54 protein-coding genes and 5 tRNA genes (2 of these 59 running past the window's edge) are annotated in these 56,102 nt (G+C 61.9%); 44 read left to right on the forward strand and 15 right to left on the reverse strand.

The features are described 5' to 3' along the window. Nucleotides 1-175, forward strand: partial view of a succinylglutamate desuccinylase gene (astE, locus tag DJ563_RS01230; protein ID WP_274098798.1) — the 3' end only. It extends 833 nt beyond the left edge of the window; the window shows 175 of its 1,008 coding nt (coding positions 834-1,008); its start codon lies off the left edge, out of view; its stop codon occupies nucleotides 173-175. Nucleotides 176-180: 5 nt separating this feature from the next. Here astE and DJ563_RS01235 read toward each other — a convergent pair whose 3' ends face one another. Then, a complete protein-coding gene (locus DJ563_RS01235; RefSeq protein WP_434518685.1) occupies nucleotides 181-1,017 on the reverse strand; it encodes a hypothetical protein in 837 nt (278 codons plus the stop codon). A 423-nt stretch (nucleotides 1,018-1,440) separates the two neighbouring features. Here DJ563_RS01235 and alaS point away from each other — a divergent pair, with 423 nt between their 5' ends. From alaS to mgtE, 8 genes are all read left to right on the forward strand, one after another. Continuing rightward, the gene (gene alaS, locus DJ563_RS01240) at nucleotides 1,441-4,065 is read left to right on the forward strand and encodes an alanine--tRNA ligase (protein ID WP_434518686.1); all 2,625 of its coding nucleotides are present in this window, start codon (nucleotides 1,441-1,443) and stop codon (nucleotides 4,063-4,065) included. An 84-nt stretch (nucleotides 4,066-4,149) separates the two neighbouring features. Beyond that, complete coding sequence (locus DJ563_RS01245) at nucleotides 4,150-5,385, forward strand: aspartate kinase (RefSeq protein ID WP_033699557.1); 1,236 nt, start codon at nucleotides 4,150-4,152, stop codon at nucleotides 5,383-5,385. Between the two features lie 163 nt (nucleotides 5,386-5,548). Continuing rightward, a complete protein-coding gene (gene csrA, locus DJ563_RS01250) occupies nucleotides 5,549-5,737 on the forward strand; it encodes a carbon storage regulator CsrA (protein WP_003254503.1) in 189 nt (62 codons plus the stop codon). A gap of 72 nt (nucleotides 5,738-5,809) precedes the next feature. Next, nucleotides 5,810-5,900, forward strand: a tRNA-Ser gene (locus tag DJ563_RS01255). Between the two features lie 107 nt (nucleotides 5,901-6,007). Continuing rightward, nucleotides 6,008-6,084 (forward strand) — tRNA-Arg (locus DJ563_RS01260). Nucleotides 6,085-6,156: 72 nt separating this feature from the next. After that, nucleotides 6,157-6,233: transfer RNA gene (locus DJ563_RS01265), tRNA-Arg, on the forward strand. Nucleotides 6,234-6,306: 73 nt separating this feature from the next. Beyond that, nucleotides 6,307-6,383 (forward strand) — tRNA-Arg (locus tag DJ563_RS01270). A gap of 400 nt (nucleotides 6,384-6,783) precedes the next feature. After that, nucleotides 6,784-8,226 (forward strand): magnesium transporter, encoded by a 1,443-nt coding sequence (gene mgtE, locus DJ563_RS01275; RefSeq protein WP_033699555.1) that lies wholly within the window; start codon nucleotides 6,784-6,786, stop codon nucleotides 8,224-8,226. 96 nt (nucleotides 8,227-8,322) lie between these two features. Here mgtE and DJ563_RS01280 read toward each other — a convergent pair whose 3' ends face one another. After that, the gene (locus DJ563_RS01280; RefSeq protein WP_033699552.1) at nucleotides 8,323-8,649 is read right to left on the reverse strand and encodes an Arc family DNA-binding protein; all 327 of its coding nucleotides are present in this window, start codon (nucleotides 8,647-8,649) and stop codon (nucleotides 8,323-8,325) included. 72 nt (nucleotides 8,650-8,721) lie between these two features. On the opposite strand from DJ563_RS01280, the gene DJ563_RS01285 reads away from it, so the two are divergent. From DJ563_RS01285 to DJ563_RS01295, 3 genes are all read left to right on the forward strand, one after another. Next, nucleotides 8,722-8,985 (forward strand): hypothetical protein, encoded by a 264-nt coding sequence (locus DJ563_RS01285; RefSeq protein ID WP_077068496.1) that lies wholly within the window; start codon nucleotides 8,722-8,724, stop codon nucleotides 8,983-8,985. Between the two features lie 12 nt (nucleotides 8,986-8,997). Then, on the forward strand, nucleotides 8,998-9,627 hold the full coding sequence (gene phnN, locus DJ563_RS01290) for a phosphonate metabolism protein/1,5-bisphosphokinase (PRPP-forming) PhnN (protein WP_274098340.1): 630 nt from the start codon (nucleotides 8,998-9,000) through the stop codon (nucleotides 9,625-9,627). An 87-nt stretch (nucleotides 9,628-9,714) separates the two neighbouring features. Beyond that, nucleotides 9,715-9,791 (forward strand) — tRNA-Arg (locus DJ563_RS01295). A 24-nt stretch (nucleotides 9,792-9,815) separates the two neighbouring features. Here the strand turns inward: DJ563_RS01295 and DJ563_RS01300 are convergent. From DJ563_RS01300 to DJ563_RS01320, 5 genes are all read right to left on the reverse strand, one after another. After that, a complete protein-coding gene (locus DJ563_RS01300; RefSeq protein WP_033699548.1) occupies nucleotides 9,816-10,142 on the reverse strand; it encodes an AzlD domain-containing protein in 327 nt (108 codons plus the stop codon). Further along, complete coding sequence (locus DJ563_RS01305; RefSeq protein ID WP_274098339.1) at nucleotides 10,139-10,882, reverse strand: AzlC family ABC transporter permease; 744 nt, start codon at nucleotides 10,880-10,882, stop codon at nucleotides 10,139-10,141. Before DJ563_RS01305 ends, DJ563_RS01300 begins: the two co-directional genes overlap by 4 nt. Before the next feature lie 129 nt (nucleotides 10,883-11,011). Continuing rightward, the gene (locus tag DJ563_RS01310; RefSeq protein WP_434518687.1) at nucleotides 11,012-11,956 is read right to left on the reverse strand and encodes a dihydrodipicolinate synthase family protein; all 945 of its coding nucleotides are present in this window, start codon (nucleotides 11,954-11,956) and stop codon (nucleotides 11,012-11,014) included. A gap of 37 nt (nucleotides 11,957-11,993) precedes the next feature. Next, the gene (gene abaF, locus DJ563_RS01315; RefSeq protein ID WP_274098337.1) at nucleotides 11,994-13,367 is read right to left on the reverse strand and encodes a fosfomycin efflux MFS transporter AbaF; all 1,374 of its coding nucleotides are present in this window, start codon (nucleotides 13,365-13,367) and stop codon (nucleotides 11,994-11,996) included. A gap of 185 nt (nucleotides 13,368-13,552) precedes the next feature. Further along, nucleotides 13,553-14,173 (reverse strand): GntR family transcriptional regulator, encoded by a 621-nt coding sequence (locus DJ563_RS01320; protein WP_274098342.1) that lies wholly within the window; start codon nucleotides 14,171-14,173, stop codon nucleotides 13,553-13,555. 281 nt (nucleotides 14,174-14,454) lie between these two features. Here DJ563_RS01320 and DJ563_RS01325 point away from each other — a divergent pair, with 281 nt between their 5' ends. Next, nucleotides 14,455-15,489: a sensor domain-containing diguanylate cyclase gene (locus DJ563_RS01325; protein ID WP_274098336.1), complete on the forward strand. Its 1,035-nt coding sequence runs from the start codon at nucleotides 14,455-14,457 to the stop codon at nucleotides 15,487-15,489. 71 nt (nucleotides 15,490-15,560) lie between these two features. Here the strand turns inward: DJ563_RS01325 and lpdA are convergent, their stop codons facing one another. The 4 genes from lpdA to DJ563_RS01345 are packed head-to-tail and all read right to left on the reverse strand — an operon-like array spanning nucleotide 15,561 to nucleotide 20,522. Then, nucleotides 15,561-16,940 carry a dihydrolipoyl dehydrogenase gene (gene lpdA, locus DJ563_RS01330; RefSeq protein WP_434518688.1) on the reverse strand — a complete coding sequence of 460 codons (1,380 nt, stop codon included), beginning with the start codon at nucleotides 16,938-16,940 and terminating at the stop codon, nucleotides 15,561-15,563. Nucleotides 16,941-16,942: 2 nt separating this feature from the next. After that, nucleotides 16,943-18,229, reverse strand: a complete 1,287-nt coding sequence (locus tag DJ563_RS01335) for a dihydrolipoamide acetyltransferase family protein (RefSeq protein WP_434518689.1) — start codon at nucleotides 18,227-18,229, stop codon at nucleotides 16,943-16,945. Beyond that, nucleotides 18,230-19,288, reverse strand: a complete 1,059-nt coding sequence (locus tag DJ563_RS01340) for an alpha-ketoacid dehydrogenase subunit beta (protein ID WP_033699538.1) — start codon at nucleotides 19,286-19,288, stop codon at nucleotides 18,230-18,232. Between the two features lies 1 nt (nucleotide 19,289). Continuing rightward, on the reverse strand, nucleotides 19,290-20,522 hold the full coding sequence (locus DJ563_RS01345) for a 3-methyl-2-oxobutanoate dehydrogenase (2-methylpropanoyl-transferring) subunit alpha (RefSeq protein WP_274098333.1): 1,233 nt from the start codon (nucleotides 20,520-20,522) through the stop codon (nucleotides 19,290-19,292). A 197-nt stretch (nucleotides 20,523-20,719) separates the two neighbouring features. Here DJ563_RS01345 and bkdR point away from each other — a divergent pair, with 197 nt between their 5' ends. The 3 genes from bkdR (at nucleotide 20,720) to DJ563_RS01360 (ending at nucleotide 24,108) form a co-directional block, all read left to right on the forward strand. Then, nucleotides 20,720-21,205: a Bkd operon transcriptional regulator BkdR gene (gene bkdR, locus DJ563_RS01350; RefSeq protein ID WP_027593063.1), complete on the forward strand. Its 486-nt coding sequence runs from the start codon at nucleotides 20,720-20,722 to the stop codon at nucleotides 21,203-21,205. A gap of 196 nt (nucleotides 21,206-21,401) precedes the next feature. Then, nucleotides 21,402-22,643: a glutamine synthetase family protein gene (locus tag DJ563_RS01355; protein ID WP_434519684.1), complete on the forward strand. Its 1,242-nt coding sequence runs from the start codon at nucleotides 21,402-21,404 to the stop codon at nucleotides 22,641-22,643. A gap of 127 nt (nucleotides 22,644-22,770) precedes the next feature. Further along, nucleotides 22,771-24,108 carry an MFS transporter gene (locus DJ563_RS01360; RefSeq protein WP_434518690.1) on the forward strand — a complete coding sequence of 446 codons (1,338 nt, stop codon included), beginning with the start codon at nucleotides 22,771-22,773 and terminating at the stop codon, nucleotides 24,106-24,108. Nucleotides 24,109-24,184: 76 nt separating this feature from the next. Here DJ563_RS01360 and DJ563_RS01365 read toward each other — a convergent pair whose 3' ends face one another. From DJ563_RS01365 to flgA, 4 genes are all read right to left on the reverse strand, one after another. Beyond that, a complete protein-coding gene (locus DJ563_RS01365; protein WP_434518691.1) occupies nucleotides 24,185-24,928 on the reverse strand; it encodes a flagellar brake protein in 744 nt (247 codons plus the stop codon). A 79-nt stretch (nucleotides 24,929-25,007) separates the two neighbouring features. Then, complete coding sequence (locus DJ563_RS01370) at nucleotides 25,008-25,475, reverse strand: flagella synthesis protein FlgN (protein WP_274098330.1); 468 nt, start codon at nucleotides 25,473-25,475, stop codon at nucleotides 25,008-25,010. Between the two features lie 50 nt (nucleotides 25,476-25,525). Next, entirely contained in the window at nucleotides 25,526-25,840 is a 315-nt protein-coding gene (gene flgM, locus DJ563_RS01375; RefSeq protein WP_033699529.1) for a flagellar biosynthesis anti-sigma factor FlgM, read from the reverse strand. Nucleotides 25,841-25,996: 156 nt separating this feature from the next. Continuing rightward, nucleotides 25,997-26,749, reverse strand: a complete 753-nt coding sequence (gene flgA, locus DJ563_RS01380) for a flagellar basal body P-ring formation chaperone FlgA (protein ID WP_156310990.1) — start codon at nucleotides 26,747-26,749, stop codon at nucleotides 25,997-25,999. A gap of 77 nt (nucleotides 26,750-26,826) precedes the next feature. Between flgA and DJ563_RS01385 the strand changes: the two genes are divergently transcribed. The 28 genes from DJ563_RS01385 to DJ563_RS01520 all read left to right on the forward strand — a co-directional run. Beyond that, entirely contained in the window at nucleotides 26,827-27,756 is a 930-nt protein-coding gene (locus tag DJ563_RS01385) for a chemotaxis protein CheV (protein ID WP_033699526.1), read from the forward strand. 51 nt (nucleotides 27,757-27,807) lie between these two features. Next, the gene (gene cheR, locus DJ563_RS01390) at nucleotides 27,808-28,635 is read left to right on the forward strand and encodes a protein-glutamate O-methyltransferase CheR (protein ID WP_047583440.1); all 828 of its coding nucleotides are present in this window, start codon (nucleotides 27,808-27,810) and stop codon (nucleotides 28,633-28,635) included. 296 nt (nucleotides 28,636-28,931) lie between these two features. After that, nucleotides 28,932-29,339: a flagellar basal body rod protein FlgB gene (gene flgB / locus DJ563_RS01395; RefSeq protein WP_033699522.1), complete on the forward strand. Its 408-nt coding sequence runs from the start codon at nucleotides 28,932-28,934 to the stop codon at nucleotides 29,337-29,339. A gap of 2 nt (nucleotides 29,340-29,341) precedes the next feature. Then, nucleotides 29,342-29,785, forward strand: coding sequence for a flagellar basal body rod protein FlgC (flgC, locus tag DJ563_RS01400; protein ID WP_274098329.1), 444 nt, complete (start codon nucleotides 29,342-29,344; stop codon nucleotides 29,783-29,785). Between the two features lie 12 nt (nucleotides 29,786-29,797). After that, complete coding sequence (gene flgD, locus DJ563_RS01405) at nucleotides 29,798-30,499, forward strand: flagellar hook assembly protein FlgD (RefSeq protein WP_434518692.1); 702 nt, start codon at nucleotides 29,798-29,800, stop codon at nucleotides 30,497-30,499. 27 nt (nucleotides 30,500-30,526) lie between these two features. Further along, nucleotides 30,527-31,849 carry a flagellar hook protein FlgE gene (gene flgE, locus DJ563_RS01410; RefSeq protein ID WP_274098327.1) on the forward strand — a complete coding sequence of 441 codons (1,323 nt, stop codon included), beginning with the start codon at nucleotides 30,527-30,529 and terminating at the stop codon, nucleotides 31,847-31,849. Between the two features lie 74 nt (nucleotides 31,850-31,923). Further along, complete coding sequence (locus DJ563_RS01415) at nucleotides 31,924-32,115, forward strand: hypothetical protein (protein WP_274098326.1); 192 nt, start codon at nucleotides 31,924-31,926, stop codon at nucleotides 32,113-32,115. A gap of 158 nt (nucleotides 32,116-32,273) precedes the next feature. Further along, on the forward strand, nucleotides 32,274-33,014 hold the full coding sequence (locus tag DJ563_RS01420; protein WP_434518693.1) for a flagellar basal body rod protein FlgF: 741 nt from the start codon (nucleotides 32,274-32,276) through the stop codon (nucleotides 33,012-33,014). 46 nt (nucleotides 33,015-33,060) lie between these two features. Further along, nucleotides 33,061-33,846, forward strand: coding sequence for a flagellar basal-body rod protein FlgG (flgG, locus tag DJ563_RS01425; RefSeq protein ID WP_033699511.1), 786 nt, complete (start codon nucleotides 33,061-33,063; stop codon nucleotides 33,844-33,846). A 43-nt stretch (nucleotides 33,847-33,889) separates the two neighbouring features. Then, complete coding sequence (flgH, locus tag DJ563_RS01430) at nucleotides 33,890-34,585, forward strand: flagellar basal body L-ring protein FlgH (protein WP_033699509.1); 696 nt, start codon at nucleotides 33,890-33,892, stop codon at nucleotides 34,583-34,585. A gap of 12 nt (nucleotides 34,586-34,597) precedes the next feature. Further along, nucleotides 34,598-35,707, forward strand: coding sequence for a flagellar basal body P-ring protein FlgI (locus DJ563_RS01435; protein WP_033700185.1), 1,110 nt, complete (start codon nucleotides 34,598-34,600; stop codon nucleotides 35,705-35,707). A gap of 9 nt (nucleotides 35,708-35,716) precedes the next feature. Next, nucleotides 35,717-36,871 carry a flagellar assembly peptidoglycan hydrolase FlgJ gene (flgJ, locus tag DJ563_RS01440; protein WP_047583436.1) on the forward strand — a complete coding sequence of 385 codons (1,155 nt, stop codon included), beginning with the start codon at nucleotides 35,717-35,719 and terminating at the stop codon, nucleotides 36,869-36,871. A gap of 12 nt (nucleotides 36,872-36,883) precedes the next feature. Next, the gene (gene flgK, locus DJ563_RS01445) at nucleotides 36,884-38,926 is read left to right on the forward strand and encodes a flagellar hook-associated protein FlgK (RefSeq protein WP_434518694.1); all 2,043 of its coding nucleotides are present in this window, start codon (nucleotides 36,884-36,886) and stop codon (nucleotides 38,924-38,926) included. A gap of 13 nt (nucleotides 38,927-38,939) precedes the next feature. Beyond that, complete coding sequence (locus tag DJ563_RS01450) at nucleotides 38,940-40,502, forward strand: flagellar hook-associated protein 3 (protein WP_274098323.1); 1,563 nt, start codon at nucleotides 38,940-38,942, stop codon at nucleotides 40,500-40,502. A gap of 411 nt (nucleotides 40,503-40,913) precedes the next feature. Continuing rightward, entirely contained in the window at nucleotides 40,914-41,843 is a 930-nt protein-coding gene (locus DJ563_RS01455) for a ketoacyl-ACP synthase III (RefSeq protein WP_095063733.1), read from the forward strand. Nucleotides 41,844-42,148: 305 nt separating this feature from the next. Then, nucleotides 42,149-43,591 (forward strand): flagellin, encoded by a 1,443-nt coding sequence (locus tag DJ563_RS01460; protein ID WP_410926614.1) that lies wholly within the window; start codon nucleotides 42,149-42,151, stop codon nucleotides 43,589-43,591. A gap of 76 nt (nucleotides 43,592-43,667) precedes the next feature. Beyond that, entirely contained in the window at nucleotides 43,668-44,021 is a 354-nt protein-coding gene (locus tag DJ563_RS01465) for a flagellar protein FlaG (protein ID WP_274098321.1), read from the forward strand. A gap of 83 nt (nucleotides 44,022-44,104) precedes the next feature. Beyond that, nucleotides 44,105-45,490 carry a flagellar filament capping protein FliD gene (gene fliD / locus DJ563_RS01470; protein WP_274121454.1) on the forward strand — a complete coding sequence of 462 codons (1,386 nt, stop codon included), beginning with the start codon at nucleotides 44,105-44,107 and terminating at the stop codon, nucleotides 45,488-45,490. Between the two features lie 128 nt (nucleotides 45,491-45,618). Further along, nucleotides 45,619-46,020, forward strand: coding sequence for a flagellar export chaperone FliS (fliS, locus tag DJ563_RS01475; protein WP_033699497.1), 402 nt, complete (start codon nucleotides 45,619-45,621; stop codon nucleotides 46,018-46,020). 15 nt (nucleotides 46,021-46,035) lie between these two features. Continuing rightward, complete coding sequence (locus DJ563_RS01480; RefSeq protein ID WP_274098319.1) at nucleotides 46,036-46,329, forward strand: flagellar protein FliT; 294 nt, start codon at nucleotides 46,036-46,038, stop codon at nucleotides 46,327-46,329. Nucleotides 46,330-46,497: 168 nt separating this feature from the next. Then, complete coding sequence (gene fleQ, locus DJ563_RS01485; RefSeq protein WP_434518695.1) at nucleotides 46,498-47,973, forward strand: transcriptional regulator FleQ; 1,476 nt, start codon at nucleotides 46,498-46,500, stop codon at nucleotides 47,971-47,973. Nucleotides 47,974-48,372: 399 nt separating this feature from the next. Beyond that, a complete protein-coding gene (gene rfbF / locus DJ563_RS01490; protein WP_033699490.1) occupies nucleotides 48,373-49,143 on the forward strand; it encodes a glucose-1-phosphate cytidylyltransferase in 771 nt (256 codons plus the stop codon). Next, entirely contained in the window at nucleotides 49,134-50,201 is a 1,068-nt protein-coding gene (rfbG, locus tag DJ563_RS01495) for a CDP-glucose 4,6-dehydratase (protein WP_274100296.1), read from the forward strand. Before rfbF ends, rfbG begins: the two co-directional genes overlap by 10 nt. Further along, the gene (gene rfbH / locus DJ563_RS01500) at nucleotides 50,194-51,519 is read left to right on the forward strand and encodes a lipopolysaccharide biosynthesis protein RfbH (protein WP_033699487.1); all 1,326 of its coding nucleotides are present in this window, start codon (nucleotides 50,194-50,196) and stop codon (nucleotides 51,517-51,519) included. The genes rfbG and rfbH overlap by 8 nt, the downstream gene beginning before the upstream one ends. Next, nucleotides 51,519-53,048, forward strand: a complete 1,530-nt coding sequence (locus DJ563_RS01505) for an N-acetylneuraminate synthase family protein (protein WP_434518696.1) — start codon at nucleotides 51,519-51,521, stop codon at nucleotides 53,046-53,048. Before rfbH ends, DJ563_RS01505 begins: the two co-directional genes overlap by 1 nt. A 1-nt stretch (nucleotide 53,049) precedes the next feature. Then, a complete protein-coding gene (locus DJ563_RS01510) occupies nucleotides 53,050-54,879 on the forward strand; it encodes a thiamine pyrophosphate-binding protein (RefSeq protein ID WP_434518697.1) in 1,830 nt (609 codons plus the stop codon). Next, nucleotides 54,879-55,514, forward strand: a complete 636-nt coding sequence (locus DJ563_RS01515; protein WP_274100294.1) for an HAD family hydrolase — start codon at nucleotides 54,879-54,881, stop codon at nucleotides 55,512-55,514. The genes DJ563_RS01510 and DJ563_RS01515 overlap by 1 nt, the downstream gene beginning before the upstream one ends. Before the next feature lie 110 nt (nucleotides 55,515-55,624). After that, nucleotides 55,625-56,102: the 5' portion of a class I SAM-dependent methyltransferase gene (locus tag DJ563_RS01520; protein ID WP_434518698.1), read on the forward strand. Its footprint extends 443 nt past the window's final position; the window shows 478 of its 921 coding nt (coding positions 1-478); its start codon is at nucleotides 55,625-55,627; its stop codon lies off the right edge, out of view.

Raw genomic sequence — 56,102 nt, forward strand, 5'->3', positions numbered from 1 at the left:
TATCGAAAACTTCTCCGAGTTGAGCAAAGGTTACCTGTTGGCTGAAGACCTGGCCGAGATGCGCTGGGTAGTCGAAGAGGAGGGTGCGCGCATCATCTTCCCCAACCCCAAGGTCAGGAATGGCCTCAGGGCAGGGATTCTCATCGTGCCTGATGAAGGGCGTAGTCTGTCCTGAACCGGTCAGTCGGCTGACGTTGGGGCAGGGGCCAGCATGTCTGGTGCCAGTGCGTTATAGGCCTGCTGCAGGATTCTCGCCAACGTGGTCAGTCCGTCGAGGCCGCTAGCGTCATAGGGGTCGTAAAGCACAGTGGTGTAGCTGCCCGGCAGCAGATGTGAATACTTGGCAGGGATCACGCGTTGCAGGTCAAAACCCGGGCCCTGTTGCGGCGGCCCGGCATGGCGCTGCATGAGCACGATATCAGGCACGCTGGCGTACTGTTGGCGCGCTGTATCCAGAAGCCGCTTGAGTTCGGGGTAGCCCGGCAGAAGGGCCAGCTGTTCGAAGACGCGTGCCAGGAACTGTGGGGTGCCGTAGAGGTACAGGTTTTCGATGGCGGTAATTTCAAAATGCCTGTCCGGGTCGGCGCTGGCGTCAATGCGCAGAGGGCACGTGACGCCAGCGCCAATCGTTTCTGGCAGCGCTGTGCCCATGAACAGCAAATGAAGCCGCTGCTCAGGTGAGGCCTGCTGAATGATGAAAGACTCGCCTTCGACTTCCAGGGTGATATCGCTGCCCTGGCTCAATTTCACATTGGCGGTCCTCAACCAGACCAGAATCTCGTCCAGGTTACCGACGCTTTCCTCGTCATCGATGGCCTCGATGAGCCTGCGCTGAAAATGTACCAAGGGCGCCTTGTAGAGATCGAACAGCTCGTAATTGAAATACACCCGTGAGTCGCCGAGCCCTGAAGGCGATGGGTTGTCATAGTCGATGGCTTCATCCATTTCGCCGAAACCGGCGCCTTTGCTTCTGTCATTACCGTCCACGCGCTGCGCAGTTACTGCATTGGTAGTCATGTGCATGTGCTCTTGGGAAATGGCTGGCCAGACTAGGCATAAGCGCAGGACACAGGGCGCTACACAGATAGCGCTGAGTCATTCTCCAGTGTGCTATGCAGGTGCCGCTTGCCGGTCGGCGCGGCCAACCCGCCGCAAGTGAGAGCGTTGGTTTGGATCCGATTTCGAATGAAAACCTTTTAATTCACCGTCTATTCCATTTTCCCTTCCCTTCGGCCGTAATGGGCTTGCCAGTGGCGAAAGGCTGCAATTAGCATCCGGTCATGTCATTTTCGTTTGCAACCGCCTGAAAACCGTCTAATCGACGTTTTCCATCGCATAAACACACTGCACCGAGCTTGCAGGACCGATATAATGCGGCCCTTTGCCGTCGTTTCGTCGACGCGTTTGCCCACCAGGGCCGCCGTTTCCGTGGAAGAACCTATGAAAAGCGCAGAAATCCGTGAAGCCTTCCTTCGCTTCTTCGAGGAGCAGGGGCACACCCGAGTCGCCTCCAGCTCCCTGATTCCGGGCAATGACCCGACCCTGCTGTTTACCAACGCCGGCATGAACCAGTTCAAGGACTGCTTCCTCGGCCAGGAAAAACGCGCCTACACCCGCGCGGTCAGCAGCCAGAAGTGCGTACGCGCCGGCGGCAAGCACAACGACCTGGAAAACGTCGGCTACACCGCGCGCCACCATACGTTCTTCGAGATGCTGGGCAACTTCAGCTTTGGTGACTATTTCAAGCGTGACGCGATCACCTACGCCTGGACCTTCCTGACCTCGGACAAGTGGCTGAACCTGCCCAAGGAAAAGCTCTGGGTCACCGTGTACGCCACCGATGACGAAGCCTACGACATCTGGACCAAGGAAATCGGCGTGCCGGCCGAGCGCATGGTGCGCATCGGTGACAACAAAGGCGCCCCGTACGCGTCCGACAACTTCTGGACCATGGGCGATACCGGCCCGTGCGGCCCCTGCACCGAGATCTTCTACGACCACGGTGCCGACATCTGGGGCGGCCCACCCGGCTCCCCGGAAGAAGACGGCGACCGTTACATCGAGATCTGGAACAACGTCTTCATGCAGTTCAACCGCACCGCCGATGGCGTCTTGCACCCGCTGCCAGCCCCGTCGGTAGACACCGGCATGGGCCTGGAACGGGTCAGTGCGGTACTGCAGCATGTTCACTCGAACTACGAGATCGACCTGTTCCAGAACCTGCTGAGCGCGGCGGCCAAGGCCATCGGTTGCAGCAATGACAGCCAGGCGTCGCTGAAAGTGGTCGCCGACCATATCCGTTCTTGCGGCTTCCTGATTGCCGATGGCGTGCTGCCGTCCAACGAAGGCCGTGGCTACGTGCTGCGCCGCATCATCCGCCGCGCTTGCCGCCACGGTAACAAGCTGGGTGCCAAGGGCAGCTTCTTCTACCAGATCGTTGCCGCGCTGGTGGCTGAAATGGGCGAAGCCTTCCCTGAACTGAAAAGCCAGCAGACGCATATCGAACGCGTGCTCAAGGCTGAAGAAGAGCAGTTCGCCAAGACCCTGGAGCAAGGCCTGCGCATCCTCGAGCAGGACCTGGCGCAACTGCAGGGTGACGTGGTCCCGGGTGACGTGGTGTTCAAGCTGTACGACACCTACGGCTTCCCCATGGACCTGACCGCCGACATCGCCCGCGAGCGCGAGCTGACCATCGACGAAGCCGGTTTCGAGCGCGAAATGGACGCCCAGCGTGAGCGTGCCCGCTCTGCCAGCGCCTTCGGCATGGACTACAACAGCCTGGTCAAGGTCGACACCTCCACAGACTTCCTGGGCTATACCACCACCGAAGGCCAGGCCAAGGTCATCGCCCTGTACAAGGACGGCCAGGCCGTCGAGCAACTGGGCGAGGGCGAACAGGGTGTGGTGATCCTCGATCGCACGCCGTTCTACGCCGAGTCCGGTGGTCAGGTCGGTGACTGCGGTTACCTGCAGGCTGGCGCCGTGCGCTTCGACGTGCGCGACACCACCAAGACCGGCGGTGCCTTCCTGCACCACGGCGTGGTGGCCAGCGGTGCGCTGAGCGTGGGTGTCGAGGTCGAGGCCAAGGTCGATGCCGATGTGCAGCACGCCACTTCGCTGAACCACTCGGCCACCCACCTGCTTCACGAAGCGCTGCGCCAGGTGCTGGGCGATCACGTACAGCAGAAGGGCTCGCTGGTCGATAGCCAGCGCCTGCGTTTCGACTTCAGCCACTTCGAGGCGGTCAAGCCAGAGCAGATCAAGGCGCTGGAAGAGATCGTCAACCGTGAAGTGCGCCGCAACACTGAGGTGCTGACCGAGGTGACCGACATCGAAACCGCCAAGCGCAAAGGCGCCATGGCCCTGTTCGGCGAGAAGTACGGCGACACCGTGCGTGTGCTGAGCATGGGTGGCGATTTCTCGGTGGAGCTGTGCGGTGGTATCCATGCCAAGCGCACGGGCGATATCAGCCTGTTCAAGATCATCAGCGAAGGCGGCGTGGCCTCTGGCGTACGTCGTATCGAAGCGGTTACCGGCGCGGCTGCGCTGGCCTACCTGAACGCTGCCGAAGAGCAGGTCAAGGAAGCCGCGCAACTGGTCAAGGGTAATCGTGACAACCTGATCGACAAGCTGTCGGCTGTGCTCGAGCGCAACCGTCAGCTGGAGAAGCAGCTGGAACAGCTGCAGGCCAAAGCCGCCAGCGCCGCCGGGGATGATCTCTCCAATGCGGCCGTTGAGGTCAAGGGTGCCAAGGTACTTGCCGCTCGCCTGGATGGGCAGGATGGCAAGGCCCTGCTGGCCCTGGTCGATCAGCTGAAGAACAAGCTCGGCCACGCAGTGATCCTGCTGGGCAGCGAGCATGAGGGCAAGGTCGTGCTGGTGGCCGGCGTGACCAAAGACCTCTCCAGCCAACTCAAGGCTGGCGATCTGATGAAACAAGCCGCAGCAAAAGTGGGTGGCAAGGGCGGTGGCCGTCCGGACATGGCCCAGGGTGGCGGCGTCGACGTCGCTGCGCTGGACCAGGCCCTGGCGCTGGCCGTGCCGTTCGCAGAGCAGGGACTTTGAGATGAAGGGGCCGGCGGAGTCGCCGCCGGCCCCTTCATGTTGGATTGTTTTTTGGGGCCCTGTATGGGCTGAGGCACCATTGAAATGGCGTTGATCGTACAGAAATTTGGCGGCACCTCTGTCGGTTCCATCGAGCGGATCGAGCAGGTAGCCGAAAAGGTCAAGAAACACCGTGAGGCAGGCGACGACCTGGTGGTTGTGCTGTCGGCCATGAGCGGTGAAACCAATCGCCTGATCGATCTGGCCAAGCAGATCACCGATCAGCCGGTTCCACGTGAGCTGGATGTGATCGTGTCGACCGGTGAGCAGGTTACCATTGCCCTGCTGACCATGGCCTTGATCAAGCGTGGTGTGCCAGCGGTGTCCTACACCGGCAACCAGGTGCGTATTCTGACCGACAGCTCGCACAACAAGGCGCGCATCCTGCAGATCGACGACCAGAAGATTCGCAACGACCTCAAGGAAGGGCGCGTGGTCGTGGTTGCAGGCTTCCAGGGTGTCGACGAGCACGGCAGCATCACCACCCTCGGCCGTGGCGGCTCCGACACCACCGGCGTAGCCCTGGCGGCGGCGCTCAAGGCCGACGAATGCCAGATCTACACCGACGTCGATGGCGTCTACACCACTGACCCGCGCGTTGTGCCGCAGGCGCAGCGCCTGGAGAAGATCACCTTCGAAGAGATGCTGGAAATGGCCAGCCTCGGCTCCAAGGTGCTGCAGATCCGTTCGGTGGAGTTCGCCGGCAAGTACAACGTCCCGCTGCGCGTGCTGCACAGCTTCAAGGAGGGTCCAGGTACCCTCATTACCATTGATGAAGAGGAATCCATGGAACAGCCGATCATTTCCGGTATCGCCTTCAACCGTGATGAAGCCAAGCTGACCATTCGCGGCGTGCCGGATACCCCGGGCGTGGCCTTCAAGATCCTCGGCCCGATCAGTGCCTCGAACATCGAGGTCGACATGATCGTGCAGAACGTTGCGCACGATAACACCACCGACTTCACCTTCACCGTACACCGCAACGAGTACGAGAAGGCGCAAAGCGTGCTGGAAAATACCGCCCGCGAAATCGGTGCCCGTGAAGTGATCGGCGACATCAAGATCGCCAAGGTCTCGATCGTTGGCGTTGGCATGCGCTCCCACGCAGGCGTTGCCAGCCGCATGTTCGAAGCCCTGGCCAAGGAGAGTATCAATATCCAGATGATCTCCACCTCCGAGATCAAGGTGTCGGTAGTGATCGAAGAGAAGTACCTGGAGCTGGCCGTACGCGCGCTGCACACCGCGTTCGAGCTCGACGCTCCTGCCCGACAGGGCGAGTAAGGCGCTGCCTGGAAGGGCGCGGCTTGCCGCGCCCTTCGCGTTTCTGCTCGCCACGCAGGCGCTTGCCCTGCGTGGCGAACAACCAGGGCCTGGGTCGTCGTCCACGGCCAGGCCCTGATACCCAAGACTGTTACCCCTGAATGTTATGCGTAAGGAGAAAGCTATGTTGATTCTGACTCGTCGGTGCGCCGAGAGCCTGATCATTGGAGACGGCGAGATCACCGTGACGGTGCTTGGCGTCAAAGGCAACCAGGTGCGTATTGGCGTCAGCGCCCCTAAAGAAGTGGCCGTTCACCGCGAGGAAATCTACCTGCGGATCAAGAAGGAGAAGGATGAAGAGCCAAGCCTTTAATTTTTTTGAAGTTTTTTTCAAAAAAAGGGTTGCAAAGGTGAAAGAGGTTCTTTAATATTCGCCTCGTGTTGCGGTGAGGTGGCCGAGTGGCCGAAGGCGCTCCCCTGCTAAGGGAGTATACCTCATAAGGGTATCGGGGGTTCGAATCCCCCCTTCACCGCCATTATTCGCTTAGGACGCTGTAATCGGTAAGAACGCTAAGTCGTTGAAATTAAACGAAAAAAGTTCTTGCTAAAATGATTCGGCGGCCTATAATGCGCGGCAAGACACGGACTCATAGCTCAGCTGGATAGAGTACTCGGCTACGAACCGAGCGGTCGCAGGTTCGAATCCTGCTGAGTCCGCCACTTTTGAAGTGGCTTTGCTTACAAGGCTACTTCAAACAACCAGTGGTAATCTGGTCTAAAACTACCCATTGCGGACTCATAGCTCAGCTGGATAGAGTACTCGGCTACGAACCGAGCGGTCGCAGGTTCGAATCCTGCTGAGTCCGCCACTTTTTGAAGTGGCTCTGCTTGCAAGGCTACTTCAGTCAACCAGTGGTAACCTGGTCTAAAACTACCAATTGCGGACTCATAGCTCAGCTGGATAGAGTACTCGGCTACGAACCGAGCGGTCGCAGGTTCGAATCCTGCTGAGTCCGCCACACACAAACAAAAAGCCCGCTTATTCAAGCGGGCTTTTTGTTTTTCTGTTTCGCTGAATTGTCGGCGATGTCCAACTAAGCTTTTCTGTAATCGCTGGGGTACCGCCAGAAGCTGCGCGCCACCTGCCCAGAAAACAAATGTGCTTCCTGATCCAGTGCAGCCGTCGCACTGATAGCTTCGAGCGTTGTCCTAGCTTTATCTCGCAAACGATTGTTCTGGCCAAAAATTTAAGCGATCTGCCCGCCGAGGCAGTGTATGATTGCGCCCGTCAGCCCCGCCGGGGCTTGTGGAATACCACCATGGACTTACCCAGTAGTTACTCCTTAACAAGTTTCATACAGAAAGATCTGACCGATTGATTCCCCCGGCGTGCTCCGCTGCTGGGAGTGGAGTTCGCCTATGACTGAAGTAGAAGTAAAGAAAGCGCAAGAGAGCCTGCAGGATCGCCTGGCCCAGGTGGTCGAACTGCTGCAGCGTCAGCGTGTGGTCGAAGACCTCACCCACCGCCAGGAGGGTGCTCACCACGATCTGGTGGAAAACCTGGTCCACCGCCAGAACCTGGTCGAGCTGCAGCGCAAGCTCGATGACCTGCACCCCGCCGACGTCGCCTACATCCTCGAAGCCTTGCCCCTGGAAGACCGCCTGACGGTCTGGCAGCTGGTGCGCTCGGATCGCGACGGCGACATCCTGCTTGAAGTTTCCGATTCGGTTCGTCAATCGCTGATCGCCGACATGGACGATCACGAGCTGCTCGCCGCTGCCAAGGAAATGGACGCCGACGAACTCGCCGACCTGGCGCCGGAGCTGCCGCGCGACGTCGTTCACGAGTTGATGGAAACCCTCGATGCCCAGCAACGCGAGCGCGTGCGCTCGGCGTTGAGCTACGACGAGGAGCAGGTGGGTGCGCTGATGGACTTCGAGATGGTCACCATCCGCGAAGACGTCAGCCTCGAAGTCGTGTTGCGTTACCTGCGCCGCCTGAAAGAGTTGCCGAACCACACCGACAAACTCTTCGTGGTCGACTATGACGGCATCCTCAAGGGCGTGCTGCCTATCAAGCGCCTACTGGTCAATGACCCGGACAAGAAGGTGGCGGAGGTCATGGCGACCGACCCGGTGTCCTTCCATCCCGATGAAGATGCCTACGACGCTGCTCAAGCCTTCGAGCGTTACGACCTCGTATCCGCCCCGGTGGTGGACAAGAGCGATCGCTTGATCGGCCGTCTGACCATCGACGAAATGGTCGACCTGATCCGTGAGGAGAGCGAGAGCGAAGTGCTGAACATGGCAGGTCTGCGCGAAGAAGAAGATATCTTCGCTTCGGTCTGGCGTTCGCTGCGCAACCGCTGGGCGTGGCTGGCCATCAACCTGATCACGGCGTTCCTGGCCTCGCGGGTGATCGGCCTGTTCGAGGGTTCGATCGAGAAGCTGGTGGCGCTGGCTGCGCTGATGCCGATCGTGGCAGGTATTGGTGGTAACTCTGGCAACCAGACCATCACCATGATCGTGCGCGCCATGGCGCTGGACCAGGTGTCGCCAGGCAATACCAGCCGGTTGATGCGCAAGGAACTGGCGGTGTCGCTGCTCAACGGCCTGATCTGGGGTGGTGTGATCGGTGTGGTGGCGTTCTGGCTGTATGACAGCTGGTCGCTGGGCCTGGTGATGACCGCGGCGATGACGCTTAACCTGCTGTTGGCCGCGCTGATGGGCGTGTTGATCCCGATGACGCTGACGCGTCTGGGGCGCGATCCGGCGATGGGGTCGAGCGTGATGATCACTGCGGTTACCGACAGTGGCGGGTTCTTCATCTTCCTCGGGCTGGCGACGCTGTTCCTGCTCTGAACCCCGGCGTGTGGGGGCGGGTGAACCCGGCTCCCACAGGCAGAACCAAAAAAGCCAGCTTACGCTGGCTTTTTTGTACTCGCTTGCAAGCTGACGTCAGGAAGCGTCTGCGGCCATTTCCACATCGTGAGCGATGAGGGCGACCAGAGCGTTCTGCTGTCGGTGCGACAGTTGGCGGAAGCGCTGCAGCAACTCGCGCTCATGCAGGGACAGTTCAGGGCTGTCCAGGCGCATGCTCAGCTCGTCACCCAACGCACCTTCCTGGATAAGGCTCTGTTCCAGGCGCGCGATGATTTCGGAGTTCATGCTGCGGTGATGGTTGCGCGCTACCTCGGCAATGCGCTCACGCATCCCGTCTGGCAGGCGGACGACAAACTTGTCAGCAGTGCGGCTCGAATAAATAGCCTGTTTCAATGGGCGCATATAAATTGACCGGATTTTCTGGTTCAGGGGACGCGGTTGTCAAATTGGCCGCACGGGGGTGGAAGTACGACCGTGACGACGACAAAATGTTCAACCGACATGGAAAATTGGATGCTCATCTTGCCTCATGCTCGCCGTTTCCTTGGCGTCAATTCTGTGACAAATAGTGAGCTGGATAAAGGCTTTATGCCAGTACCAATTATCAGAAATGAGCACTGGTTTGAAAAGTTTTACCTGCCCCAACTTGCCCTGCCGTCATTCTTCTGCCGTCAAAAACTGGTAAAACGCAGCAAAAGGCCAAGAAAACACCTAGAATGCGCGGGTTTCCTTCCATAGAGCATAGTGGCTATGCAACATGACGCAAGCGCTCGTCGATCAGCGACAGGCCGGCTGATATTTCTCATAGGACCCTCGGGTTCCGGGAAAGATTCCCTGATCGATGCCGCGCGCGAACAACTTGTTGCAGCCGGGGTGCAAATCGCCCGTCGCGTCATCACCCGTTCGGCCGAAGCCAAGGGTGAAGCGGCCCACGGCGTCACTGCCGAGCAGTTCGAAGCGCTGTGTGCCCAGGGTGCATTCGCCATGCACTGGCGCGCCAATGGCCTGGGTTACGGCATCCCGCTGCAGGTCGATCAATGGCTGCAGGCGGGCAGGCCGGTGCTGGTGAACGGTTCCCGCGCCTACCTGAGCGAAGCGCGGCGGCGCTACCCGGACCTTCTGCCGGTGCTCATCGACGTGAAACCGCAGGTGCTGCGCCAGCGCTTGCTTGCCAGGGGCCGGGAGACTGCGCAAGAGATCGAGCAGCGCCTGGCACGTAACAGCGGGTTGCAGGCGGTTGCCGATCCGTCAGTTCATGTGTTGGACAACTCCAGCACGCTCGAAGCAGCGGTGACGAGATTGTTCAAACTGCTTCACGATGAAGGCGTGCTTGCCGGGCCAGACGTGCCCGGCACCGGCCCGCAGAAAAGGATTACGTGAAAAAGGCCTGTTGCAGCATGACAAACGCCAGCATGCTGGTTAACATGCTGGCCGTCCAACCGTGCAGTGCTCACTGCCGGTGTTTGCGTCTCAGTAGCTCAATTGGATAGAGCATCCCCCTCCTAAGGGGAAGGTTGCAGGTTCAATTCCTGCCTGGGACGCCATTTCTTCACTCCCTCCGCCAAAGCCTACAGCCCCCAGTGCTTCAACGCCCACAGCGCGCCCATGCCCACGCCCAGCGTCAGCAGCGTGCTGCGCGTGCGCCAGGCCACCAGGCCCGCGAGTATCGCGGCCGGTATCTGCGGGTTCAGCCAGTCGAAGTCGGCCTGCCGGTCAGGCAGCACCACGGCCGGCAGCACCAGTGCGGCCAGTACGCTGGCCGGCACATACGCCAGGGCGCGGCGAAACAGCGGCGGTATGCGCAGCACGGCGTAGAACTCGATGAACGACAAGCGCACCGCAAAGGTGCCCAGGCCGATCAGCAGGAAGGTCATCCACGGGGTCATTTCGCTCATGATGCTTCCTGTTCGCGGTTTTCATCAGCTACAGGCTGCACGGTTCTGCCTTTTTGCAGGCGCTCGAGGAGCAGGCCGGCGATGATCCCGCCCAGTGCACCCGCCAACAGGCCCAGGTTATAGGGCAGGCCCACCGCCAGCACGGCGAGTACACCACCGGTCAATGCCGCGCCTAGGGTCGCCGGGCTGCGCAGGCTGGGGATCAGCAGCGCCAGGAACGACAAGGGGATGGCAAAGCCCAGGGACCAGTCTTCCGGGATGCCCGCGCCCAGGTATATGCCGGCCAGCACCGAGAGGTTCCAGCCGAACCACATGGTGATGGCCGTGCCGGCATAGTAGTGGAAGGCGAAACGGCCCAGTTCCCCCGAGGCCATTTTCAACGAACACAAGGCAAAGGACTGGTCCGAAAGCAGGTAGGCCATTGGCCACTTGCGCCGCCGTGGCAGGTGGCCAAGGTGCGGGGCCAGGCTGGCGCTGTACATCAGGAAGCGGAGGTTGATCACCAGCGCCGTGACCACCATGGTTACCGGCAGGGCGCTGTTCTGCATCAACTGCATCACCACCATTTGCGCCGAGCCTGAATAGAACAGCAAGGTCATGCCGATGGCATCGGCGGGCGACAGGCCCATGCCGATGGCCGTGACCCCGGTGATCAAGCCGAACGGCACGACCCCGGAGGTCAACGGCAGGACGCTGTGGGCGCCCTGTCTGAACGCTTGGGTCGCGCTGGGGTACGGCATTTGAAGTCCTTGACGGTGTACGGGAGGGCGAGGGTTGCTGCCAAGGTAATGCCCGTCACAGTTGGCCGCAAGGGTGGATCTTACACGCTGTCGCCCCCTGCCCAGGGGAGGGGGCAGGGCTGCGCGTTGTCAGTCTACGTTGTTGGCCGCCGACCAGTCGGCGTACCAGGCGCGGAACAGCGCGTACTGCTGTTCGGCATAGCGGCGCTGGGCGTCGGTCAATGCATCGGTTTCGTTGAAGTGCAGGGCGTATTCCGGGTTGCCGTTGAGCACCATCAGGTGCTTGTAGTACAGCACCAGGTCGCAGCCTTCATCGAAGGACGACAGCACGGCCAGGGCCGCTTCCAGTTCCCCGGCAAGGCGCCGCGCTTTGGCATCGCCCTGGGCTGCACGTTTGGCCAGCGCCACCAGGTGCAGCACCTCGCGCGGCAGCGCATTGCCAATGCCGGTGATGGCGCCGGTGGCATTGCAGTTGACGAACCCGTGCACCACCTGGGTATCGACGCCCACCATCAAGGTGACGTCATCATCTTTGGAGGTGATGAACTCTGCGGCATAACGCATATCCGCAGCGCCGCCGAACTCCTTGAAGCCGATCAGGTTGGGGTGCTCGCGGCGCAGTTCGAAAAACAGGTCGGCGCGGGTCGCGAACCCGTAGTACGGGCTGTTGTAGATCACCGCCGGCAGCTGCGGGGCGGCATCGAGGATGGCCTTGAAGTGGGCCTTCTGGGCCACTGCCGACGCACCACGGGACAGCACACGGGGGATCACCATCAACCCCTGGGCGCCGACCTTCGCCGCATGGGCGGCATGGGCCACGGCTTCGCGGGAGTTGACCGCACCGGTGCCGACGATGGTCGGGATGCCGGCCGCTACCAGGCGTGCCACTCCCTCCTGGCGCTCTGCCTCGGTGAGCAGCGGCCAGTCGCCCATGGAGCCGCAATACACCACGGCGCTCATGCCGGCTTCGATCAGTTCGCGGCCTTTGCGCACCAGGGCGTCAAAATCGGGCTTGCGCTCGGGGGTGCACGGGGTCATCAGTGCGGGGATGGTGCCGGTGAAGATGTTGCTCATGGTCATTACCTCGAGGGTTGTCGTTCTTGTTGGTCTGTCAGCGGTCGGCGGTGCGTGCCAGGGATTCTTCATCCACCGCCCGCAGCGACTTGCCACGTGTTTCCCTGGCACCGGCCACGGCAATGATCGAGATCACGGCGGAGGCCACCAGGTACCAGGCGATCGGCGTTGAGCTGTTGTATTCCTTCAGCAGGGTCACGGCGATCAGCGGCGCCAGTGAACCGGCCAGGATCGGCGCCACCTGGTAGCACAGCGACAGGGCGGTGTAGCGCACATGGGTCGGGAACAGCTCGGCCATCAGGGCGGAGTAGGGCGCATAGGTCATCGACTCGATGGCCAGGCCCAGGGTGATGGCTGCCATGATCAGCCAGTCGTTGCCGGTGTCCATCATCGGGAAGCCGACGAAGCCCCAGAAGGCGGTGAGCACGGCGCCGATCAGGTACACAGGCTTGCGGCCGATGATGTCCGAGAGGTAGCCCATGAGCGGGATCATGAAGAAGTGCAGCAGGTGAGCGCCAAACATCAGCAGCAGGATCTCTGACGTGTCCTTGTGCACCACCAGCTTCAGGTAGGTGATGGAGAAGGTGACGACGATGTAGTAGAGGATGTTTTCCGCAAACCTGGCACCGATGCCGATCAGCACTTCGCGCCAGTATTTGGTGACCACCTCGACCACGCCCAGTTGCTGGCTTTCCACCCGCTGCTGGCGAGCCTGGGCCTCTTTGAAGATGGGGGCATCATCGACCCGGGTGCGGATCCAGTAGCCAATCAGCACCACCACGGCCGAGAACCAGAAGGCGACGCGCCAGCCCCAGTCGAGAAATTGCGCTTCGGACAAGTTGGTCGAGAGCAGCAGAAGGATGACCGTGGCAATCAGGTTGCCTGCCGGCACGCCCGCTTGCGGCCAGCTGGCCCAGAAGCCGCGACGGTTGTCCGGGCTGTGTTCGGACACCAGCAGCACGGCACCACCCCATTCGCCGCCAAAGGCAAAGCCCTGAATCAGCCTCAATACCACCAGCAGGATGGGGGCGGCATAGCCGATGCGTTCGAAGGTGGGCAGGCAGCCCATGAGGAACGTGGTCACCCCGACCACGATCAGGCTGATCTGCAGCAAGTGTTTGCGCCCGACCTTGTCGCCATAGTGGCCAAACACCAGGCCGCCGATGGGGCGGGCGAGAAAGCCCACGGCATAGAGGGCGAAGGCCGCGATGATGCCGTCCATCGCGCTGCCGGTCTGGCGGAAGAACAGCTGGCCGAAGACCAGCGCGGACGCGGTGCCATACAGGAAGAATTCGTACCATTCGGCAACGGCGCCCGCCATTGCGGCTGCCACCACGCGTTTGATGCCCGCAGGCGCCTTTTCTGCTGTGTTCGCGGCACTCACTGATGCCGCCGTTGTGGGTGTGGCCATCGTTTTGCACTCCGATACGTATTATTGGAAGAAGGAGTAGGCAGTTCGGCATCGTAGGATGCCGTCCATTCCTTATATGGTATTTCGTATACGATATCTAGATAAGCAAAAACGAAGCCAAGGACGGGCGGTCGCGCGCGGGCGGCGCTCGCTATACGCCACCCTAAAAATCAAGGCAGGGCTGCTCAGTTATGGGGCAGGTGATCGTAAAGGCTTTGGCACACCCCATTGATGTGCGACTCGATCAGCCGGGCAGCCAGCTCCACGTCCCGCGCGCGGCAGGCGGCGACAATGTCGCGATGCTCGTGATCCGCGCGGTCCTTGCCGGCCGACAAGCTCATCTGCATGCGCAGATAGCGTTCGACCTTGTCATGGATGGAGCGAATCAGGCCAATCAGGTAGGGGCGTTTTGCGGGTTCGTACAAACACGCATGCAGCGCCCAGTTGAGGTCGGCCCAGCGGCCGATATCGTCCTCGCCGATGAACTCCGCGCAGATGGCTTCGGCACGGGCAAAGTGCGCTTCGGTCATGTTGGGGATCGCCAGGCGAATCGCCTTCACCTCCAGCAGCACCCTGACCTCGAACATCTGCGCCAGCTCGGGCTCGGAAATGCGTGTAACCAGGGCACCACGGTTGCGATGAAAGTCCACCAGGCCTTCCGCCTCAAGGCGTTTCAACGCCTCGCGCACCGGAATCTTGCTGACATTGAAGGCCTGCGCCACCTCGTCCTGGCGCACCGGTTCGCCTTCGGCGAGCTGCCCCGAGATGATCGCCTCGCGCAGGTGCTTGGCGATGATTTCGGACATCGAGGGTGTGGCACCCAGGTTGGTAGCTTTGAACGACGGCAGCGGCACGGGATTTTCCAGCAATCAGACTTTGTGGATATCTTATACGAAACGCAATGCCAGCCAAACCAGCCGCCGCCGCGAGGCCCATCGCGAAATAGCCCCTTGGTACTATTCCGGTTGCACCCTGGCGGGCATATGCTTGCCCGTCAGAGGCATTGCCTTGCCGCCTGCGGCACCTATCAAAACTGTCGGCAGCTCCTTGACCGGGGCGCAGTTGCTGGACATCAGGGAGAGCGTCCATGAGTCACAACACCAGGCCGGCACCCGCCAGCTTCAGTGAGCAGCAGCTGCATACCTTGTTCGAATTGATCAGCGACGGCATCTGGGACTGGAATGCCAACACCGGCTATGTCTATCGCAACCCGGGCTGGTACGCCATGCTCGGTTACGCCAGCCATTCCATGGCCAACTCGGTGCTGACCTGGGAAAGCGTGATCCACCCCGAGGACTATCCGCGGGTAATGGCGCACTTCGAGGCCTACATCACCCAACGCAACGAGCGCTACCTGATCGAGTACCGATGTCGTTGCCAGGATGGCAGTTACCTGTGGGTCGAAGACAGCGGCTACATCATCGCCCGCAACAGCGACGGCTCGGTGGCGCGCATGCTCGGCGCCCACCGCAACATCGATGCCGGCAAGCGGCGGGTGGCGCAGCTTGAGCAACAGAACCTGTCGCTGGAAAGCCTGGTGGCCGAACGCACCCGTGAGTTGTCCTGGGTCAACCAGCAGTTGCAGCGCCAGCTGGATGAAAACCGCGAATTGGCCGAGCGCGATGCGTTGACCCGGATCGCCAATCGCTATCGGCTGGACAAGGTGCTGGAGCAGGAATGCGAGCGAAGCCAACGCTTCCGCCAGCCGATGTCGCTGATTGCCATGGACGTGGACGACTTCAAACCGATCAACGACCGCTATGGCCATGCCCGTGGCGATGCAGCGCTGGTCCAGGTGGTCGACAACCTGCGTACCTGCCTGCGCGAACATGACCTGCTGGCGCGTTGGGGCGGCGATGAGTTCGTCATTGTGCTGCCGCAGACGCTGCTGGACGATGCGCTTGAAGTGGCAGCAAGGTTGCGCCAGGTGATGGAGAAGGTGGAGCCGATCGGCGAGTGTCGCCTGACCATGAGCTATGGGGTGGTGCAGTGGCAGGAAGGTGAGGCGCCGGATGACCTGCTGGCCCGTGCCGACAAGGCCCTGTACCGGGCCAAGGGGGCGGGCAAGAACGCAATAGCGGATGACCTGACTGCGCTTGCAGAACAACACCGATCTTGCTGATTTAGCGGGTGCCTGAGGGGAGCGGTTTACCCACCCCCCCAGGGACTCAATCGGCCTGAGCCATTTCAGCGTCAGATATGCAGGGCGTGGCCCAGCGCACGTAACGCCGCTTCCTGCACCGCTTCACCCAACGTCGGGTGGGCGTGGATGGTGCCGGCGATATCCTCCAGGCATGCCCCCATTTCCAGTGACTGGGCAAAAGCCGTGGACAGTTCCGAAACGGCCACGCCCACCGCTTGCCAACCCAGGATCAGGTGATTGTCGCGGCGCGCCACCACGCGCACGAAGCCGGCTTTGGACTCAAGGCTCATGGCCCGGCCGTTGGCGGCGAACGGGAACTGCGCGACGATGCAGTCAAGGCCCTGCTGGCTGGCCTGCTCAGGTGTCTTGCCGACCACCACGATCTCCGGGTCGGTAAAGCACACCGCAGCGATCGCGCTGGGTTCGAAGCGCCGTGCCTTGCCAGCGATGATCTCGGCGACCATCTCGCCCTGGGCCATGGCCCGGTGCGCGAGCATCGGTTCACCGGCCACATCGCCGATGGCCCAGACATTGTGCATGCTGGTCTGGCAGCGCTCGTCAATGGCGATGGCGGCGCCGTTCATCTTCAGCGCCAGGGATTCCAGGTTGAAACCCTGGGTGCGGGGGCGGCGGCCCACGGCCACCAGTACCCGGTCCGCTTCCAGGCGCAGTTGCTCGCCCTGGCCGTCGCGGGCCAGCAGGCAACCGTTGTCGTAACCCTCGACGCTATGGCCCAGGTGCACGGCGATGCCCAACTTCTTCAGCGCCTCGGCCACCGGGGCAGTCAGTTCGCTGTCGTAGGTTGGCAGGATGCGCTCGCGTGCTTCCACCACGCTCACCTGTGCGCCCAGCTTGCGGTAGGCGATACCCAGCTCCAGGCCGATATAGCCACCGCCCACCACCACCAGGTGCTGCGGCAAGGCCGCCGGTGCCAGTGCTTCGGTCGAGGAAATGATCGGCCCGCCCAGCGGCAGCATCGGCAGTTCGACGCTGTTGGAGCCTGTGGCCAGCAGCAGGTGCTCGCACTGGATGCGCTGGCCATCGACGTCGACATGCTTGCCGTCGAGGATCTTCGCCCAGCCGTGGATCACCTTGACCCCGTGCTTTTTCAGCAAGGCCGCAACCCCACTGGTCAGGCGGTCGACGATACCGTCCTTCCAGGCCACGCTCTGGGTGATGTCCAGGCGCGGCGAGCTGACACTGATGCCCAGTGCCGACGGCGCGGTGTACCGCGAGGTCTGGTGAAACTGCTCGGCGACATGGATCAATGCCTTGGACGGAATGCAACCGACGTTCAGGCAGGTGCCGCCCAGCGCCTGGCCTTCGACCAGCACGGTGGGGATACCCAATTGCCCGGCGCGGATGGCGGCCACATAGCCGCCAGGGCCGCCGCCGATGATCAGCAGGGTGGTTTCGATAGTCTGTTGCATGCTCACTCCACGAACAGGCAGGCGGGTTGTTCAAGCAGGCCACGCACGGCCTGGATGAACAGCGCGGCATCCATGCCATCGACCACCCGGTGGTCGAACGAGCTGGACAGGTTCATCATCTTGCGCACGACGATCTGGCCGTCGATCACCATCGGCCGCTCGACCATGCGGTTGACGCCGACGATCGCCACTTCCGGGGTGTTGACCACCGGTGTGCTGACGATGCCGCCCAACGCGCCGAGGCTGGTCAGGGTGATGGTCGAGCCGGACAGTTCTTCGCGGCTGGCCTTGTTGCTGCGCGCGGCAGTGGCCAGGCGCGAGATTTCGCTGGCATTGCCCCACAAGTTGCCGGCTTCGGCATGGCGCAGCACCGGCACCATCAGGCCGTTGTCACCCTGGGTGGCGATGCCCACATGCACCGCGCCATGGCGGGTGATGATCTGTGCTTCGTCGTCATAGGTGGCGTTGATCTGCGGGAAGTCGCGCAGGGCCACGACCAGGGCGCGGACCAGGAACGGCAGCAAGGTCAACTTGCCACGGCTGTCGCCGTGCTTCTGGTTGAGCTGCTGGCGCAGGGCTTCCAGGGCGGTGACGTCGATTTCCTCGACATAGCTGAAGTGCGCGACCCGGCGCTTGGCGTCCTGCATGCGCTGGGCGATCTTGCGGCGCAGGCCGATGACTTGTACCTGCTCGCTGTCGGTACGCTTGGCGTAGCCGCTCGGGGCTTGCCCGGCGGCGGTCTGCGGTTTGCTCATGAAGCCGTCGAGGTCTTCGTGCAGGATGCGCCCGGCCGGGCCGCTGCCGTGCACGTAGCGCAGCTCGATACCGGCATCCAGCGCACGCTTGCGCACGGCCGGGGAGGCCAGTGGCTTGTCGCCGGCCTGGCGCGGCACGATGGGCGCGGCGGTGTGGGGGGCTGCGCCCTGGCAGGCGGCCGCTGGCGCTGCGGCACGCGGTTGCGGCGTGCTCGCGGCTGGCGCGGCAACTGCTTCGGCCGGCTTGGTGTCGGCCGGCTTGCCCTGCGGCGCGTCGACATGGTTGCCGCTGCCTTCCACTTCGATGCGAATCAGCTCGCTGCCGACCGCCATCACTTCACCCGGCTGGCCACCCAAGGCCAGCACCTTGCCGCTGACCGGCGAAGGGATTTCCACGGTCGCCTTGTCGGTCATGACATCGGCCACCACCTGGTCTTCGGCGATCACATCGCCGACCTTGACGAACCACTCGACCAACTCGACCTGCGCGATGCCTTCGCCAATGTCCGGCATCTTGATGACGTGCGTGCCCATTCAGACCTCCATGACCCGTTTCAATGCCGCACCTACCCGCGAAGGCCCTGGGAAGTAAGCCCATTCCTGTGCGTGGGGGTAGGGGGTGTCCCAACCGGTGACGCGCTCGATCGGCGCTTCGAGGTGATGGAAGCAGTGTTCCTGAACCAGCGACACCAGCTCGGCACCGAAACCACAGGTACGGGTGGCCTCATGCACCACCACGCAGCGGCCGGTCTTCTTCACCGACGCGACGATGGTTTCCAGGTCCAGCGGCCACAGGCTGCGCAGGTCGATGACTTCGGCGTCGACGCCGGTCTCCTCGGCGGCCACCTGGGCCACGTAGACCGTGGTGCCGTAAGTCAGCACGGTGACATCGTTGCCAGGGCGAGTGATCGCCGCCTTGTCCAGTGGCACGGTGTAATAGCCATCCGGCACGGCGCTGTGCGGGTGCTTCGCCCAGGGCGTCACAGGGCGGTCGTGGTGGCCGTCGAACGGGCCGTTGTAGAGGCGCTTGGGCTCGAGGAAGATGACCGGGTCGTCGCATTCGATCGAGGCGATCAGCAGGCCCTTGGCGTCATAGGGGTTGGACGGCATGACCGTGCGCAGCCCGCACACCTGGGTGAACATCGCCTCCGGGCTCTGGCTGTGGGTCTGGCCGCCGTAGATACCCCCCCCACACGGCATGCGCAGGGTCAGCGGCGAGATGAACTCGCCGGCCGAGCGATACCGCAGGCGGGCCATTTCCGAGACGATCTGGTCGGACGCAGGGTAGAAATAGTCGGCAAACTGGATTTCCACGACCGGGCGCAGGCCGTAGGCACCCATGCCCACGGCGGTGCCGACGATACCGCTTTCGGAGATCGGCGCGTCGAACACGCGCGACTTGCCGTATTTGTTCTGCAGGCCTTCGGTGCAGCGGAACACGCCGCCGAAGTAACCGACGTCCTGGCCATAGACCACGACATTGTCGTCACGCTCAAGCATGATATCCATGGCCGAGCGCAGGGCCTGGATCATGGTCATGGTAGTGGTGGCCATGGCGGTTTCCGGGTTGATGCTGTTGTTATGGTCGTTCATCTCAAACCCCCAGTTCCTGGCGTTGACGGCGCAGGTGTTCGGGCATTTCCTTGTACACGTCCTCGAACATCGAGGCTGCGCTCGGGATGTGGCCGTTGGCCAGGGTGCCGTACTGTTCGGCTTCCTTCTGCGCCGCGATGACCGCAGCTTCGAACTCGGCGGTGACGGCCTGGTGTTCTTCCTCGGACCAGTGGCCGATCTTGATCAGGTGCTGCTTCAGGCGGGCGATCGGGTCGCCCAGCGGGAAGTGGCTCCAGTCATCGGCGGGGCGGTACTTGGACGGGTCGTCGGAGGTCGAGTGCGGGCCGGCACGGTAGGTGACCCACTCGATCAGGCAAGGGCCCAGACCACGGCGGGCGCGTTCGGCAGCCCAGCGCGAGGCGGCGTAGACAGCGACGAAGTCGTTGCCGTCGACGCGCAGCGAGGCGATGCCGCAACCTACGCCACGGCCGGCGAAGGTGGTCGATTCACCGCCAGCAATCGCCTGGAAGGTGGAGATCGCCCACTGGTTGTTGACCACGTTGAGGATCACCGGCGCGCGGTACACGTGGGCGAAGGTCAGGGCGGTGTGGAAGTCCGACTCGGCGGTGGCGCCGTCGCCGATCCAGGCCGAGGCGATCTTGGTATCGCCCTTGATCGCCGAGGCCATGGCCCAGCCGACCGCCTGCACGAACTGGGTCGCCAGGTTGCCGCTGATGGTGAAGAAACCTGCCTCGCGCACCGAATACATGATCGGCAGCTGGCGGCCCTTGAGCGGGTCACGCTCGTTGGACAGCAGTTGGCAGATCATCTCCACCAGCGACACGTCGCGGGCCATGAGGATGCTCTGCTGGCGGTAGGTGGGGAAGCACATGTCGGTGCGGTTCAGCGCCAGGGCCTGGGCGCTGCCGATGGCTTCCTCGCCCAGGCTCTGCATGTAGAAGGACATCTTTTTCTGGCGCTGGGCAACCACCATGCGGCTGTCAAAGATGCGCGTCTTGAGCATGGCGCGCATGCCTTGACGCAGCACCTCTGGGTCGATGTCCTCGGCCCACGGGCCAAGTGCGTCGCCATGCTCGTCCAGCACCCGGATCAAGCTGTTGGACAGCTCGGCGGTGTCGGCAGCGTCGACGTCGATCGAAGGTTTACGGGCAATACCTGCATCGTTCAGACGCAGGTAGGAAAAATCGGTCTGGCAGCCTGGCCGGCCGGTTGGCTCGGGCACATGCAAACGCAGGGGGGCGTACTCGTTCATGCTTTTTACGCTCGCTCGAATGTTGTTTTTGTGAGCTCTGAAGCGGCCGCCGCTGAGTACCGGCTCGTGACTGGCAAGTCAGCGTCCCCTACATCTTAGTGGCACGGCAGAAGAATATTTCTCTCAAGTTGGTTGCCTTTGCCGACGGGCGCAGATAAACATTCCGCATAAACACAAAAAACCGGTGAATTTGTCTCATGCGCAAACTCGATCGTACCGATATCGGCATTCTCAACAGCCTTCAGGAAAACGCCCGCATCACCAATGCAGAGCTGGCGCGTTCGGTGAACCTGTCGCCCACCCCCTGTTTCAACCGGGTCAAGGCCATGGAGGAACTTGGGGTGATCCGCCAGCAGGTGACCTTGTTGTCACCGGAAGCGCTGGGGCTGGATGTGAATGTGTTCATCCATGTGAGCCTGGAAAAACAGGTGGAGCAGTCGCTGCACCGGTTCGAGGAGGAGATCGCCGAGCGCCCCGAAGTGATGGAGTGCTACCTGATGACCGGCGACCCGGATTACCTGCTGCGGGTGCTGTTGCCGAGCATTCAGGCGCTGGAGCGGTTTCTCGATTACCTGACGCGGTTGCCTGGGGTGGCGAACATCCGCTCGAGTTTTGCCTTGAAGCAGGTGCGCTACAAGACCGCCTTGCCGTTGCCGGCCAATGGCATGACCCTGCGCGAATAAAGGGTTGCCAGCACTGGCAACCCAGTAGGTGCTTGATATTTTAAACACCCCCAGCCTATGTTGTTGTCAGCCAATAACAACAAGGACAAGCGTCATGACCACCGCAGGCCAGAGCACCCTCGCCGAACACCTTCACGGCATCGATGAAATCGAATGCGTCACCCCCGACCTCAACGGTGTGCCGCGCGGCAAAGTGATGACTGCCGAGGGCTTCCTCGAAGGCCGGCGCCTGCAGATGGCCCGTGGCGTGCTGTTGCAATGCATCATGGGCGGCTACCCGCCGGCAAGGTTCTACGGCAGTGATGACGGCGACCTGGCGCTGGTGGCCGAGCCCACGCAAATCCACCGCCTGCCCTGGAGCGACGATGGCCGCGCCCTGGCCATCTGCGACGCCAACGAACTGGATGGCAGGTCGTCGGCGTTGTCCACCCGCGGCCAGCTCAAGGCGGTGATCGCCCGCTACGCAGCCTTGGGCCTGGCCCCGGTGGTGGCGACCGAACTCGAATTCTTTGTCTTTGCACCCAACACCGACCCCTTGCAGCCCTTTCTGCCGCCCCTGGGCAAAGATGGCCGCCGGGAGCTTGGCCATTCGGCGTTCAGTGTCAGCTCCAACAATGGCTTGCGGCCGTTCTTCCACGAGGTCTACCAGTGCATGGCAGCGCTCGGCCTGCCACGTGACACCTTCATGCACGAGATGGGCATCAGCCAGTTCGAGATCAACCTGTTGCACGGCGACCCGCTGCTGCTGGCCGACCAGACATTCCTGTTCAAGCACCTGCTCAAGGAAGTGGCGCTCAAGCATGGGCTGACCGTGGTGTGCATGGCCAAGCCCCTGGCCAAGACCCCCGGCAGTTCCATGCACATTCACCAGAGCCTGGTGGAGATCGGCAGCGGGCGTAACGTGTTCAGCGATGAGCAGGGGCAGCCGACCCCCACCTTCCTGCATTTCATCGGTGGCCTGCAGGCGTGCATGGCCGATTTCACCGCGTTGTTCGCGCCCAATGTCAATTCCTACCAGCGCCTGTGCCACCCGTACGCCTCGCCCAACAACGCCTGCTGGTCCGAGGACAACCGCGCGGCGGGCTTGCGCATACCGGCCAGCGCCCCCGTGGCCCGGCGCGTGGAAAACCGCCTGCCCGGCGCCGACGCCAACCCGTACTTGGCGATTGCCGCGAGCCTGGCTGCCGGGTTGCACGGCATCGAGCAACGCTTGCAGCCGGCGCCGGCCATCCAGGGCGAGTTCGAGGTGCCAGAGCACCTGAGCCTGCCTTGCACCCTGCACGCAGCACTGCAGCGCCTCAAGCACAGCGCGCTGGCGCGGGAACTGTTCGGCAACGAGTTCATCGAAGGCTACGTAGCCAGCAAGACGCTGGAGCTGACCGACTTCTTCGACGAGATCACGCCGTGGGAGCGGCGAGTGCTGGCAGCACAGGCCTGATCGCGACACGACCGCTACTGGACGCGTCCCCTGCACGCTATTTCGCAGGCAAGGGACTGCGCTGCAACACAATTGCTTTTATGCTTGCCAGGCCAACGCCACCTGACCAGGGAGCCCGACGGGACGTATGCGAAACATCTGGAAGCCGTTTCAGTCGCTGTATTTCGCTGCCTTGATGATGCTTATCGGCTCAGGCCTGCTCAGTACCTACCTGGCACTGCGCCTGGCGGCCGACCATGTCGACAGCTTGTGGGTCGGTGCGTTGATGGCGGCCAACTACTTCGGCCTGGCCGTGGGCGGCAAGGTCGGCCACCGGCTGATCGGCCGGGTAGGGCACATTCGCGCGTATGCCACCTGCGCCGGTATCGTCTGCGCGGCGGTGCTCGGCCATGGCATGACCAACTGGCTGCCGGCTTGGGTCGGGCTGCGGATGGTGGTCGGCCTGGGGATGATGTGCCAGTACATGGTCATCGAAAGCTGGCTCAACGAACAGGCCGATGCCAAGCACCGCGGTGCGGTATTCAGTGGCTACATGATCGCCTCCTACCTGGGGCTGGTGCTCGGCCAGCTGATTCTGGTGGTGCACCCCGAACTCGGCCCTGAACTGCTGATGCTGGTCGCCATGTGCTTCGCCCTGTGCCTGGTGCCGGTGGCGATGACCCGGCGCATTCACCCGGCGCCTTTGCGCCCGGCCCCGATGGAGCCGAAGTTCTTCATCAAGCGGGTGCCGCAGTCGTTGAGCACGGTGCTCGGTTCGGGCCTGATCGTCGGTTCGTTCTACGGCCTGGCGCCGCTGTACGCTTCCAATCAGGGGCTGTCCACCGAGCAGATCGGTCTGTTCATGGGTAGCTGCATCTTTGCCGGGCTGCTGGTGCAGTGGCCGTTGGGCTGGCTGTCCGACCGCTACGACCGCGCGTTGCTGATCCGCAGTGCCGCCGTGGGCCTGGCAGTGGCCTCGGCGCCGCTGGCCATCTTGCCCAGCGTGCCGCTGGAGTTGCTGTTCGGTATCGGCTTTGTCATTTCGTTGTTGCAGTTCTGCCTGTACCCCTTGGCAGTTGCGTTCTCCAATGACCACGTGGAGAGCGAGCGGCGGGTCTCGCTGACCGCCATGCTGCTGGTCACCTACGGTGTGGGCGCCTGTATCGGCCCTCTGGCGGCGGGCGTGTTGATGAAGGTGCTGGGCGCGCAGATGCTGTATGCGTTCTTCACGTTCTTCGCGCTGGTGCTGGTGTGGCGCATTCGGCCGAAAGCGGTCACCGGGCTGCACCAGGTGCAGGACGCGCCGCTGGGCCACGTGGCAATGCCGGCGGCGGGTTCGCCGTTGTCGGCGGCGCTCGACCCGCGGGTCGATGAGCAGACGGTGCAGGATGTGATGCAGGCGCCAGTGGCGGCGGAAGACACCGAGCAGGACTCGGCGCCGAGTGAGCAGGGCGTCGGGCCTGAGGAAGTCAGCAAGACGGTGTAAGCCTGTGCCGCAGCCCAGCACGCGCACAAACGAAAACGCCACCTGAACAGGTGGCGTTTTTGCATTCAGCGAATGATCAATAGTCGTCTTTATCGAACCGACGCGCTTCACGCTGCAACTGGTAGACGAAGCTTTCGATCTTGCGTTGCGCCTGGCCGCTGAGGTTATGGAAGCGCACGCCAGCGAAGGTGGTATTGATACGCTCCTCGAAGTGCAGGTGGCGCAGCTCGACCATGGTGTCGATCAGGCCCAGCGGGTTGCCGGCCTTGAAGCGCTCGTACACCTGGCCCAGTTGCAGGCGGTCCTCGACGTTGCCTTCGAAGCGCAGCTTGCAGCCGGTGGCAGAGATGTCCAGCAGCTTGCCGCGCAGGGCGCCGTTGCCTTTGAGGTGGGTGCCGTCGAGGATGACATCGACCAGCTGCGACAGCTTCAACGCGGCGCGAAAGGCGTTGCGGCGCTGGTGGTAGGTCATTTCTTCCGGCATCGCGCCGCGGTAGCAGCGGTGGCCGTCGACTTCGCTGATGGTCAGCGGGGCAGTGCATTCCCAGGCGATTCGCACGCCATCGTGGAAGCCTTCGACGCGGAACGGTTCGCCGTTCTCGATGAATTTTTCGCCGTCGCGGGGGATCATTTCGTCCAGTGCCAGGGTATTGCTGTCGCGGTCAACATTCACCACGTAGCTTTGGAAGCGCTGGCTGCGATCATGGAAAGTGATGATCAGGGGGTCATGGCTTTCCTGCAGCTGTCGCAGGTTGGCTGCGATCTCCAAAGGTGTACTCAGCACCTTCGGCGGCTGCGGGGCATCGGCTTCATTGAACACGGCTAATCAATCTCCAGGCAAAAACGACACACGCAAGTAACGGCATTTTGCCAGTATGTTCCGTGCCTTGATACAAGTATCACACTTGGCTGAGGGCGCGCGGCTTGGCCAGCAGCGAGGTGCCGCCACGGCTGTCGTAGAGCGACGGAGAATCGCCACCCATGAGGATTCTGATCTGGTTGTTGGTGACGTGTTGCTGCACCTGGATGATGCGCCCGTTGGTCTCGTTGATCTGCTGGCAGGTGTCCATCAGTTGCGAGAGCATGTCGAGCCGTTGCAGCATGGTTTCGCCATGCTGCGACTGCGCTGCCACGGCCTGCACACCGGCGCGGTCAGCGCTGAGGCCGAGGCCGGTGAGCAACTGGCTGCGCCGCTGCCCATGCTGCTCGAGCAAGATGATCAATGACTGCTTGCGGGCCAGGATCTGTTCCAGCAGCGTCATCTCGCGGCCGTGCAGGGCGACCGCTTCTTTATGAAGGAGGTCGAGCAGTTCCTGCATCGGTGCGATGTCATCTTCGATCAGTTGCAGCAAGGTGGTGTCGTGCATGGCTAACTCTTGGCTTTGTTAAGCGTCCGTGAAGTCAGCGCGCCGAACGGTCAGCGCTGGGCTTCGAAATCGAGCAGTTTGCTGGCGACCCGGCCAGCATCGACCTGGTAGCTGCCATCGGCGATCGCCTGTTTCAACTCGGCCACGCGGGCACTGTTGACCACGGGCTGTTCGCGCAGCGTGTCGCTGATCTTTTGCAACTGCTGTGCCTCTTGGCTGAGGTGTACGGCTTCTCCGCTGGCGCTGGTGCTTTTAGGCGCTTCCTGGCTCGCGCCGGGCTTTTCGGCGGTGCCGGGCGCGGCATTGCCGCGAACGCCGCCCGTGACGGACGGAGAGTTATTCAAACGACTGAAGTCGATGACCATGATCAGAAACCCCTGGGTATTTGGACGCTTGCCTTGTTTTCGGCCAACCCGAAAGAAACTTTAGGCACAAATGCATAGCCGCCTGTCAGCAAGCTCGCGAACCCGTTTTCTGACACAGTTTAGGAAAAGCCGTTCCACACTGCCAGCGCAATCCTGCTACATCGTCACCTCGACCTGGCCGGGGCCGGTCACCCGGGCCTTGATCACGCGTTTGGAGTTGAGGTTGCGCACCCGGATCTGTTCACTCAGGCCGCCCTTGCTCAGTGCTTCGCCTGGCATGCGCACGCTCAGGCTGCCGCTGCGGGCGATGATCACCACGTGGTCGCCCTTGCGCACCACCTCGGCTTGCTCAAGGTGCTGCGGGGTGAGCACTTGGTCGATGACCGTAGGGCGCAGCATCTTCATGCCCACCGCCTGGTCCAGCTCGCTGAGAAAGCCTTGGCCAAGGGTGCCGACATCACGCTCGCGCAGGGCCACGTCACCTTCGCCGACCACGTTGTCACGCTTGAGCGGGCGGGTGACCACCACCACATCGCGAAACAGCCGCACCGTTGCCGGCACAAACACGGTCCACGGTGCCGCACTGTCGCAACGCACCCGCACTGTGACCCGTCCCAGTGGCTGCGCGGGGCTTTCCAGCGAAGCGTCCAGCGGCTGGCTGCACAACGGCATGCGCAAGCGCGGGTCGAGGGTGCTGACCTGGATCTCGTAACGGCCGACGGTTTGGGTGGTGGCCAGATAATCTTCTACGGTGAATTCAAGAAACCCTTGGGTGACACCGATAAGCTGTTCAGGCAAGGTAAACGCGTCCGCCAGCGTGCGAACGCCGGGCACCAGCAGGCACAGCGTGGCCAGCGAGCCAGTCAGCAGGTGCGTCAATCGTCGGAAAAATGTCGTTTTCGTGTACATGGCGCTCAAAAAAGCAAAGCCCGTGCCGACTCGGTACCTGATTTGCAACGAAAGGCTGAAACGTAAAGGAGTCTGGCATGGCGGGTGTTATGGATTCGGTCAACCAGCGCACACAGCTGGTGGGGCAGAATCGCCTGGAATTGTTGCTGTTTCGCCTCAATGGCGGCCAGCTCTACGGCATCAACGTGTTCAAGGTCAGGGAGGTGCTGCAGTGCCCTGCGCTGACCGTGCTGCCCAAGTCCCACCCGGTGGTGCGCGGCGTGGCCAACATTCGCGGGGCGACCATCCCGATCCTCGACCTGTCGATGGCCACTGGGTTGGCGCCACTGCAGGAGGACACGCGCAACAGTTTTGTGATCATCACCGAGTACAACACCAAGACCCAGGGCTTTCTGGTGCACTCGGTCGAGCGCATCGTCAACATGAACTGGGAAGAAATCCATCCGCCACCCAAGGGCACCGGCCGTGACCACTACCTGACTGCGGTCACCCGGGTGGATAACCGCATGGTCGAGATCATCGACGTGGAAAAGGTGCTGGCCGAAGTGGCGCCGTCGTCCGAGCAGGTGTCTGCCGGCGTGGTCGATGCCGAGGTGCAGGACAAGGCCGTGTTGCTGCGGGTGTTGACCGTCGACGATTCGTCGGTGGCGCGCAAGCAGGTCAGCCGCTGCCTGCAAACCGTCGGTGTCGAAGTGGTGGCGCTCAACGATGGCCGCCAGGCGCTCAACTACCTCCGGCAACTGGTGGAAGAGGGCAAAAGGCCGGAAGAAGAGTTCCTGATGATGATCTCGGACATTGAAATGCCAGAAATGGACGGTTACACGCTGACCGCGGAGATCCGCAGCGATCCGCGCATGCAAAAATTGCACATCGTCCTGCATACTTCGCTGTCCGGGGTATTCAACCAGGCGATGGTCAAGAAAGTCGGCGCCGATGATTTCCTGGCCAAGTTCAAACCGGACGACCTGGCGCAGCGCGTGGTCGACCGGATCAAGGCAACACATTGAAGCAGCCGGGAGCCCGCTCCCGGCACCAGCGATTGAAAAGAGGCGGCAGTAGTGTCTACGGGTAATTTGGATTTCGAACAGTTCCGGGTCTTCCTGGAGAAAGCCTGTGGCATCCTGCTGGGCGAGAATAAGCAGTACCTGGTCTCCAGCCGTCTCAACAAGCTGATGGAGCAACAAGGTATCAAGAGCCTGGGCGAGCTGGTGCAGCGCATCCAGACCCAGCCGCGCAGCGGTTTGCGCGAACAGGTGGTCGACGCGATGACGACCAACGAGACCCTGTGGTTCCGTGATACCTACCCGTTCGAAGTGCTGAAGAACAAGGTCATCCCCGAGTTCATCAAGAACAACCCAGGCCAGCGCCTGCGCATGTGGTCGGCGGCCTGCTCGTCGGGGCAGGAGCCGTACTCGATCTCGATGGCTATCGATGAGTTCGAGCGCAGCAACCTGGGCCAGCTGAAGATGGGCGCGCAGATTGTCGCGACCGACCTGTCCGGGACCATGCTCACCAACTGCAAAACCGGCGAATACGACAGCCTGGCGATTGCCCGCGGCCTGTCGCAGGAGCGCCTGCAGCGCTACTTCGACCCCAAGGGGGCGGGGCGTTACGCGATCAAGCCGGCCATTCGCAGCCGCGTCGAGTTTCGCTCGTTCAACCTGCTCGACAGTTACGCGAGCTTGGGCAAGTTCGACATCGTGTTCTGTCGCAACGTGTTGATCTACTTTTCGGCCCAGGTGAAGAAAGACATCTTGCTGCGTATCCACAGCACGCTCAAGCCGGGCGGGTACCTGTTCCTTGGCGCCTCCGAGGCGCTGAACGGGTTGCCGGACCATTACCAGATGGTGCAGTGCAGCCCGGGGATTATCTACCAGGCCAAGTAGGGTTTGCCTTGAGGGTTGTGGCGCCTATGAGATCGAGCGCCGCCCGCGCGGCGCTCGGTCTCGTAGGCGCCACACCTCTATCGCCAAGCACGTCAATTTTTTGTTTTGCCGCCCATGCCGACCGGCAATTGCCGCTTGCGCCCCTTCAAGCGGAAGACCTTTGCCGCTTTTCTGGCATCACCCTGACAGCATTCCGTCTTGCTAGCCCGTCTTTCCGGGCTTTTCAGGTGGTTGGCACAGCCCTTGCTATACCTTGCTCAACGACACTCCGGTCAACCTTCGAAGGTTTCCCCGACATGAGCATCAGCTTCGACAAGGCGCTTGGCATTCACGAAAAGGCCCTGGACTTCCGCGCCCAGCGCGCCGAAGTGCTGGCCAACAACATCGCCAACGCCGACACGCCCAACTACAAGGCGCGTGACATGGACTTCTCCTCGGTGCTCGCTGCCGAAAGTGAAAAACAGCAAAGCGGCCGCTTCGCCCTGGACCGGACCAACAGCCGGCACATCGAGGCCGATGGCCTGGCCCTTAGCGACGAGGCGCTCAAGTACCGCACGCCGCTGCAGCCGTCGATCGACCAGAACACCGTGGACGCCCAGATCGAGCAATCGAACTACACGGAAAACGCCATCGGTTTCCAGGCCAGCTTCACCTTGCTCAACAGTAAATTCAAAGGGCTGGTTTCGGCCCTGCGCGGAGAGTAACCATGTCCCTTTCCAGTGTCTTCAACATTGCCGGCAGCGGCATGAGCGCGCAAAACACTCGCCTCAACACCGTGGCCTCGAACATCGCCAACGCCGAGACCGTGTCGTCGAGCATCGACCAGACCTACCGCGCACGCCATCCGGTATTCGCCACCACCTTCCAGGACGCGCAAAGCGGTACCAGCCAGTCGCTGTTCGAGGACCAGGGCGAAGCCGGGCAGGGCGTGCAGGTCAAAGGTATCGTCGAAGACCAGAGCAACCTGGAAGCGCGCTACGAGCCCAACCATCCGGCGGCGAACAAGGACGGCTACGTCTACTACCCGAACGTCAACGTGGTCGAGGAGATGGCTGACATGATCTCTGCCAGCCGTGCGTTCCAGACCAACGCCGAACTGATGAACACCGCCAAAAGCATGATGCAGAAAGTCTTGACCTTGGGTCAGTGATAGGACGCCGACATGACCACGACCAATTCCACCAGTGACGTCGGCAGCGCGTACCTGACCTCGCTGCAAAAGCAGACCAGCAAGACCGACAGCAGCACCGGCGCTGCCGGCAGTGCGCTGGGCAAGGACGCGTTTCTGCAGTTGCTGGTAACGCAGATGAAAAACCAGAACCCGCTCGACCCGCAGGAAAACGGCGAGTTCGTGGCGCAGCTGGCGCAGTTCAGCAGCCTTGAAAGCATGCAGACGCTCAACGAAACGGTGAACTACATCGCCGGTTCGTTCCAATCGTCCCAGGCATTGCAGGCCTCGTCGCTGGTTGGGCGCAACGTGATCGTCCAGACCGACAAGGCCGTGGTCGACACCAGCAAGGAGCTCAAAGGCTCGGTCAACCTGACCTCTTCGAGCACCGCCACGTCCGTCGGCATCTACGACAAGGACGACAAGCTGGTGCGCACCCTGGACCTGGGTACCAAGGCGGCAGGCAAGGCCGACTTCACCTGGGATGGCAAGGGTGACGATGGCGAGGTACTGGCGGAGGGCACCTATACCTTCAAGGCCACTGCCAGCATCGATGGCAAGTCCACGGCCATGACGACCAACCTGCCGGCCACGGTCACCAGCGTGACCATGGGCGGCAATGGCGCGGAAATGACGCTCAACCTTGCCGGGCTGGGCAGCATCGCGCTTTCCAAAGTTCAAAGCATTGGCATCTAGGGCCTAACCCAACGACAGGAGTAGCACATGTCTTTCAATATCGGCCTTAGCGGCCTCTATGCAGCAAACAAGGCCCTGAACGTAACCGGCAACAACATTGCCAACGTCGCCACCACCGGCTTCAAATCGTCGCGCGCCGAGTTCGCCGACCAGTATTCCAACTCCATCCGCGGCACCAGCAGCGGCAAGAATGCCATCGGCAGCGGCGTCAAGACTGCCGCCGTTTCGCAGTTGTTCACCCCGGGCAACATCAATGGCACCGGCCAGGCGCTGGACATGGCCATCGATGGCAACGGCTTCTTTGCCCTGAATGACAACGGCTCGAAAATCTACACCCGTGCCGGCGCGTTCTACAGCGACAAGGACGGCTATGTGGTCAGCTCGTCGGGCGCCAACCTGCAAGGTTACGCGGTGGATGGCAACGGCAAGATCATCCAGGGCATCCTTACCGACCTGCAGATCGACACCTCCAACCTGACGCCGAACCCGACCGGGCGCATTTCCGAGACGGTCAACCTCAACTCCAGCGCCACTGTGCCGACCGAGACGCCGTTCGACCCGACCAAGGTCAACACCTACAACTACACGTTCAACACCGATGTGTACGACAGCCAGGGCAATGCGCACCAACTGAACCAGTATTTCGTCAAGGATGCAGGCACCAACTCCTGGACCATGTACACCACCGTTGACGGCCGCAACCCGGCTGACCCGGCCCTGACCACGCCGCTGGTCAACAAGCTGCCGTTCAAGTCCGACGGTACCCTGGATTCTGCCGCGATGACTGAAGGCCCTGTCACTGGCGGCCTGACCATCAGTGCCAACAAGACCTTCAACCTCGATGGCTGGGTGCCGGCGCAGAAGAACGCTGCAGGCGCATGGTCGGCCAACGGCGCTACCGCGAGCCTTTCCGGGGTGAACCTGGACATGCTGGGCACCACCCAGTACAACGCCGCGTCCGCCACCACCGCCAAGAGCCAGGACGGTTTTGCCACTGGTGAGCTGTCGGGCCTGACCATCGACCAGAACGGCAACCTGTTCGCCAACTTCACCAACGGGCAAGACAAGGTGATCGGCCAGGTGGCCATTGCCAACTTCGCCAACCTTCAGGGCCTGACCCCGATCGGCGGCACCAACTGGAAAGAGTCCTACGCATCGGGCGTGCCAGTGATTGGCGCGCCGGATACCGGCACCCTGGGCCAGATCACCGGTGGTGCACTGGAAGACTCGAACGTCGACCTGACTGGCGAGCTGGTCAACCTGATCAAGGCGCAGAGCAACTATCAGGCGAACGCCAAGACCATTTCCACTGAAAGCACCATCATGCAGACCATCATTCAGATGACCTGATGGTGGTTTGTTTGGGGCAGTGTTGTCTGTAATGGGGGCGCTTTGCGCCCCCAGATTCTTCAAAGGTTATCCCCATGAAAAGGCTGCTGCTGTTAGCGCTGCTCCCTCTCCTGGTCGCCGCGCCATCGCTGTCCGCCGCCCCCGCCCCCTTCTACCAATGGCAAAGCCTGGCCACCGGCCGTTTCATGTGCTCGGCCACCAATCCAGGCGACGGCTGGGTCCGCCATTCCGGCCCCTACAACAACGCCGGTTGCCGCGTTTACTGAGCCTCCATTGCCGCTGACGGCAAATAAGTGCCGACAAACTGACGGTCTTTGCCTCTCGATGCCCTTAAACCCCCGAAATCAGGGGGCGGCAGACCTGGTTCGATTATTGCTTATCCCTGCTCAGTGACAGCGCGGCAGGTACGCGCAGAGGAGATGCTGTGGACAAGATGCTTTACGTGGCCATGACCGGCGCCAGCCAGAACGCGCTGGCGCAGAAGGCCCATGCCAACAACCTGGCGAACATTTCCACCAACGGCTTCCAGCGCGACCTGGAACAGGCGCGCTCGATGCCGGTGTTTGGCGACAGCTTTCCGGCGCGCGCCTTTGCCATGACCGAGCGCCCGGCCACCGACTTCAGCGAAGGCCCGATGATCGAGACCGGTCGCGAGCTGGACGTCACCGTGACCGGCAAGGGCTTCATCGCCGTGCAGGCCCCGGACGGCAGCGAAGCCTACGTGCGCACCGGCAGCCTGAACATCGATGCCCTGGGCGTGCTGCGTGCCGGCAACGGCATGCCGGTGATCGGCAACGGTGGCCCGATTGCCATCCCCCCGGAGCAGAAGGTTGAAGTGGGCGCCGACGGCACCATCAGCATACGCGCCATGGGTGAAGACCCGCGGGTAATGGCCGAGGTCGACCGTATCAAGCTGGTCAACCCCGACACCAAAGGCCTGACCAAGGGCCTGGACGGCATGATCCATACCAGCAATGGCCAACCGGCCGTCGCCGACGTCAATGTGCGCGTGGTGTCGGGCTTCCTGGAAGGCAGCAACGTCAACGCCGTCGAGGAAATGACCTCGGTGCTGGCGTTGTCCCGTCAGTTCGAGCTGCACGTCAAGATGATGAACACGGCCAAGGAAGGCGACGAAGCCATGGCGCGTGTTTTGCAAATCGGCTAATCACATTTGAACGGGTGCCGTAAAACAGGCGCACGAGGAGAACAGCATGCTTCCGGCTCTTTGGGTCGCTAAAACCGGCCTGTCCGCCCAGGACACCAACCTGACGGTCATTTCCAACAACCTGGCCAACGTCTCGACCACCGGCTTCAAACGTGATCGCGCCGAGTTCCAGGACCTGCTCTACCAGATCAAGCGTCAGCCTGGCGCCCAGTCGACCCAGGACAGCGAGCTGCCTTCGGGCCTGCAAGTGGGTACCGGTGTGCGCATTGTCGGCACCCAGAAGAACTTCACCGCCGGCAGCCTGCAGACCACCGAAAACCCGCTGGACATGGCGGTCAACGGCCGTGGCTTTTTCCAGATTCTGCAGCCCGATGGCACGGTTTCCTACACCCGTGACGGCACCTTCCACCTGAACTCCGATGGCCAGATCGTCACGGCCAACGGCTTTGCCCTGGAGCCTGCGGTGGTCGTGCCGAACGACGCGCAGACCTTCACCGTCGGCCAGGATGGCACCGTGTCGATCACCACTGCCGGCAACCCGGCGGCCCAGGTCATCGGCAACATCCAGACCGCTGACTTCATCAACCCGACCGGCCTGCAGGCAATCGGCGACAACCTGTTCCTGGAAACCGCCGCCAGCGGTGCGCCGCAAGTCGGTACCCCAGGCCTGAACGGCTTCGGCACCACCCTGCAGCAGACCTTGGAAAACTCCAACGTCAGCACCGTGGAAGAGTTGGTGAACATGATCACCACCCAGCGTGCCTACGAGATGAACTCCAAGGTCATCTCCACCGCCGACCAGATGCTGTCGTTCGTCACCCAGCAGCTGTAACACCCTGAACCTGATCCACGTAGTTACACCGTGAGGTAGCGTCATGAATCGTCTGTTGTCCGTCTTCGCCCTGGGGGGGGCGGTGTTGCTGGCAGGTTGCGTCGCGCCGACGCCCAAGCCCAACGACCCGTACTATGCGCCGGTGTTGCCGCGCACCCCGTTGCCGTCGGCGGCCAACAACGGTTCGATCTACCAGGCCGGTTTCGAGCAGAACCTGTACAGCGACCGCAAGGCGTTCCGGGTCGGTGACATCATCACCATCACCCTCAACGAGCGCACCTCGGCCAGCAAGAACGCCGGTTCGCAGATCCAGAAAAACAGCAAGGCCGACATCGGCCTCAGCTCGTTGTTCGGCAGCACGCCCAACACCAACAACCCGTTCGGCGGCGGTGACCTTTCGCTGGAGGCCGGCTACAGCGGCGAACGTGCCACCAAGGGCGACAGCAAGGCCACCCAGGGCAACACCCTGACCGGTTCGATCACCGTGACCGTGGCCGAAGTGCTGCCCAACGGCATCATCGCCGTGCGCGGCGAGAAGTGGCTGACCCTGAACACCGGCGAAGAGCTGGTGCGCATTGCCGGCATGATCCGCGCCGACGACATCGCCACCGACAACACCGTGCCGTCCACCCGCGTGGCCGATGCGCGCATCACCTATTCGGGGACTGGCTCGTTTGCCGATGCCAGCCAGCCCGGGTGGCTGGACCGCTTCTTCATCAGCCCGCTTTGGCCTTTCTGAGTACGGATGACCATGTTCAACGTGAGGCAGCTGATTGCCGCTACCCTGCTCCTGTCCTGTGCCTTCGCGGCCCAGGCCGAGCGCTTGAAGGACATCGCCAGCATCTCTGGCGTGCGTTCCAACCAGTTGATCGGCTATGGCCTGGTGGTGGGGCTCAACGGCACGGGTGACCAGACCACCCAGACGCCGTTCACCCTGCAGACCTTCAACAACATGCTGTCGCAGTTCGGCATCAAGGTGCCGGCCGGTTCCGGCAACGTGCAGTTGAAAAACGTCGCGGCGGTGTCGGTGCATGCCGACCTGCCCGCCTTCGCCAAACCCGGCCAGGTGGTGGACATCACCGTTTCGTCGATCGGTAACTCCAAGAGCCTGCGCGGCGGCAGCCTGCTGCTGACCCCGCTCAAGGGTATCGACGGCAACGTCTACGCAATCGCCCAGGGCAACCTGGTGGTCGGCGGCTTCGATGCCGAAGGCCGCGATGGCTCGAAGATCACCGTCAACGTTCCGTCGGCCGGGCGTATCCCGGGCGGCGCCAGCGTCGAGCGGGCCGTGCCGAGCGGGTTCAACCAGGGCAACAGCCTGACCCTGAACCTCAACCGCCCAGACTTCACCACCGCCAAGCGCATCGTCGACAAGGTCAACGAACTGCTCGGCCCGGGCGTCGCCCAGGCCTTGGACGGTGGCTCGGTACGTGTCAGTGCGCCGATGGACCCAAGCCAGCGTGTGGATTACCTGTCGATCCTGGAAAACCTCGAGATCGACCCGGGCCAGGCAGTGGCGAAAGTCATCATCAACTCGCGTACCGGCACCATCGTCATTGGCCAGAACGTCAAGGTGTCGCCGGCCGCGGTGACCCACGGCAGCCTGACCGTGACCATTACCGAAGACCCGATCGTCAGCCAGCCGGGGCCGTTCTCCAATGGCCAGACTGCCGTGGTGCCACGCTCGCGGGTCAACGCCGAGCAGGAAGCCAAGCCGATGTTCAAGTTCGGCCCGGGGACCACGCTGGATGAAATCGTCCGCGCGGTGAACCAGGTTGGCGCGGCGCCCAGCGACCTGATGGCGATCCTCGAAGCCCTGAAACAGGCCGGCGCCTTGCAAGCCGACCTGATCGTGATCTGAGGACGCAGGATGAACAGCAAAAGCCTGGTATCCGGCAGCGTCGACAGCGGCGCCTACACCGACCTCAACCGCCTCAACTCGCTCAAGCACGGCGACCGCGACAGCGAAGCCAACGTGCGCAAGGTGGCCCAGGAGTTCGAATCGCTGTTCATCAGCGAAATGCTCAAGGCCTCGCGCAAGGCCAGCGATGTGCTGGCCGCCGACAACCCGATGAACACCGAGACGGTCAAGCAGTACCGCGACATGTATGACCAGCAGCTGGCGGTGAGCATGTCCCGCGAGGGTGGCGGTATCGGCCTGCAGGACGTGCTGGTGCGCCAGTTGACCAAGAGCAAGAGCACGGCAGGCGCCAGCAGCCCGTTTGCGCGCGGCGAGGGCAGTGGCCCGGCGCTGTGGGGCAATAAGGTGGCTGAGCCGGTGCATGCCACCGAGTCGGGTGCCACCCGCAACGACGTCGCGGCCCTCAATGCGCGGCGCCTGGCGTTGCCGAGCAAGCTCACCGACCGCCTGCTGGCCGGCATCGTGCCGTCGGCCGCGACCAGCAACGGCGCCGCCGTGCCGGCCCGTGACGGCCAGCAAGTGGCCAAGGCCTTTGCCGTGCCGGAAAACGGCCTGCGCATTGTCGGGCGTGCCGTGGCCCAGCCGCCGCTGGCGCCGAACAAAGCCTTCAGCGACAGCGACACGTTCGTGGCGACCATGCTGCCGATGGCCGAGCAGGCCGCCAAGCGCATCGGTATCGACCCGCGCTATCTGGTGGCCCAGGCGGCGCTGGAAACGGGCTGGGGCAAGTCGGTCATGCGCAACACCGATGGCAGCAGCAGCCACAACCTGTTCGGCATCAAGGCCAGTGGCAACTGGCAGGGCGAGCAGGCGAGGGCGATCACCAGCGAATTCCGTGATGGCCAATTCGTCAAGGAAACGGCGGCGTTCCGCTCGTACGATTCCTACCAGGACAGCTTCCATGACCTGGTGAATCTGTTGCAGGGCAATTCCCGCTATCAAGGTGCGCTGGACGCGGCCGATAACCCTGAGCAGTTTGCAAGAGAGCTGCAAAAGGCAGGTTATGCGACTGACCCGGGCTATGCGAAGAAGATCATCAGCATCGCCCAGCAAATGCAAGCAACCCCTCAATACGCCATGGCTGGCAGAACCACGAATCTATAAAAGGACTAAATCATGTCGAGCCTGATTTCGATCGGCCTGAGTGGCCTGAGTGCCAGCCAGGCGGCATTGTCGGTTACCAGTAACAACATCGCCAACGCCGCCACCAGTGGCTATTCGCGCCAGCAGACGATCCAGGCCGCAGGGGCCTCGCACAATATCGGCGCGGGCTTTCTCGGTACCGGTACTACGCTGTCGGACGTGCGCCGTATCTACAGCGCTTACCTGGACAACCAGCTGCAGACCGCCACCTCGCTGCAGGCCGACTCGGTCGCGTTCCAGGACCAGATCACTAGCGTCGACAAGCTGCTGGCTGACCGCGACACCGGTATCAGTTCGGTCCTTACCGCGTTCTTCTCGGCCTTGCAGACGGCGGCGGCCAAGCCCGGCGACGTTGCTTCGCGGCAGTTGCTGCTGACCCAGGCGCAGACCTTGAGCAACCGCTTCAACGCGGTGTCCAACCAGCTCACCCAGCAGAACGAAACGATCAACTCGCAGCTCGATACGATGGCGGGGCAGGTCAACAAGCTCACGGCCAACATCGCCGAGTACAACAAGCAGATCTCTGCAGCGACGGCCACCGGCAACACCCCCAACAGCCTGCTGGATGCGCGCAGCGAAGCGGTTCGCCAGCTCAACGAGCTGGTCGGCGTGACCGTGCAGGAGCGCGACGGCAACTACGACGTCTACCTGGGCAGCGGCCAGTCGCTGGTCACCGGCAACAAGGCCAACACCCTGTCGGTGCAGCCGGGGGTTGCCGACAAGAGCCAGGCCAGCCTGCGTATCAACTATGAGTCGTTCAGCTCTGACGTGACCTCGGTGGTGAGCGGTGGCGCGATCGGCGGTCTGCTGCGTTACCGTCAGGACGTGCTGACGCCGTCGATGAACGAGCTCGGCCGCGTCGCCCTGGTCGTGGCTGACAGCATCAACAGCCAGCTGGGCCAGGGCCTGGATGCCAATGGCCAGTTCGGCAGTTCGCTGTTCTCCAGCATCAACAGCGCCACCGCCATCGCCCAGCGCAGCCTGGCGTCGTCGAACAACAGTGCAGGGTCTGGCAACCTGAATGTGAGCATTGCCGACAGTGGCGCGCTGACCACCTACGACTACGAGGTGAAGTTCACCAGCGCCAACCAGTACAGCGTGCGCCGCTCCGACGGCACCGACATGGGCAGCTTCGACCTCAATGCCGACCCGGCACCGGTGATCGACGGCTTCAGCCTGGCGCTCAAGGGCGGCGGCCTGGCGGCGGGTGACAGCTTCAAGGTGATCCCCACGCGTGCGGCAGCAGGCAGCATCACCACGACCCTGACCGATGCCAACAAGTTGGCGTTCGCCGGGCCGATCAGCGCCGCAGCGGGTAGCGGCAACAGCGGCACCGGCACCATCACCCAGCCTGCCCTGGGCGAATCGCTGGACATCTATGGCGGTGCCGATACTGCGTTGATCCAGCAGTCGATTCGCGACTCGATGCCGGTACGCGTGGTCTTCGACGCCGCCAACGGTGGCTCCCAGGGCTACAAGCTGTTCGATGCCAAGGGCACTCAGATCGGCACCGGCAGCGTGGTGCCTGGCCAGGACAATAAACTGTCCGTGGCCGTGCCCATGCTCGATGCGGCTGGTAATCCAATCCTCGATGGCAGCGGCAACCCGCGCACCTTCAGTGTCGAAACCACGATCGGCGGCAGCCCGGCGGCGAATGACAGCTTCACCCTGTCGTTCAATGCCGACGGCAAGGCAGATAACCGCAATGCCACGGCACTGCTCGACCTGCAGACCAAGTCGACGGTGAACACCGGGTCTGGTGGCGGCACCAGCTTCACCTCGGCCTATGCCTCGCTGGTCGAGCGCGTGGGCGCCAAGGCCAGCCAGGCTGCCATCGACACCACCGCGACCGAGGCGGTCATCAAGTCCGCCAGCGAGAGCCGCAGCGCGGTTTCCGGGGTCAACCTCGATGACGAGGCGGCGAGCCTTGTGAAGTTCCAGCATTACTACACGGCGTCGTCGCAGATCATCAAGGCGGCGCAAGAAACCTTCAGCACCCTGATCAATGCTTTGTAAGGAGTAGACTCTCGTGCGTATTTCCACTGCTCAGTTCTACGAGTCCAGCGCCACTAGCTACTCCAAGAATTTCTCTGGCATGAACAAGACCAACGACCAGGTCACCTCGGGTATCCGTATCCAGACGGCGGCCGATGACCCGGTCGGCGCCGCGCGCCTGCTGCTGCTGCAGCAACAGCAGGCACTGCTGGACCAGTACGGCGGCAACATCAATACGGTGAGCAATGCCCTGCTGCAGGAGGAGAGCGTGCTCTCCACCGTCAACGACGCCATGCAGCGCGCCAGTGAACTGGCGATCCGTGCGGGCGGGCCTGGGGTCACAGACTCCGACCGCGTGGCCATCAGCACCGAGCTCAAAGAGATCGAAGCCAACATCTTCGGTCTGCTGAACTCGCGCGATGCCAACGGCGACTACATGTTCGGCGGCTCCAAGAGCACTTCGCCACCCTATGTGCGCAACTCCGACGGCACCTACAGCTACCACGGTGACCAGACCCAGCTGAGCCTGCAGGTGTCCGACACCCTGAACCTGGCGACCAACGATACCGGCTTCAGCGTATTCGACTCGGCCAGCAACAAGAGCCGCACCGAGTCGACGCTCTTGGTGCCGGCCACCGACGATGGCGTGGTCGGGGTGTCGCCAGGCTTGATGACCTCGAGCAGCAGCTACAACAACAACTTCACTGCAGGCCAGCCCTACAAGCTGACCTTCACCAGTGCGACCCAGTACGTGATCACCGACGGCACGGGCCGCGATATCACCGCTGAAACCGCCACCAACGGTCACTTCGACAGCAACACCGAAGGCTCCAACCGCATCGCCTTGCGTGGCGTCGAGTTCGAAATCACGGTCACGCTGGAAGAGGGCGCCGACGCCGACGCTTCGGTGGCGGGGCGCGAGTTTTCCCTGGCGGCGCGGCCGGACTCGTTCAACACCACCCGCAGCGCCGGCAACACCTCCAGCGCCCAGGTCACCAGCAGCACCGTAAGCGACGAGGCGGCCTATCGCAGCACGTTCCCCAGCAACGGTGCAGTGATCAAGTTCACCGGCCCTGGCAGCTACGAGTTCTACGCGCAGCCACTGACGGCTGACAGCAAGCCTGTGGCTACTGGTACGTTTACGGCGCCAGCCTTGACGGTGGCGGGTGTGACCTACCAGGTTTCCGGTTCGCCGGAGGCGGGTGACCAGTTTGCCGTTACCGCCAACACTCACCAGAACCAGAACGTGCTGGAAACCCTCAGCCAGCTGCGCGCTGCGCTGGATACGCCGGTCACGGGCACAGGCCAGGCCAACTCGCTGAAGGATGCCGCGGCTTCGGCCATCGCCAACCTGGCCAGCGCCCGTGAGCAGGTCGATGTCACCCGGGGTTCGATCGGTGCCCGTGGCAACTCGCTGGAGATCCAGCGCCAGGAGAACACCAGCCTGGGCCTGGCCAACAAGACCACCCAGAACGCCATCGGCAACACGGACATGTCGCAGGCTGCGATTACGCTGACCTTGCAGCAAGCCATGCTCGAAGCCTCGCAGCTGGCTTTCTCGCGCATTTCCCAGTTGAGCCTGTTCAACAAGCTCTGATCCGCTGCTGCCCCTACAGGCTCGCACAATCCTTGTGCGGCCTTGCCGGGGCGCCGGACCGGTCGTAATGGGCTGCGCAGCGGCCCCAGGTTCTGTGGCGCAGCAAAAATCGCCGGGGCCGCTACGCAGCCCTTTCGCGACGCAAGGCCGCTCCTACGGGGATCTGTGCCTGCCTGGTCATTCCTCGAATTCCTCAGTCTCCACGCCCCGCGCACGGCTTTCGTAGCATTTCAATGTGACCAATGAGTCAAAACGCTCATCTTCCCTGTATTCTATGCAGCAGCTGTTGCAGCATTTTGTTACCGGTGCGCAGGCGAGCTCTGCTTTCAACCCTTGGCGGTGACGCTCCGGTATTTGGCGCCCTCAATTCATCGAGTGGTGGTCTTTGGCTGTTTTCATTGGGAAGCCAGAATGATTGGCATCAAAAGCATCGCGAGTTACGTGCCCACCGCTGGCCTGGACAACTATGTCCAGGGTGCGAAGTTCGGCAAGGACGAAGAGTTCATGTTCGGCAAGATCGGCGCGTCGTTCCTGCCGCGCAAGGCCGAAGAGCAGGAAACCTCCGACCTCTGCGTAGAGGCCGCCCAGGCCCTGTTCGCCAGCAACCCTGACCTTGATCCGCAGTCGATCGATGCGCTGATCGTGGTCACGCAGAATGGTGATGAAGAGGGCCTGCCGCACACCGCTGCCATCGTCCAGAGCAAACTTGGCCTGTCTACCCGCGTGGCGGCGTTCGACGTGTCGCTGGGCTGCTCCGGCTATGTGTATGGCTTGTATGCGATCAAAGGCTTCATGGAAGCGGCAGGGCTGAAGAACGGCTTGCTGATCACCGCCGACCCGTATTCGAAGATCGTCGACCCGGAAGACCGCAACACCACCATGCTGTTCGGCGACGCCGCCACCGCCACCTGGATGGGTGAAAACGCGGTGTGGAACTTGGGTGAAGCGCGTTTCGGTACTGACGGCTCCGGTGCCGAGCACCTTAAAGTCACTGACGGCAAGTTCTTCATGAACGGCCGCCAGGTGTTCAACTTTGCCTTGGTCAAGGTGCCGGCGCACCTGCACGAACTGCTGGATGCCAGTGGCCTGACGTCGGCGGATATCGACGCCTTCTGTATTCACCAGGGCAGTGCGGCGATTGTCGATGCCGTGGCCCGGCGCTTCGAAGAGCAACACCCGGAGAAGTTCGTCAAGGACATGCTGGAAACCGGCAACACCGTGTCGTCCAGCGTGCCGCTGCTGTTGCAGAAGCACATGCTTGACGGCAGCTGGAAGCGTGTGGCGATCAGCGGCTTTGGTGTGGGCTTGTCGTGGGGTTCGGCCATCCTGTATCGCGACTGATTGCTCGCAGCCCCCAAAAAAGCGCCCGGCGGCCACCGCCTGGCGCTTTTTTTATGCCTGCAGAAAAACCGCTCTCGTGGTGGTGCTGCAAGCCGTTATCTGGCGCATTTCATAAGGTTTTTGACGCCAATAAAATGCCCTTAAGCCCTTGATTTTCCGAGGGTGGCCGCTTGCCAGTATTTTTTTTTCGAAAAAGCCCTCAAGCAACCCGCGCACCCGACGATAACTATTACGAAGGTTCTCTAGGCCAAGCCGGCGGTTGCCAAGGCCGGAAGCCGCAGTACCCATCCAACGAGGATTTCGTCATGGCTTTAACTGTAAACACCAACATTGCGTCGATCACTACTCAGGGCAACCTGACCAAGGCGAGCAACGCTCAGACCACTTCGATGCAGCGTCTGTCCTCGGGTCTGCGTATCAACAGCGCTAAAGACGACGCTGCTGGCCTGCAGATCGCCAACCGTCTGACCAGCCAGATCAATGGCCTGGGCCAGGCTGTGAAGAACGCCAACGACGGTATCTCGATCGCCCAGACCGCTGAAGGTGCGATGCAGGCTTCGACCGACATCCTGCAAAAAATGCGTACCCTGGCTCTGTCCTCGGCTACTGGCTCCCTGAGCGCCGACGACCGTAAGTCGAACAACGACGAATACCAGGCGCTGACCGCTGAGCTGAACCGTATCTCGGAAACCACCACCTTCGGTGGCCAGAAGCTGCTGGACGGTTCGTACGGCACCAAGGCCATCCAGGTCGGCGCCAACGCCAACGAAACCATCAACCTGGCCCTGGACAACGTTTCCGCCAAGAGCATCGGCTCGCAGCAGATCAAGTCGGGCACTATCTCGCCAAGCGCCAGCGGCGTCGCCGCAGCCGATCTGGTTGTCACTGGCAACGGTCAGAGCAAAACCGTCAGCTACGATGCCGGCTCCTCGGCCAAAGACATCGCTGCCAAACTCAATGGCTCGATCGGTGGCCTGACTGCTACTGCCAGCACCGAAGTCAAACTGGCTGTTGCCAGTGGCGCTGCAGCTACTCCAGCCAACTTCGACCTGACTGTAGGCGGTAGCACCGTCAGCTTCATCGGTGTTAAGGACACCGCAAGCCTGGCTGATCAGTTGAAGTCCAACGCCGCCAAGCTGGGTATCAGCGTCAACTATGACGAATCGACCAAGAGCCTGTCGGTCAAGTCGGACACTGGCGAGAACCTGGCCTTCACCTCCAAAGCTGGCGCAGACGCCATCTCGGTGGGTGCACGCAACGGCAGCGGTGATTTCCCAGGTACTCTGACCACGCTTTCCGCTACCCTTGACGACAAATCGACTATCACTGGCCAGATTTCTCTGGACTCCGCCAAAGGTTACTCGGTCGCTGACGGTGCAACCGGTACGGGTGCTACTGACCTGTTCGGCGCGGCGTCCAAGTCCTCGGATAAAACCACCATCGCTGATACCGATGTTACCGACGCCGTCAACGCCCAGAACGCTCTGGCCGTTATCGACAAGGCCATCGGTTCGATCGACAGCGTCCGTTCGGGCCTGGGTGCTACCCAGAACCGTCTGCAAACCACCGTCGACAACCTGCAGAACATCCAGAAGAACTCCACCGCTGCCCGCTCCACCGTGCAGGACGTGGACTTCGCTTCGGAAACTGCCGAGCTGACCAAGCAGCAGACCCTGCAGCAGGCTTCGACTGCGATCCTGTCGCAGGCTAACCAGCTGCCATCTTCGGTCCTGAAACTGCTTCAGTAATTCAGGCGCCTGAGTAAAGGGTGAAAGGGCGCGTTTACGTGCCCTTTCACCCTTTTTGGCATGAGGAGTTCGAAACATGGACATGAATGTCAAGCTGAGCCAGGTGTATCCGTCTGTGTTACCCCAGGCGCCAGTCGCTGACCGGGACCCGGTAGTGCCTGCCAAAGTGCAGGAGGCTGCTGCTGCCCCCGACAGTCAGCCGCACTCGCGCGAAGACCTGGAGAAGGCGGTTGGCGAGATTCGTGATTTCGTCCAGTCGAGCCAGCGTCAGCTGGACTTTTCCATTGATGATTCCACGGGGCAGGTTGTGGTCAAGGTGATCGCCACCCAATCAGGTGAAGTGATTCGCCAGCTCCCGTCGGAAACAGCGCTGAAGCTTGCACAAAGCCTCAGTGAAGCCGGCAGCCTGCTGTTCAATGATCAGGCATAGGCTGGCATGATTTTTGTTGCTGTTATCTATTTGATGGATTTATCCGCCAAGGATCCGGCAGCTACTGAACAAGGAGAGCAATGATGGCAGGTACAACAGTCAGCGGTATTGGCTCGGGCATTGATACCCAGGCGATTGTCGATTCCCTGGTAGCCGCGCAGAAGGCGCCGAAGCAGGCGCAGATCAATACCCAAACGCTGAAGGCAACCACCACGTTGTCCTCTATCGGCAAGATTCAGTCGGCCCTGGATGCCTTCCGCGGCGCCTTGACCAACATGACCGACACCAACAGCTTCGGCGGTTTGAGCCTGAAGTCTTCGGATGAGAAGGTCGCGACCGTCACCATGGGTACCGGTGCTGCCAACGGTTCGTTCAAGTTGATTGTCGACAAGCTGGCGACTGCGTCGAAAATCTCGACCAAGGTCTATGCGAACGGCGCGGGCTCGGTAGTCAATGCCGGTAGCACACCGACCACCTTGACCATTCGTCAGAATGACAAGAACTACGATCTGAGCGTTCCTGCCGGCGCAACACTGCAGCAGGTGCGCGATAACATCAACAGCCAGTTCGGCGTGGCGGGCCTCAGCGCCAACGTGCTGACGGATGCCAATGGCTCGCGTTTGATCATCACCTCGACCAAGATGGGTGAAGGCTCCGACATTACCCTGCTGGGCGATTCAGGCATCGATACGGGCTATACCGTTGTCGATGAACCGGCGGATGCTGAGTACACGCTCGACGGCATTGCCATGAAGTCCAAGACCAATGACATCACCGATGCCGTCAGTGGTCTGAACATCAAGCTGATCGGTACTTCACCGAAAAACGCTACCAGTGGCGAAGTGACCGCTACCATCCTTTCGCTGAGTACCAGTTCCGCGACGTTGAAGTCGGGCCTCAAGGGTTTCATTGATACCTACAACGCCTTGCTCAATGTGATGAACGCAGAAACCAAGGTCACCAAGAATGCCAACGGCACCATGACCGCTGCCGCGCTGACCGGTGATGCCGCGATGCGCACGTTGATGTCCTCCATTCGTGAGGAGCTCAATGCGGTGTCGGGCAATGGCACCTTGAAATCGCTTGCGGCCTTCGGTGTCACCTCGGCCCAGGATGGCGGTGCGCTGAGCCTGGACGACAAGAAATGGGACAAGGTTGCCTCGAACAATGCGGCAGACCTGACCAGTATTTTCAATGGCAAGGACGGTTTGCTGGCGCGCCTGCAGAAGGTCACCGAGCCATTCGCCAAAGCCGCCACCGGCTCCCTCGCCGAGCGCTCCAAGACCCTGAGCGAAAGCCTGACCAAGCTCAAGAGCGAGCAGGACTCGCTGGATGCTCGTATGGAAGCCCTGCAGAAAAGCCTGCAGGACAAGTACAACAACATGGATACCCTGGTCACTCAGTTGCGTCAGCAGCAGAACTCGGTGCTGAGTACCCTCAACGCACTGAACAAATCGAGCGACGATTGATCAGTGAGCGGTGCGTGAAGCCCGGGCGTAACGCCCGGCTTCATGTCATCAGCCGGTAAAGTTTTCCGCCTTTTGCCCGATACAGGGAATATCACCCCCCTTTAGCCTGCCCGTCACGAGGTCGCAAGATGAATCCCATGAGAGCCCTTCGTCAGTACCAGAAGGTCAATTCCCATGCCCAGATTTCCGAAGCCACGCCGCATCGCCTGGTGCAGATGCTGATGGAGGGTGGCCTTGATCGCATGGCGCAAGCCAAGGGTGCAATGGCCCGTGGCGACATCGCGGAAAAGGGGCTGATGCTCGGCAAGGCGATCGACATCATCATCGGCCTGCGCGATGGGTTGTTGCCTGAAAAGAGCGAAAACCCGGAGTACGTCGAAAAGCTCGACGCCCTTTACGTCTACATGACCAACCGCTTGATGCAGGCCAACGTCGACAACGATGCCGGCATTATCGACGAAGTTGCCCAGCTGCTGATTACCGTGAAAAGCGGTTGGGACGGCATCGCCGACGCCCAGCCCGCCAGCTGACGGAAGGAGATTACCGTGACCGCACTGCAACGCCTCGATGACACCTGTGATGCCCTGATCGGTGCCTTGGGTGAGCGTGACTGGGATGCCATTGCCAAGTTGGATGTGGCGTGCCGCGCGTGCATCGACGAGGTACTGGAAACCCACGCGATGGACCAGGCGTTGCTGCGCGGAAAGCTGGAAGGGGTGCTGCGGGTCTACCGCAACCTGATCGATGTGACAACCGGTGAACGCCAGGCAATTGCCGAAGAGATGATGCAGATCAACCAAGCGAAAAATGCTTCGAAGGTTTATCATCTGTTCAGTTAATATGCGCACAACTGAATAAAAGGCGCCATAAATTTGACTGTTTGGGCCTTTTTGACTTTACTAGTGGCTGTTTTCGAATTTCAGACGTCCGAACACTGACCATTCAGTCGGAATGATGTCGAGCATGCCCTTGCAGGGCGCCGATATGACTAGGGAAGTTGCTATTGCATGTGGCGTGAAACCAAGATTCTGCTGATCGATGACGACAGCGCGCGCCGCCGCGACCTTGCGGTGGTGCTGAACTTTCTCGGCGAAGAAAACCTCGCTTGCTCGAGCCAGGACTGGCAACAGGCGGTCGAGACGTTGTCCTCGAGTCGTGAAGTGCTGTGCGTGCTCATCGGCGCTGTAAACGCTCCGGGCAATCTCCTAGGGCTCGTTAAGACAGTGGCGGGTTGGGATGAGTTCCTTCCTGTTATGCTTTTAGGTGAAATTTCTTCTGCCGAGTTCCCGGAAGACCTTCGTCGCCGGGTACTGTCCAACCTGGAAATGCCACCAAGCTACAGCCAGCTGCTGGATTCGCTGCACCGTGCCCAGGTCTATCGCGAGATGTACGACCAGGCCCGCGAGCGTGGCCGCCAGCGCGAACCCAACCTGTTCCGCAGCCTGGTCGGCACCAGCCGTGCCATCCAGCACGTGCGGCAGATGATGCAGCAAGTGGCCGATACCGACGCCAGCGTGCTGATTCTGGGTGAGTCCGGCACCGGCAAGGAAGTGGTGGCGCGCAACCTGCACTACCACTCCAAGCGCCGCGAAGCGCCGTTCGTGCCGGTCAACTGTGGCGCGATCCCGGCCGAGCTGCTCGAAAGCGAACTGTTCGGCCACGAGAAGGGCGCCTTTACCGGGGCGATCACCAGCCGTGCCGGGCGTTTCGAACTGGCCAACGGCGGTACCCTGTTCCTCGACGAAATTGGCGACATGCCGTTGCCGATGCAAGTCAAGCTGCTGCGTGTGCTGCAGGAGCGTACGTTCGAGCGCGTGGGTAGCAACAAGACCCAGAGCATCGACGTGCGCATCATCGCCGCGACGCACAAAAACCTCGAGAGCATGATCGAGGACGGTACCTTCCGCGAAGATCTGTACTACCGGTTGAACGTGTTCCCCATCGAGATGGCGCCGCTGCGTGAGCGGGTAGAAGACATCCCGTTGCTGATGAACGAGCTGATTTCGCGCATGGAGCACGAAAAGCGTGGTTCCATTCGCTTCAATTCCGCTTCGATCATGTCGCTGTGCCGCCATGGCTGGCCGGGTAATGTGCGCGAGCTGGCCAACCTGGTCGAGCGCATGGCGATCATGCACCCGTACGGGGTGATTGGCGTGTCCGAGCTGCCGAAAAAATTCCGCTACGTCGATGACGAAGACGAGCAGATGGTCGACAGCCTGCGCAGTGACCTGGAAGAGCGCGTGGCAATCAATGGCCACGCGCCGAACTTCAGCAACCCTGCGATGCTCCCGCCTGAAGGGCTGGACCTGAAGGACTACCTCGGTAGCCTGGAGCAGGGCCTGATCCAGCAGGCGCTGGACGACGCCAACGGTATCGTTGCGCGCGCGGCTGAACGTTTGCGCATTCGCCGTACCACGCTGGTGGAGAAAATGCGCAAGTACGGCATGAGCCGCCAGGGCGGCGAGGACCAGGCGGAGGATTGACGCCGAGGTCTGGGTGTTCGCCTTGGCCTTTCTGGTGTCTGTGAGATCGAGCGCCGCCCGCGCGGCGCATCGCGAGCTGCGCTCGCTCCTACATTTGTTTCGGGCCAGTATCTCCTGCGCCAGCGTGCGCGACCGCCTTGTTCTTACCCAGCAATTTCGTGTCCTGCGCAGGCATTCGCGCGCAGATCCCACAGGCACGATTGGCCAGAAACAAACGTAGGAGCGAGCGCAGCTCGCGATGCGCCGCGCGGGCGGCGCTCGATTTCCGCACCCCTATAAATCTCCAGTCATGCATTGCGACTGCCACTTTAAAGCAGGCATGCGTTTTGCTTTGCATAGCATAAAGGGCCAGGGGTCAGTTTTTTGTCACCCCTCCGACCAATGCGGACAAACAGCATAATGAAAGCAGTCATTCTGGCCGGTGGGCTGGGCACACGCATCAGCGAAGAATCCCACCTGCGCCCAAAGCCGATGATCGAGATAGGCGGCAAGCCGATCATCTGGCACATCATGAAGATCTACTCGCATTACGGTATCAACGACTTCGTCATTTGCCTGGGCTACAAGGGCTATGTGATCAAGGAATACTTCGCCAACTACTTCCTGCACATGTCGGACGTGACCTTCGACATGGCGGAAAACCGCATGGATATCCACAACCGCCACGCCGAACCTTGGCGGGTGACGCTGGTGGACACCGGGGAAAACACCGCCACCGGTGGCCGCCTGAAGCGTGTCCGCGACTATGTTGGCGATGAAACCTTTTGCCTGACTTACGGCGACGGTGTGTCCGACGTCGATATCCCCCAACTGATCGACTTCCACCGGCAGCACGGCAGGCTGGCCACGGTTACCGCCGTGCAGCCGCCGGGGCGTTATGGCGCGCTGGATGTGCAGGGCGAGCAGGTACGTGGCTTCCAGGAAAAACCCTTGGGCGACGGTGGCTGGATCAATGGCGGCTTCTTCGTGCTTGAGCCCGCCGTGCTCGATTACATCGAAGGCGACGACACCACCTGGGAATATGAGCCGCTGCGTCGTCTGGCCAAGGAGGAGCAGTTGATGAGCCACCTGCACCGTGGCTTCTGGCAGCCGATGGACACCCTGCGTGATCGCATGCTGCTTGAAGAACACTGGAAAAACGGCGAAGCAGCTTGGCAGCTATGGCGCTGAACCCGGCATTCTGGGCAGGGCGCCGAGTCCTGCTGACCGGGCATACCGGCTTCAAGGGCGGTTGGCTGGCTGTCTGGCTGCGCCAGCTTGGCGCCGAACTGCGCGGCTTTGCCTTGCCTGCCGCGACCACGCCATCGTTGTGGCAGGCCGCGCAACTGCAACAGCAGATAGCCGGCGATTTCGCCGATATCCGTGATGCTTCGGCCCTGGCCCATGCCTTGAAGGATTTCCAGCCGGAGGTGGTGCTGCATCTCGCGGCTCAGCCGCTGGTGCGTGAATCCTATCGTGCGCCAGGCGATACCTACGCAACCAACGTCATGGGCACGCTCAACCTGCTGGAGGCCGTGCGTGCCACGCCTTCGGTACGCGCGGTGCTGGTGGTGACCACCGACAAGTGCTACGACAACCGCGAATGGCCCTGGCCCTACCGGGAACAGGACGCCCTAGGCGGCTTCGACCCCTATAGCAGCAGCAAGGCCTGTGTCGAACTGCTGTGCGCGAGCTACCGCGACTCGTTCCTGCGTACCTCCGGCGTGGCCCTGGCCACGGCGCGCGCTGGCAACGTGCTAGGGGGCGGGGACTGGTCTGCCGAGCGCTTGCTGCCGGATATCTTGCGTGCCTGGGAGGATGGCCAAGAGGTGATCTTGCGTTATCCCGATGCGACGCGCCCCTGGCAGCACGTACTCGACCCGCTGATGGGCTATCTGCAGCTGGCGCAGGGCTTGCTGACCGATGCCGAGCGGCACGCCGCAGCCTGGAACTTCGGCCCTGACAGCGCAGGGCTGGCCAGCGTCGGCGAGATCGTCCGGCGCCTTGCCGAACGTTGGCCAGGCGAGGCGCGCTGGTCGGTTGCCGGCGATGCCCAGCCGCACGAAGCCGGCCTGCTGGCGCTGGACTCCAGCAAGGCGCGGCAGATGCTTGGCTGGTCGCCCCGCTGGTCGCTGGATGACACCCTGAAACAGACCCTGGACTGGCATCTGGCCTGGCGTGCAGGGCGTGATATGAACATCGTTACCCGCGAGCAGATCGCGGTTCACCAAGGCGGATCCCATGAGTGACAGTACGGCGCAGCAGTTGCGCCAACAGATTGCCGAACTGGTCGGGCGCTATGCCGATCTGCAGATGGCGCCGAAACCCTTCGTGGCGGGGCAGAGCAGCGTTCCGCCTGCCGGCAAGGTGATCGGTGCGGGCGAACTGCAGGCGATGACCGAGGCCGTGCTGGATGGCTGGCTGACCACCGGGCGCTTCAACGAGGCGTTCGAGAAGCGCCTGGCCAAGTACCTGGGCCGTCGCTGCGTACTCACCACCAACTCGGGTTCGTCGGCCAACCTGCTGGCGTTTTCCGCGCTGACCTCGCCACGTCTCGGCGACCGCGCGATCAAGCCCGGCGACGAAGTGATCGGCGTTGCCGCCGGTTTCCCGACCACCGTCAACCCGATCCTGCAGTTTGGCGCGGTACCGGTGTTCGTCGATGTCGAGATGGGCACCTACAACATCAACCCGGCGCTGATCGAAGCGGCCATCGGCCCGAAGACCAAGGCCATCATGCTCGCCCATACCCTGGGCAACCCTTTCGACCTGGGCGTGATCCGCGCCCTGTGCGACAAGTACGGCCTGTGGCTGATCGAAGACTGCTGTGATGCCCTGGGCTCCACCTATCAGGGGCGCATGGTCGGCACCTTCGGCGATATCGGCACGCTCAGCTTCTACCCGGCGCACCACATCACCATGGGCGAGGGCGGGGCAGTGTTCACCGACTCGCCGTTGCTCAAGCGCATCATCGAGTCGTACCGCGACTGGGGCCGCGATTGCTACTGTGCGCCCGGCGAGGACAACACCTGCAGCAAGCGTTTCTGCTGGAAACTGGGTGGCCTGCCGCAAGGCTACGACCACAAGTACACCTACTCGCACCTGGGCTACAACCTGAAGATCACCGACATGCAGGCCGCCTGCGCGCTGGCGCAGATGGACCGGGTCGATGATTTCGTCGCTGCGCGTAAACGCAACTTCGGCTGGCTCAGCGAGCGCCTGGCCGGTTGTGCGGACCAACTGATTCTGCCGCAGGCCACCCACGACAGTGACCCCTCCTGGTTCGGCTTCCCGATTACCCTGCGCGACGGCAGCGGTGTGAAGCGCCTCGAGCTGTTGCGTTACCTGGATGAACAGGGCGTGGGTACCCGCCTGCTGTTCGCCGGCAACCTGACGCGCCAGCCTTACATGCAGGGGCTGAACTACCGGGTTTCCGGCGAACTGCCGGTCACCGACAAGATCATGAACGACACGTTCTGGATCGGCCTCTGGCCGGGCTTGAGCGATGACCATCTGGAACATGCGGCCAGTCACATCGAAACCTGGCTCAATCGAGGAACCCACTGATGAGCACTGCCTCTTCCGCCAACACCGGTACGTTGTTCGACAAACCGCTGTTCATCCTCGAAATGGCCAACAACCACATGGGCGATGTGGCGCATGGCGTGGCGCTGATTCGCGCATTTGCCGAGGTGTGCAAGGCGTTCCCGTTTCGCTTTGCCTTCAAGCTGCAATACCGTGACCTGGATACCTTCATTCACCCGGCGATGCGCGGCCGTGACGATGTGAAGTACATCAAGCGTTTCGGCGAGACGCGTCTGTCCCGTGAGCAGTTCGATACCCTGGTGGCGGAAATCCGTGCCAACGGCTTCCTTTGCCTGTCCACGCCGTTCGATGAGGCATCGGTAGGCGTGATCGAAGCGCAGGGGCTGGATGCGATCAAGATCGCCAGTTGCTCGATGAGCGACTGGCCGTTGCTGGAACGCGTGGTACAGACTCAGCAGCCGCTGATCGTCTCCACGGCCGGTTCGACCCTGGATGAGCTCGATCGTCTGGTCAGCTTCCTGGCCCACCGGGAAAAGAGTTTCGCCATTCTGCATTGCGTAGGGGAGTACCCGACCCCGGATGCCAACATGCACCTGTCGCAGGTGGATTTTCTGCGCCGGCGCTACCCTGACGTGCGCGTGGGCTTTTCCACCCATGAAAACCCGGACAACACCGATATCGTCAAGATCGCGCTGGCCAAGGGCGCGCGTATTTTCGAGAAACACGTCGGCTTGCCCACCGAGCAATTCCCCATCAACGCCTACTCGGCAAGCCCTGAGCAGGTTCGGCGCTGGCTGGAAGCGGCGCAATATGCCTTGTTGCTGTGTGGTGAAGGCGAGCAGCGTCTGCCGGTGAACGAGAGTGAACGCGACAGCCTGCGCTCCCTGCGTCGTGGTGTGTTTGCGCGCAGGCCCATTGCTGCGGGTGAGGTGGTGCAGGCAGACGACGTGTATTTTGCCTTCCCGCCGCAAGACGGGCAGGTCACTGCCAACGACTGGTCGAAGTACGCCACCTTCACTGCCCAGGCGGATATCCCTGAGCATGCCGCACTGAGCACGCAGAACAGCACGCGGCGTGATGTGCGTGACAAGGTCTGGGCGATTGTCCAGCAAGTTCGCGCGCAGTTGAGCGGCAGCCACGTGGTGGTACCGGGGCGGGTCGACCTGGAAATCTCCCACCACTATGGCCTGGAGCAGTTCGACGAAATCGGTTTGACCATGCTCACGGTGGTCAATCGCGGCTACTGCAAGAAACTGCTGATGCTGCTGCCAGGCCAACAGCACCCTGAGCAATACCACAAGCGCAAGGAAGAAACCTTCCACGTCCTGCATGGCGAGCTGACGCTGCAGCTGGACGGTGTCAAGCGGGTCTGCCGTCCGGGGGATGTGGTCACCGTCGAGCCGGGTGTTCGTCATGCCTTCCACAGCGAGGGTGGGGCCATTATCGAAGAGCTGTCCTCCACGCATTTCAGCAATGATTCGTTCTATACCGACGAAGCGATCAATGCCAATCGCGACCGTAAAACCCTCTTGAGCTATTGGATGGACTGACGTGCCAAGCCCCTATCGTGTTGCAGACTACATTGCTGACTTCATTGCCGATCTGGGTGTGAAGCACGTCTTCCTGTTGCCAGGCGGAGGTGCCATGCACCTCAACGACGCGGTCGGCAAGCACCCCAACCTGGATGTGGTGGCCTGCCACCATGAACAGGCCGCCGCGATTGCCGCCGAAGCCTACTGCCGGATCAACGAGAACATCGGTGTGGCGATGGTCACCACTGGCCCGGGAGCGACCAATGCGGTGACTGCCGTTGCCGGTGCCTGGATCGAGTCGGTGCCGTTGCTGGTCGTCTCCGGCCAGGTCAAGCGTGCCGACCTGCTGCGTGGCGCGCCACTTCGGCAGAAGGGCGTGCAGGAAGTGGATATCGTCAGCGTGGTCGAGCCGATCACCAAGTACGCGGTGACCGTCCAGCAGCCAGAAGACATTCGCCGCGAGTTGGAGCGCGCTGTCTTTGTAGCGCGAGATGGCCGCGCCGGCCCGGTATGGATCGACGTACCGCTGGACGTGCAGGGCGCGCCGATCGATGCCGACAGCCTGGTGGGCTGGGACGAGGCCACAGCACCCGTTGCAGCGCTGGACGCGGCAACGCTGGAGCAGATCCGCAGCTTGCTTGACGGTGCCCAACGGCCGCTGATCCTCGCCGGCCATGGTGTTCGCTTGAGCGGCGCGGCAGCAGCCTTCCGTGATTTGATCGAAAGCATGGGCGTGCCGCTGGTGACGACCTGGAATGCGATGGACCTGCTGCCTCACGAGCACCCGCTGTATGTCGGTCGCCCCGGCGTGGTAGCGCTGCGTGCACCGAACTTCGCAATACAGAATGCCGATCTGCTGATCACCATCGGCTGTCGTCTGGACAACATCATCACCGCCTATGCGCCGCGCGACTTTGCGCGCAACGCACGCAAGATCGTCGTGGATGTGGATGCCAACGAGATCGCCAAGCTCGACATGCACATCGATGTCGCCGTTACCCGCGATGCCGCCAGCTTCATCGAAACACTGGCCGCTTCGCTGAAAGGTGCCTCGTTCAACCGCCCGCAATGGTTGGCACGTTGCCGCGACTGGAAGTCACGCTATGGCGTCAACGACGGCAAGCCTTTCGCGGCCAGCGGGCCGATCAGCCACTTCCAGTTTGCAGACGCGCTTTCCAACGCCGTACCGGAAAATACCCTGGTCAGCACCGGCAGCTCGGGGTTGGCGGTCGAAGTCTTCTACACCGTGTTCCGCAATCGCCCAGGCCAGCGTGTATTCCTGACTTCTGGCCTGGGCGCCATGGGTTACGGCCTGCCCGCTGCGATTGGCGCGTGCTTCGCCAATGGCAGCAAGCCGATGGTGGCGGTGGAGAGCGATGGCAGCCTGCAACTGAATATTCAGGAGCTGGCCACGCTGCGCGGGTTCAACCTGCCGATCTGCCTGGTGGTGATGAACAACGGCGGTTATGCCTCGATCCGCAACACCCAGCGCAACTACTTCGAAAGCCGCTATGTCGGCACCGGCCCCGAGGCGGGCTTGTGGATGCCGGACCTGGAAGAACTGGCACGTGCCTACCACTTGCCGTTCAAGCGCATCAGCGATGCCGCCGAGCTGGAGCAGGGCCTGGCCGAGGCCGTGCAAATGCCGCGTCCGATGATCGTGGAAGTGGTGTTGATGAAGGATGAGGCGTTGAGCCCGAAGGTTGCGGCAATTCCGCAGGCGGATGGCTCGATGACCTCGATGCCGCTGGAAGACATGAGCCCCTTGCTGCCGCTGGCGGTATTGGAGGAAGAAATGGCCGGCAACATCGCCCCGGTATCGCGCCAGGTTCGGCAGCAGGTCAATTGATGAAACGCCACGTCCTGTTCGACTTTGACGGCACCTTGGTGGACTCGGCGCCGGCCATTCTTGTCTGCTTTACCCGTGTGCTGAAGGCGCACGGGCTGCAGGCCATGCGCCCCATAGACGCCAGCCTGATCGGGCCGCCGTTGCGCCAGACGCTGGCGACACTGAGCGGCAGTGACGACGCAGCATTGCTGGATGCCCTGAGCGCCTCGTTCAAGGACATTTACGATTCCCAAGCCTGCCTGGAAACACCGGCCTATGCGGGTTGCCAGGCGATCTTGGAGCAGCTGCGCGAGCAAGGCTTCAGTCTGTACATCGCGACCAATAAACGGCTGCTGCCAACCCAGCGCATCATTGCGGCATTGGGTTGGCAAGGGCTGTTCAGCGACGTGTATGCCAGTGACTCCTACCCTGATCGCTACACGGACAAGGCCGGCATGATCGCTGCCTTGCTGGGGGATGGCGGCATTGCAGCGCAATCGGCCCTCTACATTGGCGATACCGTTGCAGACGGTCGTGCAGCGGCGGCCAATGGTGTCGAGTTCTGGCCAGTCGCTTGGGGCTATGGTCAATTTGCCAGTCATGAGCAGCCATTGCCTTCGCCGCAACAGTTGCTGGAACGCCTGGTGCGCGCATGAACACAGCCGCTACAGCCAACACATGCCCCTGCTGCGCAACGGTCGAGCGCGTATTGCCCAGCCCGCAATACACCGCTTGCCGGCTCTGTGGGCATCGTTGGCGGATGCCGATGGACGAGGCGGGCTACTATGAGACGCTGGTCGCTCGTAACGATCTGAACACGCCTTGGTTCAAGCGCAAGATGCGTGAACGTGTCGCCGCGGTATCCGACTTGCTGAAGACAGGCAAGGAACGCGTGCTCGAAGTCGGCTGTGCGGAAGGTGAACTCGGGCGCGAGATCAAGGCGCGCTTTGCCGTCACCTATGAGGGTGTGGAGTTGTCGCAGGACAGGGTGCTGGCGACGCAGAAACTTGACCGCGTATTCCACACGCCAGCCAGCGAGATTGAGGCAACGCCGTACCAGTTGATCGTGTCCTTCCATGTGCTGGAGCATATCGCTCGGCCCGAGCAGGAGCTTGCGGCCTGGGCGAGCCTTCTGAGTGCGGACGGGCGTGTGCTGATCGAGGTGCCGAACCAGGCCGGGCATCCGCTGCTGGCCAGTGATCGCAATCCCGAGCACCTGCACCAGTTCACCCCGGCGTCGCTGG

The organism is Pseudomonas sp. NFX1, assembly GCF_051123555.1.
Lineage (GTDB): Bacteria > Pseudomonadota > Gammaproteobacteria > Pseudomonadales > Pseudomonadaceae > Aquipseudomonas > Aquipseudomonas capeferrum.

Bases quoted from the DNA above. Each gene is read 5' to 3' on its own strand.
- flgJ (WP_047583436.1), top strand. From the start codon at position 35,717: ATGAACAGCAAAAGCCTGGTATCCGGCAGCGTCGACAGCGGCGCCTAC.
- DJ563_RS01300 (WP_033699548.1), bottom strand. From the start codon at position 10,142: ATGAGCGAAATGACCCCGTGGATGACCTTCCTGCTGATCGGCCTGGGC.
- DJ563_RS01355 (WP_434519684.1), top strand. From the start codon at position 21,402: ATGACTGCCGAGGGCTTCCTCGAAGGCCGGCGCCTGCAGATGGCCCGT.
- DJ563_RS01340 (WP_033699538.1), bottom strand. From the start codon at position 19,288: ATGAACGACCATAACAACAGCATCAACCCGGAAACCGCCATGGCCACC.
- DJ563_RS01515 (WP_274100294.1), top strand. From the start codon at position 54,879: ATGAAACGCCACGTCCTGTTCGACTTTGACGGCACCTTGGTGGACTCG.
- rfbG (WP_274100296.1), top strand. From the start codon at position 49,134: ATGGCGCTGAACCCGGCATTCTGGGCAGGGCGCCGAGTCCTGCTGACC.
- DJ563_RS01505 (WP_434518696.1), top strand. From the start codon at position 51,519: ATGAGCACTGCCTCTTCCGCCAACACCGGTACGTTGTTCGACAAACCG.
- DJ563_RS01325 (WP_274098336.1), top strand. From the start codon at position 14,455: ATGAGTCACAACACCAGGCCGGCACCCGCCAGCTTCAGTGAGCAGCAG.
- flgE (WP_274098327.1), top strand. From the start codon at position 30,527: ATGTCTTTCAATATCGGCCTTAGCGGCCTCTATGCAGCAAACAAGGCC.
- DJ563_RS01310 (WP_434518687.1), bottom strand. From the start codon at position 11,956: ATGAGCAACATCTTCACCGGCACCATCCCCGCACTGATGACCCCGTGC.
- mgtE (WP_033699555.1), top strand. From the start codon at position 6,784: ATGACTGAAGTAGAAGTAAAGAAAGCGCAAGAGAGCCTGCAGGATCGC.
- flgB (WP_033699522.1), top strand. From the start codon at position 28,932: ATGAGCATCAGCTTCGACAAGGCGCTTGGCATTCACGAAAAGGCCCTG.
- csrA (WP_003254503.1), top strand. From the start codon at position 5,549: ATGTTGATTCTGACTCGTCGGTGCGCCGAGAGCCTGATCATTGGAGAC.
- bkdR (WP_027593063.1), top strand. From the start codon at position 20,720: ATGCGCAAACTCGATCGTACCGATATCGGCATTCTCAACAGCCTTCAG.
- DJ563_RS01455 (WP_095063733.1), top strand. From the start codon at position 40,914: ATGATTGGCATCAAAAGCATCGCGAGTTACGTGCCCACCGCTGGCCTG.
- flgM (WP_033699529.1), bottom strand. From the start codon at position 25,840: ATGGTCATCGACTTCAGTCGTTTGAATAACTCTCCGTCCGTCACGGGC.
- flgD (WP_434518692.1), top strand. From the start codon at position 29,798: ATGACCACGACCAATTCCACCAGTGACGTCGGCAGCGCGTACCTGACC.
- DJ563_RS01465 (WP_274098321.1), top strand. From the start codon at position 43,668: ATGGACATGAATGTCAAGCTGAGCCAGGTGTATCCGTCTGTGTTACCC.
- abaF (WP_274098337.1), bottom strand. From the start codon at position 13,367: ATGGCCACACCCACAACGGCGGCATCAGTGAGTGCCGCGAACACAGCA.
- fliS (WP_033699497.1), top strand. From the start codon at position 45,619: ATGAATCCCATGAGAGCCCTTCGTCAGTACCAGAAGGTCAATTCCCAT.
- DJ563_RS01345 (WP_274098333.1), bottom strand. From the start codon at position 20,522: ATGAACGAGTACGCCCCCCTGCGTTTGCATGTGCCCGAGCCAACCGGC.
- DJ563_RS01460 (WP_410926614.1), top strand. From the start codon at position 42,149: ATGGCTTTAACTGTAAACACCAACATTGCGTCGATCACTACTCAGGGC.
- DJ563_RS01245 (WP_033699557.1), top strand. From the start codon at position 4,150: ATGGCGTTGATCGTACAGAAATTTGGCGGCACCTCTGTCGGTTCCATC.
- DJ563_RS01235 (WP_434518685.1), bottom strand. From the start codon at position 1,017: ATGACTACCAATGCAGTAACTGCGCAGCGCGTGGACGGTAATGACAGA.
- rfbH (WP_033699487.1), top strand. From the start codon at position 50,194: ATGAGTGACAGTACGGCGCAGCAGTTGCGCCAACAGATTGCCGAACTG.
- flgA (WP_156310990.1), bottom strand. From the start codon at position 26,749: ATGTACACGAAAACGACATTTTTCCGACGATTGACGCACCTGCTGACT.
- DJ563_RS01305 (WP_274098339.1), bottom strand. From the start codon at position 10,882: ATGCCGTACCCCAGCGCGACCCAAGCGTTCAGACAGGGCGCCCACAGC.
- flgH (WP_033699509.1), top strand. From the start codon at position 33,890: ATGAATCGTCTGTTGTCCGTCTTCGCCCTGGGGGGGGCGGTGTTGCTG.
- DJ563_RS01320 (WP_274098342.1), bottom strand. From the start codon at position 14,173: ATGTCCGAAATCATCGCCAAGCACCTGCGCGAGGCGATCATCTCGGGG.
- flgC (WP_274098329.1), top strand. From the start codon at position 29,342: ATGTCCCTTTCCAGTGTCTTCAACATTGCCGGCAGCGGCATGAGCGCG.
- alaS (WP_434518686.1), top strand. From the start codon at position 1,441: ATGAAAAGCGCAGAAATCCGTGAAGCCTTCCTTCGCTTCTTCGAGGAG.
- DJ563_RS01370 (WP_274098330.1), bottom strand. From the start codon at position 25,475: ATGCACGACACCACCTTGCTGCAACTGATCGAAGATGACATCGCACCG.
- phnN (WP_274098340.1), top strand. From the start codon at position 8,998: ATGCAACATGACGCAAGCGCTCGTCGATCAGCGACAGGCCGGCTGATA.
- DJ563_RS01360 (WP_434518690.1), top strand. From the start codon at position 22,771: ATGCGAAACATCTGGAAGCCGTTTCAGTCGCTGTATTTCGCTGCCTTG.
- flgK (WP_434518694.1), top strand. From the start codon at position 36,884: ATGTCGAGCCTGATTTCGATCGGCCTGAGTGGCCTGAGTGCCAGCCAG.
- rfbF (WP_033699490.1), top strand. From the start codon at position 48,373: ATGAAAGCAGTCATTCTGGCCGGTGGGCTGGGCACACGCATCAGCGAA.
- DJ563_RS01280 (WP_033699552.1), bottom strand. From the start codon at position 8,649: ATGCGCCCATTGAAACAGGCTATTTATTCGAGCCGCACTGCTGACAAG.
- DJ563_RS01415 (WP_274098326.1), top strand. From the start codon at position 31,924: ATGAAAAGGCTGCTGCTGTTAGCGCTGCTCCCTCTCCTGGTCGCCGCG.
- fleQ (WP_434518695.1), top strand. From the start codon at position 46,498: ATGTGGCGTGAAACCAAGATTCTGCTGATCGATGACGACAGCGCGCGC.
- DJ563_RS01335 (WP_434518689.1), bottom strand. From the start codon at position 18,229: ATGGGCACGCACGTCATCAAGATGCCGGACATTGGCGAAGGCATCGCG.
- fliD (WP_274121454.1), top strand. From the start codon at position 44,105: ATGGCAGGTACAACAGTCAGCGGTATTGGCTCGGGCATTGATACCCAG.
- flgG (WP_033699511.1), top strand. From the start codon at position 33,061: ATGCTTCCGGCTCTTTGGGTCGCTAAAACCGGCCTGTCCGCCCAGGAC.
- DJ563_RS01435 (WP_033700185.1), top strand. From the start codon at position 34,598: ATGTTCAACGTGAGGCAGCTGATTGCCGCTACCCTGCTCCTGTCCTGT.
- DJ563_RS01385 (WP_033699526.1), top strand. From the start codon at position 26,827: ATGGCGGGTGTTATGGATTCGGTCAACCAGCGCACACAGCTGGTGGGG.
- lpdA (WP_434518688.1), bottom strand. From the start codon at position 16,940: ATGCAACAGACTATCGAAACCACCCTGCTGATCATCGGCGGCGGCCCT.